Source organism: Pseudomonas sp. UFMG81 (genome assembly GCF_015354575.1).
Classification (GTDB): domain Bacteria; phylum Pseudomonadota; class Gammaproteobacteria; order Pseudomonadales; family Pseudomonadaceae; genus Aquipseudomonas.
The window spans coordinates 1-56,526 of sequence record NZ_JACAFQ010000042.1; the positions used below are offsets into that span (position 1 = coordinate 1).

At 65.3% G+C, this 56,526-nt stretch carries 55 protein-coding genes and 1 pseudogene (1 of these 56 only partly in view); 37 read left to right on the forward strand and 19 right to left on the reverse strand.

The annotated features are described in order from the left end of the window. Positions 1-275: 275 nt before the first annotated feature. Positions 276-1,223, reverse strand: coding sequence for a hypothetical protein (locus tag IX761_RS23260; protein ID WP_194791847.1), 948 nt, complete (start codon positions 1,221-1,223; stop codon positions 276-278). A 331-nt stretch (positions 1,224-1,554) separates the two neighbouring features. Next, positions 1,555-1,713, reverse strand: coding sequence for a DUF6026 family protein (locus tag IX761_RS23265; RefSeq protein ID WP_194791848.1), 159 nt, complete (start codon positions 1,711-1,713; stop codon positions 1,555-1,557). Between the two features lie 202 nt (positions 1,714-1,915). Between IX761_RS23265 and gnd the strand changes: the two genes are divergently transcribed. The 5 genes from gnd (at position 1,916) to IX761_RS23290 (ending at position 7,301) form a co-directional block, all read left to right on the forward strand. Further along, positions 1,916-2,899: a phosphogluconate dehydrogenase (NAD(+)-dependent, decarboxylating) gene (gene gnd, locus IX761_RS23270; protein ID WP_194791849.1), complete on the forward strand. Its 984-nt coding sequence runs from the start codon at positions 1,916-1,918 to the stop codon at positions 2,897-2,899. Next, entirely contained in the window at positions 2,896-4,404 is a 1,509-nt protein-coding gene (gene zwf / locus IX761_RS23275; RefSeq protein WP_194791850.1) for a glucose-6-phosphate dehydrogenase, read from the forward strand. Before gnd ends, zwf begins: the two co-directional genes overlap by 4 nt. 242 nt (positions 4,405-4,646) lie before the next feature. After that, positions 4,647-6,446 (forward strand): glycoside hydrolase family 15 protein, encoded by a 1,800-nt coding sequence (locus IX761_RS23280; RefSeq protein WP_194791851.1) that lies wholly within the window; start codon positions 4,647-4,649, stop codon positions 6,444-6,446. Between the two features lie 181 nt (positions 6,447-6,627). Next, complete coding sequence (locus tag IX761_RS23285) at positions 6,628-6,837, forward strand: DUF1737 domain-containing protein (protein WP_194791852.1); 210 nt, start codon at positions 6,628-6,630, stop codon at positions 6,835-6,837. Positions 6,838-6,842: 5 nt separating this feature from the next. Further along, positions 6,843-7,301 (forward strand): GNAT family N-acetyltransferase, encoded by a 459-nt coding sequence (locus IX761_RS23290; RefSeq protein WP_194791853.1) that lies wholly within the window; start codon positions 6,843-6,845, stop codon positions 7,299-7,301. A gap of 111 nt (positions 7,302-7,412) precedes the next feature. Here the strand turns inward: IX761_RS23290 and glpT are convergent, their stop codons facing one another. Then, positions 7,413-8,765 carry a glycerol-3-phosphate transporter gene (gene glpT, locus IX761_RS23295; protein ID WP_194791854.1) on the reverse strand — a complete coding sequence of 451 codons (1,353 nt, stop codon included), beginning with the start codon at positions 8,763-8,765 and terminating at the stop codon, positions 7,413-7,415. A gap of 223 nt (positions 8,766-8,988) precedes the next feature. On the opposite strand from glpT, the gene IX761_RS23300 reads away from it, so the two are divergent. The 10 genes from IX761_RS23300 (at position 8,989) to IX761_RS23345 (ending at position 14,602) form a co-directional block, all read left to right on the forward strand. After that, positions 8,989-10,032, forward strand: coding sequence for a helix-turn-helix domain-containing protein (locus tag IX761_RS23300; RefSeq protein ID WP_228533899.1), 1,044 nt, complete (start codon positions 8,989-8,991; stop codon positions 10,030-10,032). Positions 10,033-10,239: 207 nt separating this feature from the next. Next, the gene (locus IX761_RS23305; RefSeq protein ID WP_194791855.1) at positions 10,240-10,728 is read left to right on the forward strand and encodes a DUF2589 domain-containing protein; all 489 of its coding nucleotides are present in this window, start codon (positions 10,240-10,242) and stop codon (positions 10,726-10,728) included. A 12-nt stretch (positions 10,729-10,740) separates the two neighbouring features. Next, complete coding sequence (locus tag IX761_RS23310) at positions 10,741-11,355, forward strand: DUF2589 domain-containing protein (protein ID WP_194791856.1); 615 nt, start codon at positions 10,741-10,743, stop codon at positions 11,353-11,355. Between the two features lie 86 nt (positions 11,356-11,441). Next, positions 11,442-11,714 (forward strand): hypothetical protein, encoded by a 273-nt coding sequence (locus IX761_RS23315; protein ID WP_194791857.1) that lies wholly within the window; start codon positions 11,442-11,444, stop codon positions 11,712-11,714. Further along, complete coding sequence (locus tag IX761_RS23320) at positions 11,714-12,019, forward strand: hypothetical protein (RefSeq protein ID WP_194791858.1); 306 nt, start codon at positions 11,714-11,716, stop codon at positions 12,017-12,019. Before IX761_RS23315 ends, IX761_RS23320 begins: the two co-directional genes overlap by 1 nt. Before the next feature lie 43 nt (positions 12,020-12,062). Next, a complete protein-coding gene (locus IX761_RS23325; RefSeq protein ID WP_228533901.1) occupies positions 12,063-12,236 on the forward strand; it encodes a hypothetical protein in 174 nt (57 codons plus the stop codon). A 39-nt stretch (positions 12,237-12,275) separates the two neighbouring features. Continuing rightward, positions 12,276-12,665: a hypothetical protein gene (locus IX761_RS23330; protein WP_194791860.1), complete on the forward strand. Its 390-nt coding sequence runs from the start codon at positions 12,276-12,278 to the stop codon at positions 12,663-12,665. Positions 12,666-12,748: 83 nt separating this feature from the next. Further along, the gene (locus IX761_RS23335) at positions 12,749-13,531 is read left to right on the forward strand and encodes a glycoside hydrolase family 19 protein (RefSeq protein WP_194791861.1); all 783 of its coding nucleotides are present in this window, start codon (positions 12,749-12,751) and stop codon (positions 13,529-13,531) included. Positions 13,532-13,611: 80 nt separating this feature from the next. After that, entirely contained in the window at positions 13,612-14,157 is a 546-nt protein-coding gene (locus tag IX761_RS23340; protein WP_194791862.1) for an EndoU domain-containing protein, read from the forward strand. 160 nt (positions 14,158-14,317) lie between these two features. Next, positions 14,318-14,602 carry a hypothetical protein gene (locus tag IX761_RS23345; protein WP_194791863.1) on the forward strand — a complete coding sequence of 95 codons (285 nt, stop codon included), beginning with the start codon at positions 14,318-14,320 and terminating at the stop codon, positions 14,600-14,602. Positions 14,603-14,608: 6 nt separating this feature from the next. Here the strand turns inward: IX761_RS23345 and IX761_RS23350 are convergent, their stop codons facing one another. The 9 genes and pseudogenes from IX761_RS23350 to IX761_RS23390 form a co-directional block, all read right to left on the reverse strand. Then, positions 14,609-15,154, reverse strand: a complete 546-nt coding sequence (locus tag IX761_RS23350) for a hypothetical protein (protein ID WP_323744601.1) — start codon at positions 15,152-15,154, stop codon at positions 14,609-14,611. A gap of 88 nt (positions 15,155-15,242) precedes the next feature. Further along, positions 15,243-15,548 (reverse strand): NIPSNAP family protein, encoded by a 306-nt coding sequence (locus IX761_RS23355; RefSeq protein WP_194791864.1) that lies wholly within the window; start codon positions 15,546-15,548, stop codon positions 15,243-15,245. 59 nt (positions 15,549-15,607) lie between these two features. After that, positions 15,608-16,162 (reverse strand): lipocalin family protein, encoded by a 555-nt coding sequence (locus tag IX761_RS23360; RefSeq protein ID WP_194791865.1) that lies wholly within the window; start codon positions 16,160-16,162, stop codon positions 15,608-15,610. A 63-nt stretch (positions 16,163-16,225) separates the two neighbouring features. Next, positions 16,226-16,813 carry a hypothetical protein gene (locus tag IX761_RS23365; protein WP_194791866.1) on the reverse strand — a complete coding sequence of 196 codons (588 nt, stop codon included), beginning with the start codon at positions 16,811-16,813 and terminating at the stop codon, positions 16,226-16,228. A gap of 97 nt (positions 16,814-16,910) precedes the next feature. Then, positions 16,911-17,112 (reverse strand): annotated as a pseudogene (locus IX761_RS23370) (hypothetical protein); the annotation flags it as partial. Between the two features lie 349 nt (positions 17,113-17,461). Then, the gene (locus IX761_RS23375; RefSeq protein WP_194791867.1) at positions 17,462-18,400 is read right to left on the reverse strand and encodes an XdhC family protein; all 939 of its coding nucleotides are present in this window, start codon (positions 18,398-18,400) and stop codon (positions 17,462-17,464) included. A gap of 156 nt (positions 18,401-18,556) precedes the next feature. Further along, positions 18,557-19,891, reverse strand: coding sequence for a c-type cytochrome (locus IX761_RS23380; protein ID WP_194791868.1), 1,335 nt, complete (start codon positions 19,889-19,891; stop codon positions 18,557-18,559). Positions 19,892-19,908: 17 nt separating this feature from the next. Next, on the reverse strand, positions 19,909-22,158 hold the full coding sequence (locus tag IX761_RS23385; protein ID WP_194791869.1) for a xanthine dehydrogenase family protein molybdopterin-binding subunit: 2,250 nt from the start codon (positions 22,156-22,158) through the stop codon (positions 19,909-19,911). Beyond that, positions 22,158-22,613: a (2Fe-2S)-binding protein gene (locus IX761_RS23390; protein WP_194791870.1), complete on the reverse strand. Its 456-nt coding sequence runs from the start codon at positions 22,611-22,613 to the stop codon at positions 22,158-22,160. The genes IX761_RS23385 and IX761_RS23390 overlap by 1 nt, the downstream gene beginning before the upstream one ends. A 289-nt stretch (positions 22,614-22,902) precedes the next feature. On the opposite strand from IX761_RS23390, the gene IX761_RS23395 reads away from it, so the two are divergent. After that, the gene (locus IX761_RS23395) at positions 22,903-23,583 is read left to right on the forward strand and encodes an HNH endonuclease (RefSeq protein ID WP_194791871.1); all 681 of its coding nucleotides are present in this window, start codon (positions 22,903-22,905) and stop codon (positions 23,581-23,583) included. Between the two features lie 51 nt (positions 23,584-23,634). On the opposite strand, the gene IX761_RS27430 is transcribed toward IX761_RS23395, so the two are convergent. Beyond that, positions 23,635-24,270, reverse strand: coding sequence for a DUF3885 domain-containing protein (locus tag IX761_RS27430; RefSeq protein WP_194791872.1), 636 nt, complete (start codon positions 24,268-24,270; stop codon positions 23,635-23,637). A 149-nt stretch (positions 24,271-24,419) separates the two neighbouring features. On the opposite strand from IX761_RS27430, the gene IX761_RS23405 reads away from it, so the two are divergent. The 3 genes from IX761_RS23405 to IX761_RS23415 all read left to right on the forward strand — a co-directional run bounded on the left by IX761_RS23405 (position 24,420) and on the right by IX761_RS23415 (position 31,483). Then, positions 24,420-24,869 (forward strand): NUDIX hydrolase, encoded by a 450-nt coding sequence (locus IX761_RS23405; RefSeq protein WP_194791873.1) that lies wholly within the window; start codon positions 24,420-24,422, stop codon positions 24,867-24,869. 725 nt (positions 24,870-25,594) lie between these two features. After that, on the forward strand, positions 25,595-27,256 hold the full coding sequence (locus tag IX761_RS23410) for a ShlB/FhaC/HecB family hemolysin secretion/activation protein (RefSeq protein WP_416366812.1): 1,662 nt from the start codon (positions 25,595-25,597) through the stop codon (positions 27,254-27,256). A gap of 42 nt (positions 27,257-27,298) precedes the next feature. Then, positions 27,299-31,483, forward strand: coding sequence for a hemagglutinin repeat-containing protein (locus IX761_RS23415; protein WP_194791875.1), 4,185 nt, complete (start codon positions 27,299-27,301; stop codon positions 31,481-31,483). A gap of 149 nt (positions 31,484-31,632) precedes the next feature. On the opposite strand, the gene glsB is transcribed toward IX761_RS23415, so the two are convergent. Next, entirely contained in the window at positions 31,633-32,553 is a 921-nt protein-coding gene (gene glsB, locus IX761_RS23420) for a glutaminase B (protein ID WP_194791876.1), read from the reverse strand. Positions 32,554-32,778: 225 nt separating this feature from the next. On the opposite strand from glsB, the gene IX761_RS23425 reads away from it, so the two are divergent. From IX761_RS23425 to IX761_RS23445, 5 genes are all read left to right on the forward strand, one after another. Further along, positions 32,779-34,008, forward strand: a complete 1,230-nt coding sequence (locus IX761_RS23425; RefSeq protein ID WP_194791877.1) for a DUF1835 domain-containing protein — start codon at positions 32,779-32,781, stop codon at positions 34,006-34,008. A 201-nt stretch (positions 34,009-34,209) separates the two neighbouring features. Further along, entirely contained in the window at positions 34,210-35,709 is a 1,500-nt protein-coding gene (locus tag IX761_RS23430) for a diguanylate cyclase (RefSeq protein ID WP_194791878.1), read from the forward strand. Between the two features lie 76 nt (positions 35,710-35,785). Beyond that, entirely contained in the window at positions 35,786-36,427 is a 642-nt protein-coding gene (locus tag IX761_RS23435) for a LysE family translocator (protein WP_194791879.1), read from the forward strand. Positions 36,428-36,452: 25 nt separating this feature from the next. Further along, on the forward strand, positions 36,453-36,764 hold the full coding sequence (locus IX761_RS23440; RefSeq protein WP_194791880.1) for a hypothetical protein: 312 nt from the start codon (positions 36,453-36,455) through the stop codon (positions 36,762-36,764). Positions 36,765-36,833: 69 nt separating this feature from the next. Further along, positions 36,834-36,983, forward strand: coding sequence for a DUF2986 domain-containing protein (locus tag IX761_RS23445; RefSeq protein ID WP_194791881.1), 150 nt, complete (start codon positions 36,834-36,836; stop codon positions 36,981-36,983). A gap of 362 nt (positions 36,984-37,345) precedes the next feature. On the opposite strand, the gene IX761_RS23450 is transcribed toward IX761_RS23445, so the two are convergent. Further along, positions 37,346-37,837 carry a GNAT family N-acetyltransferase gene (locus tag IX761_RS23450; RefSeq protein WP_194791882.1) on the reverse strand — a complete coding sequence of 164 codons (492 nt, stop codon included), beginning with the start codon at positions 37,835-37,837 and terminating at the stop codon, positions 37,346-37,348. A 100-nt stretch (positions 37,838-37,937) separates the two neighbouring features. Here IX761_RS23450 and IX761_RS23455 point away from each other — a divergent pair, with 100 nt between their 5' ends. The 11 genes from IX761_RS23455 to IX761_RS23505 all read left to right on the forward strand — a co-directional run bounded on the left by IX761_RS23455 (position 37,938) and on the right by IX761_RS23505 (position 47,970). Then, entirely contained in the window at positions 37,938-38,993 is a 1,056-nt protein-coding gene (locus tag IX761_RS23455) for an alpha/beta hydrolase family protein (RefSeq protein WP_194791883.1), read from the forward strand. Positions 38,994-39,244: 251 nt separating this feature from the next. Continuing rightward, positions 39,245-39,802: a helix-turn-helix domain-containing protein gene (locus IX761_RS23460; protein WP_194791884.1), complete on the forward strand. Its 558-nt coding sequence runs from the start codon at positions 39,245-39,247 to the stop codon at positions 39,800-39,802. 105 nt (positions 39,803-39,907) lie between these two features. Beyond that, positions 39,908-40,492 (forward strand): HD domain-containing protein, encoded by a 585-nt coding sequence (locus IX761_RS23465; RefSeq protein WP_194791885.1) that lies wholly within the window; start codon positions 39,908-39,910, stop codon positions 40,490-40,492. 36 nt (positions 40,493-40,528) lie between these two features. Beyond that, positions 40,529-41,011, forward strand: coding sequence for an NUDIX hydrolase (locus IX761_RS23470; RefSeq protein WP_194791886.1), 483 nt, complete (start codon positions 40,529-40,531; stop codon positions 41,009-41,011). Next, positions 41,004-41,816: an aminoglycoside phosphotransferase family protein gene (locus IX761_RS23475; RefSeq protein ID WP_194791887.1), complete on the forward strand. Its 813-nt coding sequence runs from the start codon at positions 41,004-41,006 to the stop codon at positions 41,814-41,816. The genes IX761_RS23470 and IX761_RS23475 overlap by 8 nt, the downstream gene beginning before the upstream one ends. A gap of 320 nt (positions 41,817-42,136) precedes the next feature. After that, positions 42,137-43,645, forward strand: coding sequence for a hypothetical protein (locus tag IX761_RS23480; RefSeq protein ID WP_194791888.1), 1,509 nt, complete (start codon positions 42,137-42,139; stop codon positions 43,643-43,645). Next, on the forward strand, positions 43,576-44,334 hold the full coding sequence (locus tag IX761_RS23485; protein ID WP_194791889.1) for a hypothetical protein: 759 nt from the start codon (positions 43,576-43,578) through the stop codon (positions 44,332-44,334). The genes IX761_RS23480 and IX761_RS23485 overlap by 70 nt, the downstream gene beginning before the upstream one ends. A 4-nt stretch (positions 44,335-44,338) precedes the next feature. Continuing rightward, on the forward strand, positions 44,339-45,328 hold the full coding sequence (locus IX761_RS23490; RefSeq protein ID WP_194791890.1) for a peptidoglycan-binding protein: 990 nt from the start codon (positions 44,339-44,341) through the stop codon (positions 45,326-45,328). A 25-nt stretch (positions 45,329-45,353) separates the two neighbouring features. Further along, entirely contained in the window at positions 45,354-46,244 is an 891-nt protein-coding gene (locus IX761_RS23495; protein ID WP_194791891.1) for a hypothetical protein, read from the forward strand. Positions 46,245-46,305: 61 nt separating this feature from the next. Beyond that, positions 46,306-47,010: a TIGR02594 family protein gene (locus tag IX761_RS23500; RefSeq protein ID WP_194791892.1), complete on the forward strand. Its 705-nt coding sequence runs from the start codon at positions 46,306-46,308 to the stop codon at positions 47,008-47,010. Positions 47,011-47,256: 246 nt separating this feature from the next. Next, a complete protein-coding gene (locus IX761_RS23505) occupies positions 47,257-47,970 on the forward strand; it encodes a hypothetical protein (protein WP_194791893.1) in 714 nt (237 codons plus the stop codon). 47 nt (positions 47,971-48,017) lie between these two features. Here the strand turns inward: IX761_RS23505 and IX761_RS23510 are convergent, their stop codons facing one another. Both IX761_RS23510 and IX761_RS23515 read right to left on the reverse strand, forming a co-directional pair. After that, complete coding sequence (locus tag IX761_RS23510; protein WP_194791894.1) at positions 48,018-49,391, reverse strand: DUF1329 domain-containing protein; 1,374 nt, start codon at positions 49,389-49,391, stop codon at positions 48,018-48,020. 21 nt (positions 49,392-49,412) lie between these two features. Further along, complete coding sequence (locus IX761_RS23515) at positions 49,413-50,990, reverse strand: DUF1302 domain-containing protein (protein ID WP_194791895.1); 1,578 nt, start codon at positions 50,988-50,990, stop codon at positions 49,413-49,415. Between the two features lie 207 nt (positions 50,991-51,197). On the opposite strand from IX761_RS23515, the gene IX761_RS23520 reads away from it, so the two are divergent. Next, positions 51,198-52,931, forward strand: coding sequence for an FAD-binding protein (locus tag IX761_RS23520; protein WP_194791896.1), 1,734 nt, complete (start codon positions 51,198-51,200; stop codon positions 52,929-52,931). A 3-nt stretch (positions 52,932-52,934) separates the two neighbouring features. Continuing rightward, on the forward strand, positions 52,935-53,810 hold the full coding sequence (locus IX761_RS23525; protein WP_194791897.1) for an SDR family NAD(P)-dependent oxidoreductase: 876 nt from the start codon (positions 52,935-52,937) through the stop codon (positions 53,808-53,810). Between the two features lie 478 nt (positions 53,811-54,288). Here IX761_RS23525 and IX761_RS23530 read toward each other — a convergent pair whose 3' ends face one another. Beyond that, positions 54,289-55,872, reverse strand: coding sequence for a FadD3 family acyl-CoA ligase (locus IX761_RS23530; RefSeq protein WP_194791898.1), 1,584 nt, complete (start codon positions 55,870-55,872; stop codon positions 54,289-54,291). 67 nt (positions 55,873-55,939) lie between these two features. Beyond that, positions 55,940-56,526 carry the 3' portion of an SDR family NAD(P)-dependent oxidoreductase gene (locus IX761_RS23535; protein ID WP_194791899.1) on the reverse strand. The gene runs 160 nt beyond the window's last position, so the window shows 587 of its 747 coding nt (coding positions 161-747); its start codon lies beyond the right edge, outside the window; it ends in the stop codon at positions 55,940-55,942.

The window sequence follows — 56,526 nt, forward strand, 5'->3', positions numbered from 1 at the left end:
GTTGGGTTGGGTGGGCCTNGCGTGAGGAAGTCCCTTTGCGATGGCCTACTTAAGTCCTGACCTGCCCGTATTTCGGAAAGTTCGACTTTTTTACGTCACTTTTTCCGAGCAAAACGCGGGCCGAGTCCGCAGTGTAGGCGACGAAACGCAGTTTATGTGACTGCCTGGTCACTTAGCTGACGACCGTTCGTCCCCGCAAACGTTGGCGGGTTGTTGCAAGATGCTTCACCTAGTTATGGGAGCAAAGGCCGCCGAGGCGGCCTTCCCGGGGGGGGTCATGGGATGAAGGGTTTGAGCGCGTCGATTTTCTTGATCTCGGCCATCAGCGCAGTCTCTTCGGCTGTTGGATTGGCCAGGCCCTTGAGTTCGGTATAGCGCTCCAGTTTCTTGTAGAGCGAATAGGCTTGCAGTGTGGAATTGAGGAAGTTCAGGGTGTCGCGCGGTGTCCGCTCGTTGCCCTTGTCGATCTGCGTCAACAGGGTGGCGACCTTCTGGCTGAGCACATATTGCGCGCTGACCTGTGTTTGCGCAGACACGTTCATCACCATGTAGGACACAGTCGAAGGCTTGTTGTTGCGCACGACTTGCCCGTTGGCTTGAAGCCTGTAGAGGATCGGATCGACTGGCTGGGAGAACACGACATAGGTACCCTCCTGCAGGACGGCCATGCCGGGTCGTGGCGCCCCTGGGTACAGCGCGAAGGGGAACCGCACCACGTTCTGGTTTTTCTCCAGCGCCGACACCAAGGTTTCGATCAGCGTCGAACCGGTACGGGCGGCAAAGGTATAGGGCAGCATGGCCGGGAAGATGGCACCGACGGTCGTGACCATCTCGCCGAAGGCGGCGACAGCGGCCTTGCGCTCGCCGGTGTCGGTGTCGATCTCGAGCAGGTTCAACTCGATCCACAACGTGTCCCGCCCCGAATAGTCATCGGTGGTGTAGACGTTGCCGGCGAGCAGGTTGCGGATGGGTTTGCCGGTCGGTACTTCTTCTTCATAAAAATGAATGCGGCTGACCAGGGGCTGCTCACCCATCGAGACCTTGGACAGCACCAGCACGTCATTCCTGCCACGCAGGAACCCATCCAGATCTTGCGCGACCATTGCCGTCACTACATCGACGGAAAATGCCTGGGCCGCCTTGATCGGTTTGGATTTCAGTTCGTAGGGACTCACCAACTCAGTGGTGCCGGGCAGCACCAGCCAAACATTGTCGTCATTCATCTTCAAAGCCTCCTGATGGCCTTCAAGGGTGTGCCGGCCCATTGCGTCATGGCGAAGGGCGCCGCAAATGGTCAGGAAGGCGAATATGCGGGGTCGCCGTCCATGGCCGCGCATTGGGCAGCACGTGTTGCACTGCCTGACAGTGAAGGGGCGGGCTTGCGCAGTGTCAAAGCGCCGGCATATGAAATTTTGCTATTGCTTGGGCGGGCTGTTCGACGGCGCGGATTGAATGGTCGGTGGTCGTCGGTCGTTGCAAGTGTGCAGGGGGGCAACAGCGGCGTTGCACTTCAGGCAGGGACAGGCACCGAATGGCGCCCGCCAGGGGGGTGAGTCACGGGTTGCCGGTAGAACGGTTCTTTTCGAGCAACAGGTTCAGCTGCGCCACTTGCTGGCGCAGTTGGTCACGCTCGTCCTTCAGCTGGCGCAGCTCGTCACGGCGCACGGTGACATAGAGGGTCTGGGTGGGGGTTGCAGGCATCAGAGTACCCATGGACACACCTCGCGTTTCTGGCTGGTGACAATTGAGAGCGTAGTCACTACACGCGGCGCGCATTCTGAATTCTTTCTCCGTCGAACGGAACTTTTTTGTTTATCGTTGTCATGCCGTTCGTCGCTGAAACTCTAGAGCCAAGCGCTGTACTAATCTGAATGCCTTAACGGTTGTAATCCATTTCTAACGGGAGCGTCACCACATGCAATTGGGAATCGTCGGGCTGGGCCGCATGGGCGGCAATATCGCAAGGCGCCTGATGCGCGCCGGCCATCGCACCGTGGTTCACGATCGCAACCGCGAATCGATCGATACCCTCGAAGGCGAGGGCGCGCAAGGGGCCCACGACCTCGGCGCGCTGGTGCAAAAGCTCAAGGCACCGCGCGCGGTATGGGTGATGCTGCCGGCGGGCGAGCCCACCGAACAGACCATCGCCCAGCTGGCCGAGCTGTTGGAGCCGGGCGATGCGATCATCGACGGCGGCAATACCTTCTACAAGGACGATATGCGCCGCGCCGCGGAGCTGGCCAAGCGTGGCCTGCATTACCTGGACGTCGGCACCTCGGGCGGTGTGTGGGGCCTGGAGCGGGGCTACTGCATGATGATTGGCGGCGAAAAGGACGTGTTCGAGCGCCTGGAGCCGCTGTTCAAGACCCTGGCCCCGGGTGTCGGTGATATCCCCCGCACCCAAGGCCGCAGCGGCGAGCACGACCGTGCCGAGCACGGCTATATCCACGCCGGCCCGCCAGGCGCCGGTCACTACGTGAAGATGGTGCACAACGGCATCGAGTACGGCCTGATGCAGGCCTACGCCGAAGGCTTCGACCTGCTGCGCAGCAAGGGTGGCAATGAACTGCCAGAGGACCAGCGCTTCGACCTCAATGTGGCCGAGATCGCCGAAGTGTGGCGCCGTGGCAGCGTGGTCACCTCGTGGCTGCTCGACCTTACGGCTGACGCGCTGGTGGCCGACCCGCAGCTGCGCGAGTTCAGTGGTTCGGTGTCGGACAGTGGCGAGGGCCGTTGGACCATCGACGCCGCCGTCGAGCAGGCGGTGCCGGTGCCGGTGTTGTCCAGCGCGCTGTTCGCCCGCTTCCGCTCGCGCCAGCAGCAGGGCACCTACGGCGACAAGATCCTCTCGGCCATGCGCCTGGGCTTCGGTGGCCACGTCGAGAAGAAAGGCGAATGAGCAAACAGACCATCCCCGCCGCGCCCCCCTGCACCCTGTTCCTGTTCGGCGCCAATGGCGACCTGGTCAAGCGTCTGCTGATGCCCGCGCTTTACAACCTCAGCCGCGACGGGTTGCTCGACCGCAACCTGCGCATCGTCGGGGTCGACCACAACGCCGCCAGCGCCGAAGCGTTTGCCGAGCGCCTACATGCCTTCATGCTGGAGCGCGACCAGGGTCGTGAAGGCGCCGAGCGCTGCCTGGACGACAAACTCTGGGCGCGCCTGGCCAAGCGCCTGGACTATCAGACCGGCGACTTCCTCGACCCCGCGACCTACCAGGCCCTGGCCAAGCGCATCGACAAGACCAGCCATGGCAACGCCATCTTCTACCTGGCCACCTCGCCGCGCTTCTTCCCCGAAGTGGCCCAGCGCCTGGGTGATGCCGGCCTGCTCGACGAGTCCGCCGGGGGCTTTCGCCGGGTGGTGGTGGAGAAGCCCTTCGGCACCGACCTGGCCAGCGCCGAGGCCCTCAACGCCTGCCTGCTCAAGGTGATGAGCGAGCGGCAGATCTACCGCATCGACCACTACCTCGGTAAGGAGACGGTGCAGAACATCCTGGTCAGCCGCTTCTCCAACGGCCTGTTCGAGTCGTTCTGGAACAACCACTACATCGACCACGTGCAGATCACCGCCGCCGAGACCGTTGGCGTGGAGACCCGCGGCGCGTTCTACGACAACACCGGCGCCCTGCGCGACATGGTGCCCAACCACCTGTTCCAGCTGCTGGCGATGGTCGCCATGGAGCCACCGGCGGCGTTCGGCGCCGACGCCGTACGCAGTGAAAAGGCCAAGGTCATCGGTGCCATCCGGCCGTGGTCGCCCAAGCTCGCCCTGAAGCACTCGGTGCGTGGCCAGTACAGCGCCGGCAAGCAAGGCCGCAAGGCGTTGCCTGGTTACCGCCAGGAGGCCAAGGTGGCGCCCGACAGCCAGACCGAAACCTACGTGGCGCTCAAGGTGATGATCGACAACTGGCGCTGGGCCGGCGTGCCGTTCTACCTGCGCACCGGCAAGCGCATGAGCGTGCGCGACACCGAGATCGCCATCTGTTTCAAGCCCGCGCCCTATGCGCAGTTTCGCGAAAGCGAGCTGGAGCGGCCCAAGCCCAACTACCTGAAGATCCAGATCCAGCCCAACGAGGGCATGTGGTTCGACCTCCAGGCCAAGCGCCCGGGGCCTGAGCTGGTGATGGAGAACGTCGAGCTGGGGTTCGCCTACAAGGACTTCTTCAAGATGACCCCGGCGACGGGCTACGAGACGCTGATCTACGACTGCCTGACCGGTGACCAGACGCTGTTCCAGCGCGCTGACAACATCGAGAACGGTTGGCGCGCGGTGCAGCCGTTCCTCGATGCCTGGGCCAGCGAGCCGGGGGAGGTGCATGAGTACCCGGCGGGTGAGGATGGGCCGGAGGCGGGTAACGAACTGCTGACGCGTGACAAGCGCGAGTGGCACAACCTGGGGTGAGGCCAGACGCAGAAACTTCAGTGCGCCACCGCGATACCGCGCCATGCCAACAAGGCGGATAACCGCGGCTGTCCGCCTTGTTGGCATGACACAAGCCAGCGGCTATCACCCGGGGCCTCGCGCCCCGACCAGGAAGGCCACCATTTCGGTTTGCGCTTAGTCCCAGCGGAACGACCTTCTCCCCCCAGGCATCCAACCTCAAGTTCCAGGCTTTCAACCGCACCCCGCCCAAAGGAGCCCCGATGCCTGCCCCCATCGAAGACTACGCCCTGATCGGCAACTGCCGTAGCGCCGCCCTGGTAAACCGCGACGGCGCCCTCGACTGGCTGTGCCTGCCGCGCTTCGACGCCCCGGCGGTATTCGCCGCGCTGCTGGGCAACGAGGAAAACGGTCGCTGGCGCATCGCCCCCAGCGACCCCGTCGAAAGCAGCACCCGCCGCTACCTCGACGATACGTTGGTGCTGGAAACCACCTGGACCACCACCAGCGGTCGCGCCCGGGTGCTCGACTGCATGCCACTGGGCGATAGCAACGCAGTGCTGCGTATCGTCGAAGGGCTAACTGGGGAAACCGCCTTCGAGATGGACCTGGTGCTGCGCTTCGACTACGGCCGCAGCGTGCCCTGGGTGGAAAAGCTCGATGCGCTGACCGTCAGCGCGGTCGCCGGGCCCGACCGCCTGATCCTGCGCAGCACCACCGAAACCCACGGGCTCGACCACCACAGCGTGGCGCGCTTTCGCGTACGCGCTGGCGAGCGCCAGGTGTTCAGCCTCTGCCATCAGGCGTCGCACCTGCCCGTGCAGCCCGGTTGCGATGTCGACCATGACCTGGCGCAGACCATCGACCAATGGCAGGCCTTCGCTGCCCGCTGCCCCGAGGTCGGCCCCTACACCGACCAGGTGCGCCGCTCGCTGCTGACTCTCAAGGCCATGACCTACGCGCCCACCGGCGGCATGGTGGCCGCAGTCACCACCTCGCTGCCCGAGCGCGTTGGCGGCGAGCGTAACTGGGATTACCGCTACTGCTGGCTGCGCGACGCCACCATGACCCTGCTGGCGTTGATGAACCTGGGTTATTTCGACGAGGCCCAGGCCTGGCGCGAATGGCTGCTGCGTTCGGTGGCGGGCAACCCCGAGCAGATGCAGATCATGTACGGGCTGGCGGGTGAGCGCGACCTGCCCGAGTTCAGCCTGCCCTGGCTGGCGGGCTATGAGCATTCGCAGCCGGTACGGGTCGGTAACGCGGCCTCTGAACAACTGCAACTGGACATCTACGGCGAACTGGCCGACGCCATGACCCAGGCCATCAAGGGCGGGCTGCCGCGGCATCCGCGCAGTTCGGCCATCGCCCGGGTGATCCTGCCGTACGTTGAACGCATCTGGCGTGAGCCAGACGAAGGCCTTTGGGAAGTGCGCGGTGGCCGCCAGCATTTCGTGCATTCCAAGGTCATGGCCTGGGTGGCCTTCGACCGCGCAGCAAGCCTGGCCGAAACCACCGAGGAGGATCGCCAGCGCGGCAGGCATTACCGGCAGGTGGCGAACCAGATCCGCGACGAAGTCTGCCAGCGCGGGCTGGACAGTGCAGGGCGCTACTTCGTCCAGGCCTACGGTTCTAGCGAGCTGGACGCCAGCCTGCTGCAGATCGCCCTGACTGGTTTTCTGCCGGCGAGCGATCCGCGTTTTCTGCGAACCCTCGAACAGATTGAGCAGCGGCTGCTGCGCAACGGCCTGCTGCTGCGCTACGACAGCGACAGTTGCAGCGATGGCCTGACACCGGGGGAAGGGACGTTCCTGGTGTGCTCGTTCTGGTTGGCGGATGTGTATGTGTTGCTTGGGCGGCAGGACGAGGCGCAGGCGCTGTACGAGCGCCTGACCGGGTTGTGCAACGACGTGGGGTTGCTGGCCGAGCAGTACGACACGGCGGGGAAGCGCATGCTGGGGAATTTCCCGCAGGCGTTCAGCCATATCGGGATCATCAATACGGCATTGAATCTGCATCGGGCGCAGTGTCCGGTGCGGGATCGGGCGAGTGGTGGTTCCTGATGAAGATTCAAAAGACTTGCGCGATCCATGTGGGAGCGGGCTTGCCCGCGAACACGGGCGTAGCCCGTGCCATGCACCACGGTGCCTGCTTCGCGGGTGCACGCAATCCACGCAAGCGAGCGGCAGGCGAGAGGCTGGATATGCCATCATGCCCGCCCCTCGCATAGACAAGGACCGCGCAATGACCTCCACACCCCCCAACGGCTTGCCGGTCTACCGCCTGATCACCGGCAAGGACGACGCCAGCTTCTGCCGGCGTATTTCCGAAATCCTCGCCCTCGGCTATCAGCTGTACGGCTCGCCCAGCGTCACCTTCGATGCCGTCCAGGGGCATGTCGTGGCCGCCCAGGCGGTGCTGTGGCCGGGCCATGGCCAGGCTGCACAGGATTGAGCGCCATGCCTGCAGCCATCACCCTGCGCCCGGCCAAGGCCGAAGACGTCGACGCGATCACCACGCTGGTCGCCGAAGCCTATACCCCCTACATCGCCAGGATCGGCCGCAAGCCAGCGCCGATGCTGGAGGACTACGCCCAGGTGGTGCGTGACGACGAGGTGTTCGTGGCGGTGCAGGCCACGCGCATCGTCGGGGTGCTGGTGCTGCGGCGCGAGGGCCGTGAGTTGCTGCTGGTGAATGTCGCCGTGCTGGCAGCGTGCAAAGGGCAGGGCATCGGCCGATTGCTGATGGACTTCAGCGAGGCACATGGGCGTGCCGCAGGCTGTGTGGCGATCCGCCTCTACACCCATGAGCGAATGGTGGAGAACATCGAGATCTACGTCAGGTTCGGCTACCGCGAGACCGGGCGAGCAGTCGAGGATGGCTTCGCCCGGGTGTTCATGCGCAAGGCGTTGCTCTAGGCAGATCGAGCCTGCCAGCGCCAGCAACCGGTGGTCACGCGCCTGTGCCAGGCCGCCTGAAAACACGAAGCCCGGGGTAACAACCCCGGGCTTCGTCGTAAAGGGCTAGCGTCAAGCCAGCGCTTCACGCTCCACGCTCGCCGCCTTGGTATGGCGCAAGGTCGGCAGCAGGAAGACAATCGCCAGCACGCACGCGCTCACCAGCATCACGAAGCCGCCATCCCAGCCAAAGTGGTCGACGGTGTAGCCCATCGCCGCACTGGCCGCGACCGAACCGCCCAGGTAGCCGAACAACCCGGTGAAGCCCGCAGCGGTGCCGGCGGCCTTCTTCGGTGCCAGCTCCAGCGCCTGCAGGCCGATCAGCATCACCGGCCCGTAGATCAGGAAACCGATCGAGAACAGCGCGATCATGTCGATGGTCGGGTTGCCCGGTGGGTTCAGCCAGTACACCAGGGTAGCCACGGTCACCAGGGCCATGAACACGATGCCGGTCAGGCCACGGTTGCCGCGGAAGATCTTGTCCGACATCCAGCCGCACAGCAGGGTGCCGGGGATACCGGCCCACTCATAGAAGAAGTAGGCCCACGAGGTGGTGTCGACGCTGAAGTGCTTGGCCTCCTTCAGGTAGGTCGGTGCCCAGTCGAGCACGCCGTAGCGCAGCAGGTAGACGAACACGTTGGCCAGGGCGATGTACCACAGCAGTTTGTTGCACAGCACGTACTGGACGAAGATCTGCTTGGCGCTGAACTCCTGCTCGTGGCTTGCGTCGTAGCCCTGCGGGTAGTCGTTCTTGTACTGCTCCACCGGTGGTAGCCCTACCGATTGCGGGGTGTCGCGCATGGTGGCGAAGGCGAACACCGCCACCAGCACCGCTACCGCCGCAGGCACGTAGAACGCTGCGTGCCAGTCGTTGGTCCAGCCCAGGCCCAGCAGGAACAGCGGGCCGATCAAGCCGCCGCCGACGTTGTGGGCGACGTTCCACACCGACACCACGCCACCGCGCTCTTTCTGCGACCACCAGTGCACCATGGTCCGCCCGCTCGGCGGCCAGCCCATGCCCTGGGCCCAGCCGTTGATGAACAGCAGCACGAACATGATCGTCACGCTGGACGTGGCCCAATGCGCGAAACCGAAAATGAACATCACCCCGGCCGAGACCAGCAGGCCGAAGGGCAGGAAGTAGCGCGGGTTGGAGCGGTCGGACACCAGGCCCATGAGGAACTTGGACAGGCCGTAGGCAATGGCGATGGCCGAGATCGCCACGCCCAGCTGGCCGCGGCTGTAGCCCTCTTCCTCGATGAGGTAGGGCATGGCCAGGGAGAAGTTCTTGCGCAGCAGGTAGTAGCCGGCATAACCGAAGAAAATCCCGGCGAAGATCTGCCAGCGCAGGCGCCGGTAGGTGCTGTCGACGTGCTCGTCGGGCAGCGGTGCCCGGTGCGGGGCAGGGCGGAAGAAGGCAAACATGTGAAGCTCCCAGCTTGTTATAGGTATGCGGAAGCGAATATTACATTTTCGTTACAGAAAAAATCTCGGTTTTGCGTTGCGTGATTGTTGTTTTGTGAACGCGGAGCGACAGGCGCCGCACATCGAGTTACGCATCATCCGATGGAGATAGTGGCAAAGAGCTACAGCGTTGTCGGAAGTGGACCACTTTTCGGGCTCACCTATGGATAGATGAGCCTTCACTATGGATTCCATTGCTTCGCAACCTACAGCCGCTTCCGACCTTTCCCGCCACGCATTGCTCCCCCATCTTCAGATCACCACCGACACCTTCCCCACCTGGCGACAGACCGCCGACCTGCTGTTCAGCCCTGTGACGGGAGCAGGGCAGGGGTTCAGCGCCGCGCTGCAAATCTTCCACTTCCAACGTTTCCTGCTTTGCAGCGGCCGCCTTGACGCCGCGCGGTATGACCGCAACCGGGCGCGCCTGGGCTGGTGCGACCTGGACCACTACCTGCTGCATATGCCGTTGCAGCGTGGGTTGGCCTGCGCCAATGGCCTGCGCGTGCGGGCCCGGGATGTGGTGGTGCTCGATCTTGCGCAACCGGCGGCCTTTGGCATGGCGGCGGGTGAGGGCCTGAGCCTGTTGATCCCCCGCACGGCACTGTTGGCGCAGGATATGGGCCAGATGCACGGCCTGCATGTGCGCGGGGCCAGCCCGACAGGGCGCTTGCTGGCCAGCCTGTTGTCGGCGCTGGCCGTGGCGGCGCCTGGCCTCACCCAAGGCGAAGCGCTGCGCTTGAGCCAACCCTTGCTGGGCATGCTGGCGGCCTGCCTGGCCAGCGCCCAGGCAGGCCAGCACCTGGCGCAGGCGCCCGGCCCCTGCGAGATCGGGCGGCGGGCGCGGCTGTACATCGAAGGCAACCTGCACCGTGACGACCTCACCCCAGCCATGCTGGCCAAGGCCGTGGGTACCTCGCGCAGCCAGTTGTACCGGGCGTTCGAACGCTTCGGCGGGGTGCGTCATTACCTGCTGCAACGGCGCCTGCGCCGCTGCCTGCTGGCACTGGGCGAGCCGGCCAATGCCGGGCGGCGCATCGGTGACCTGGCCTATGCCCACGGCTTCGTCGACGAGGCGCATTTCAGCAAGGTGTTCCGCCAGGCATTCGGGCTGTCGCCGCGCGCGGCGCGCTCGGCGCTGCAACGGGGCGAGCTGGGCGCGGTGGCCCGTCAGGGCAGCGCCGGCTCGGCGCTGGCGCGCTGGGTGGCAGAACTGGCCAGCCAATGACCCGGCAACCTCTGGGACGCACAGCCAGGTTGTTGGGACGCCAGCCCCAGGACACGGCCCCGGCCCGGTCGTAGTCTGGGCTCACCTGATCAACCAACCATCCATCCAACCCGGTGCCGTTCGCAGGGCCACAACCCTGCACAGCGTGGGTACACACCGAAGCCACCTGGACGGCATCGGCACCGCATGTGACAAGGAGCGTCGGACGTGGCGAATCAATCCCTCCATCACCTCATCCAGAGCATCGCCGGCGCGGTCGCCGAGGCGCAGGACAAGATCCAGCGCTTCCAGGTGTCCACCGTGCGCCAGTACTTCGACGAGGACAACCGGCCAGTCAGCATCGACGTGCGCCTGCCCTCGCATTCCCCCGACGCACAAGAGGGCGAGGAACGCGTGGTGCGCGTGCCGCTGCTGTCCCTGGTCGGTGCCCGGCTGATGGCCGTCAAAGACATGGAAATCTCGTTTGAGGTCGGCCTCAACGCCGACGACGGCACGGCCGCGACCGTCGGGCAAACCAGCCCGGACGACGCCGGCTCCGGCTGGCCGAGCGAGACCCACAAGGCTCTGAACGTCGACCTTGGCGTTCGCCGTAATGGTGAAGGCGGGCCGCTTGCGCGCGTCACCCTCAAAGTCGAAACCCAGCCCCCTTCGGAGGGGATGGCTCGGCTGCTGCAAAACCTCGATAAATTGATCTAGGAGAGACACAAGATGGCTAACTTCTCGATGGGTGACCAGTTCCGCGGCCTGCCTATGGGCGACCTGATCGGCGGTCCGCTGACCGCCGCTTGCGACGCCCAGGTGCGCCTGGCCAATGCTACCGCCGACTTCATCAAGGTGATCGGCTTCCTGCCACCGGCGCCCGACCCGAACAACACCGACCCCAACCGCGTGGGGGACGTGCGCACGGTCAGCTTCCGCTTCGACCGCCCCTCCACCAGCAAGCCCGACGACGGCACCATCCCGATGGAGCGCGTCGAGCTGGAAGTGCCACTGCTGGCGGTGGTCAAGGTGCCGAACCTGTCGATCAACAAGGTCGACATCACCTTCGACATGGAGGTGAAGAACTCCGAGCAATCACGCGAAGCCACCGACGCCCAGGCGGCGATGTCGGCCGAGGCCAGTGTGGGCTGGGGGCCGTTCAGCGCCAAGGTGAACATCTCCGGCTCGGTGTCCTCGCACAAGGAGAACACCCGTTCCACCGACCAGTCGGCCAAGTACCACGTCGAGGTGCATGCCGCCGACGACGGCATGCCGGAAGGGCTGGCGCGGGTGCTGGACATGATCGCCACGTCGGTCGCACCGAAAGCCATCACCCAGCAGTAAGGGTGGGGCGGTGTAACGCCAGCCTTGTGGTTGCCTGAGCCTTAGCCAGGGTTGGCCGTCAGTCTTTTCCGGAAAGGAGTTCCGTGATGTTCGATCTAACGGACGTGGGATATGTGAAACGCATCGTCGTCGGCAGCACCGATCCGGAGAAGCTGACGTCGCAGGACGTGATCCAGGCGCAGACCGCGCTGCTCAACCGCTGCCTCAGCGAGCCGCCCAAGGGGCGCATCGTCGGCATCGAGAAAAGTTTCAACCTGCTCAACATCGGCGAGCACCAGGTGGTGCTGCAATCGCTGATCTACCACGTGGGCTTCGCACGCCGGCCGTTCTGGCTGGCCGACGACCAGGAGGCCTCGTGATGACCCACCTCGAAGAATTCATCCACGCCCTGGGTGGCGCCATGCAGTGCGCCCAGCAGGCTACGGGGCAACGCTGGCCGGGCATCCATATCGCCTCGATGGAGGTCGTGCTGGACGCGACCCTCGAAAACGGCGATGCCCCGGGCGCCCTGGCGCTGCGGATCGGCCGCCCGCCACGGCGCGACCAGTCACTGCATGTATTGAGCATCGCCGTGCCCGGCGATGCCCGCGAGGCCATCGTCGTGCGCCTCGACGGCCAGCTGTTCGGGCACTACGGGAGGCCCGGCGATGGCCAGGCGAACTGACCGCTCGATGCGGCTGCTGCTGACAACCACGGAGACTCGGACCATGCGCTCGATCATCAAGAACAAGGCTGGCCGCCCGGCGTCGATGTCCACCGGCAAGCGGGTGCTGTGCGCCATCGGCGCGGCCGTGCTGTCGGCCCTGGTGGCGCTTGGGGCGATCCAGCCCGAGCTGGCCCTGACCATCGCCGAGTGGGCGGGGCTGGTGCTGGCGTTCTGAACCACAGGATCACTCAACAACTTAACAAGGAGAGTCACCATGCGACATCTGACTGCTGCACTGGCCGGCGCCCTGGCGCTGGCCAGCCTGGCCCCGGCCTGGGCCAACGACCAGTACCAGGGCACCCTCAAGGATAACGGCCGCCCTGTGACGGTGACGTTGGCTATCGACGCCGGCGCGGGGCTGGGCAAAAAGGCAGGCACGGTTCGCTTCGCCGGCCAATGGGCCTGCGGCTTCGACCTGGAGTTCAACGGTGAGGAAAAACAGGTCAGCACCTACAGCCTCGACGGCAGCGGCGCCGGCCGTTGCGGCCCGCTGACCCTCGGCTACCTGCAAAGCCAGCGTGGCCCAGACGGCCTGAAGGTGCAGCTGTACACCCAGTCCAACAAGCTCGCCTACAGCCTCACGCTGGTACCGCCCGGCAAGTAACGCCTCCAACACGTTTCGCCGATAAGGCGCGGCCTGGCCGCAGCCCCACGGGGCGCGGCTTGCCCGGAAAAAGGAGCAAGCACATGTGTATCACCAATAGCGTAGGACCCGGCGGCAACAACGCCGCCGCCGATGTGCGCAGCCTGCAACTGCTGCTCAACCTCAACAGCGGGCAGCGCGGCTTCAGTTGCACGCTCGGCACCGATGGCCTGTGGGGCGCGGGTACGCGGGGTGCGCTGGAGCGCTTCCAGCAGGCGGTCGGCAGCCCGGTGGGCAAGCCGGTGACGCCGGGCGATGCAACCCTGGCGGCGTTGCGCGTGGGCCTGCCTGGCGGGCTGGTCGCACCCAAGCTGTGGCTGGCGTTGATCAACGCCAGCGGCGCGCGGATCGACGCGTTCCATCAACCGCTACTCGACGTGCTGACCCGCTACCGCATCGACACACCGCTGCGCATCGCCCACTTCCTCGCCCAGATCGCCCATGAGAGCGGCTGCCTGCGTTACACCGAGGAGCTGGCCTCCGGCAGCGCCTACGAAGGGCGCAAGGACCTGGGCAACCTGCAGGCCGGCGACGGCCCGCGTTTCAAGGGGCGTGGGCTGATCCAGCTCACCGGGCGGGCCAACTACCGCCAGTACGGCCAGGCCTGCAAGCGCGATTTCGAGGGCAAGGACGACCCCACCCTGGTCAGCAGCGACCCCGCCCTGGCGGTGGACGTCGCTGGCTGGTTCTGGGCCAACCGCAAGCTCAACGACTGGGCTGACAAGGATGACCTGCGCGAAGTCACCCGGCGGGTCAACGGCGGCTTCAACGGCCTCGACGACCGCGCCGCCTACCTCGCCCGGGCCCGCTGGCTGTTGATCGGCTGAACCCAATCCACCCCTTTTCGCCGGCAACGGCGGAGCCAGAGGACAACAACGTCCTGTTACCGCAAAAAAGGAGCTTCATGATGAAAAAGACTTTCGCGTATCTCCCGGTACGTACCGCGCTGGCTAGCCTGGCGGTCATCGGCAGCCTGGCCTTCGCGCAGACTTCCGTGGCCTGTCCGCAGGGTAATTCGGGGGGCGCCCCGGCGGTCGATCAGCAGCATGTGTTCTGCGGCGAGGTGAGCGGTGGTGCCGCCAAGGGCCTGCATAGCCGGCCGGGCGGTACCATGCCCAACAGCGCCGCCGTCATCCCGGGCACGACCACCGTCACCACCACCGCGCAGATGCCCACGGGTATCTACGCATTGAACCGGTTCAACATCACCCAGGGCGGGCAGACCCGAGAGAAGACCATTTCCACGATGTTCCCGGACAACTGCACCCAGGCCAATGTTGTCGCCGCCATCCAGAACGCCTACAACAACCGCACCTCGTTGAACGGTACCCGCTTTACCGGCCCATCGGGCGCGAGCTGCGGTGCTGGCACGCCGGCGGCGTCGTTCGACATCGTCGGGTATCTGGATGCAGTGGGTGGCACTGTGATCAGGACGGCCTATCCTGCGTATTGATCGTGAAAAGGGGCCCGGCCTGACAGGCAGGGCTGATCAGGGCCGCGTTGCGGCCCATCGCCGGCAAGCCGGCTCCCACACTGAGCCTGTGGGAGCCGGCTTGCCGGCGAATTGCGCCGCCCGGCGCTTTTCTTCGTATCGCCGNCAGAAGGAACCTGCCATGTCCCAAGCCTCCAGCACGACACCACCGACCGATGCCGGCCTTCAGCAGTTTCTCAGTGAAGAGGTCACCGCTGCGGCACTTGGGAGCCTGATGGAAAAGGCCCAGGCCGCTCGCAGCAACCGGCAGGTGGTTCCCTACAGTGGCAATGCCTACCACGTGGCTTTCGAGGATGAAGGCGTGCTGATCGGCCATCACTACGTCAAGGACTGGCAACCTTTGCGTGTGCCACTGGACAAGTTCATCGCAGCGCTTGAGGCGTGGAAGGAGCAGCCTGGGCCCTGATCGGCCTCACGCGTCGCTGTCGCTGAGTTCGCAATGGGCGACACCCTTCACCCCGCTGGCATGGGCGCTGACATGGCGCACCTTGAAGCCGGGGGCCTGTACCGTCGCCTTGGGTGTCCAGCCATCGCCGTTGTCGACCTGGTAGCTGATCGAGCCGTCGGCATGCCAGGCCAGGCGCAGGCCATACCTGTCGTGGTTGTTGGGTCGGTTGAGGAAGTGCTCGTCGATGACCGGCTTGGCGTCGACGAAGGTGCGCAGGTTGAAGGTGCGCATGCTGCTGCCATGGGGCAGCGGCGAGCTGGACAGGAACAGTGTGTAGTCCTCATTTTCATCCTGGGCTGCGGCGAGGATCACCGAGGGCACCCATTTCTCGCCGGTATGGTTTTCGTGGATGACCACCTGGCAAGTCAGCTGGCCACGATCGCCTACGTATTCACGCAGGAAGTTGTGGTAGTAGCCGTATTGCACGTCGAAGTTCAGGGTCTGGCCTGGGGTGCAACCGAACAACAGGCCGAGGCCGGATAACGTCAACCACCGCGCGACACGCTTCACACTGCACTCCTTGCTCGGGATGGCTATTTGCCAGGGCGCGCAAGGTTAGCGGCGCGTCGGGCACGGTGCAACAACCGATCGCGCAAGTTCAGCTGAGCACCGGGCGCAGGAACGTGCGCTCGTAACTGAGGATAAAGCGTTGCTCGGTCGCCAGGGCGAACGCAGCGATGCACTCGGGGTCGGTTTCCGACGCTGTGCGGTACTGCTCGTAGGCGGCCAGGCTCTGGAAACTGAACAGCGCATAGGCGACGTTGTTGGCGCCCTCGCTGGGCAGGAAGTAGCCGTGGTGGGTACCGCCCATGCGGTTGACCAAGCCGATCCACAGCTTGCCGTAGGCTTCGAAGGCGGGCACCTGGTAAGGGTCGATGATGTACTTGAGGTGGCAGGTGATCATGGCGCGCATTCCTTTGGGTGAGCCGGGGAGGCCCACCTTACAGGGGGTGGCACTGGGCGTCATCGGGTATCGGCCTGGCGCCAGATCAGCGTGTCGGTGGGGTAGCCTTGCTTGCGCGCCAGGTCGAGCATTTGATCGCGCGTTTGCGCGCTGACCGTCGGCGTGCGTGACAACAGCCACAGGTATTCGCGGTTCGGGTGGCCGACCAGCGCCACACGGTAGTCCGGGTCGTGGTACAGCACCCAGTACTCGCCCTTGGTCATCTCCGGCGCCAGGCGGCTGAACCAGTTGTCGAACCGTACCCAGAGTTTGTCGGTGCGCCCGGGCACTTGTGCTTCGGCAATGCCGTGGGCGTCGTTCCACTGGCCGTCGTCCTCCTTGCACCGGTTGTCGACGTCGACGCGGCCATCCTCGCGCAGCCGGTAATGGGCTTCGGACTGCACGCAGTTGCGCTGGAAGAACATCGGCAGGCGCGCCAGCTCGTACCAGGTGCCCTGGTAACGCTGCAGCTCGACCTGTTGGGTGGTGGGCGGTGGCAGTTGCCCGCCGGGGGACCCGGAGCAGCCGGTCAGGGCCAGGAACAGGCCGCCAAGCAAGGCCGTGCGCATCGTCATGGGGAACCTCCTGTCAAGATGAAGGGCTTGCCTGATGTTCGATGCGCGGCCGGGCAAAAGGTTTTACTGGGCTGGGCGCGAGGTCTCCACGCGCAGCACTTCGGTGTAGATGGCGTCGACCGTCTGGCCCACCTTCAGGTTCTTCATGCGCGCCTGCAGGTCTGGGTTCTCGACCTTGACCACCTGCAGCTTGCCTTCCGGCGGCAGCAGGGTGACTTCGTGGGCCTTGAGGTCGATCTTGGTGATCTTCGAGGTCACTTTCACCTGGCGGAAGGCTTCGCCGCCGGGGTTGGGGTTGGCCGCGGTGGCGCGGATGGTGCCGGACTCCTCGCTGGCCTTGGGCGCGCCGCCTTCGGTGGTGTTGAGCACGTAGGCGATGGCGCGGGTCACGTAGATATCGACGTCGTCGCCTACCTTGAGGTTGGGCAGCGCCTTGGCCTTTTCGGTGAGCTGGAACGTCACGTCCTTGTCGTTGGGCCCCTTGACTGTGACCTGGCGGTTGGCCAGGTCGATCGCCGTCACCTGGGTGGCGACGTGGCTTTCCAGCGCTTCGCTGGCAATCGGCAGTTCGGCGGCGTGGGCGGTGAGGCTGGCGGTGCAGAGCAACGAGGCGAGCGCGATGGCACGGGCGAGGGAACGGGTTGAATTCATTGGCCTGTCTTCCTTGTGATCGATACCAGTAGGGACTGCGTGGTGAAGCATAGACACTGGTTGGCAGGTGTGGGGTGCGGCGAATGTTCCTCGGCTCCTACNAACGTCACGTCCTTGTCGTTGGGCCCCTTGACTGTGACCTGGCGGTTGGCCAGGTCGATCGCCGTCACCTGGGTGGCGACGTGGCTTTCCAGCGCTTCGCTGGCAATCGGCAGTTCGGCGGCGTGGGCGGTGAGGCTGGCGGTGCAGAGCAACGAGGCGAGCGCGATGGCACGGGCGAGGGAACGGGTTGAATTCATTGGCCTGTCTTCCTTGTGATCGATACCAGTAGGGACTGCGTGGTGAAGCATAGACACTGGTTGGCAGGTGTGGGGTGCGGCGAATGTTCCTCGGCTCCTACGGGGATCGTGTCAGCTTTTGAAGTTTGCACATCACCTGTAGGAGCGGCCTTGTGCCGCGAAAGGGCCGCAAAGCGGCCCCAGCGATTGATTGTGCGACACGAAAGAATGGGGCTGCTCTGCAGCCCTTTCGCGGCACAAGGCCGCTCCTACAGGGGATCGCGGTGCGGCTGCTGGCAATGTTCCCTGCGCGACAGCGCAGCCCGTAGGGCAGGGGGGGCCTACGCCGAATGAGGCGTTCCAGGCACCGTCAGGCAACAGGTGCGCCTCGGTCGCGATCCCGCTTGGCTTCGGAAACATCCACCGCCCCCGGCAAGGCCACCGCATTTTTCACCGCCAGCACCTCGGCCATCACGCTGACCGCGATCTCCGCCGGGGTCTTGCTGCCGATGTAGATGCCGATCGGCCCCCGCAGCCGCTCGAGCGACGCCTCGCTTTCGCCAGCTTCGAGCAACGCCAGGTCATCGAGCCTGGGGTCGTGGCTGACGGCGATGATGCAGCTGCGCAGGTCAGCCTGGAACGCCCTCACCACGTCGTCCGGCATGCCCGGCAGGTGTTCCACGCCGGCCACCGACCAGGTGGCCAGGTGTTCGGGGCGCGGGTCGCACACCGCTACCTTGAAACCGTTGAACAAGGCCATGGTCGCCAGGTATTCGGCCAGCGCGCCGGCGCCGATCAGCAGCATGCGGTAGCCGGGGCCCAGGGTGTTGCTCAGGTGCAGGCCGTCGAAACCGAACGGCTCAGGGGCCGTGGCCGCCCGCAGGCTGACCGTGCCATCGTGCAGGGCCAGTTGGCGGCGCACCAGCTGGCCGCTGTCGAGTTGCTCGAGCAGGCTGCGCAGCATGCGCGCGCCGGGGTTGAACTCGAGCACCAGTTCCAGGGTGCCGCCACAGGGCAAGCCGAAGCGGTGTGCCTCGTCGGCGCTGATGCCATAGCTGAGCACCTGCGGCGTGCCGTCAGGCATTTCGGCGCCGCCGTGGGCGCGGGTATAGCGCTGGATCAGGTCGTCCTCGATGCAGCCGCCGGACACGCTGCCGACCACCCGGCCGTCGCCGCGCAAGGCCATCATCGAGCCCACCGGGCGCGGCGACGAACCCCAGGTGCGGGCCACGGTGGCGAGCAGTACGCGGTGGCCGGCCTTGAGCCAGTCGTGGGCGGTGCGCAGCACCAGCAGGTCGATGCTTTCCATGGTGTGAATAAAACCTCCTCATGTGTTGCCGGGTGAGATGGCCGCTCGACACATCCCCTGTGGGAGCGGGTTCACCCGCGAAAGCGTCAGTGAGGCTGACGCAGCAATCGCGGGTGAACCCGTTCCCACAGGAGGCTTGGCAAAATGAGCTGACCCTCAGCGCATATGCAAAATGATCGGGCTGCTGCTGGCCGGGTCGGTGTGCCCGCGCAGTTTGCCGACCGCCTGCACATCCACCGCGCCGCCCTGGTTGCCCCAGGTGGTGCGGGCAAAGCTCAGCACTTCGGCGATCTCCTGGTCCGACAACTGCTCGCGGAACGCTGGCATGCGGTAGGCGTCCGGCACCCCGGCGGCGACGATGCGCTGCGAGCCGTTGAGGGTGATGTTGATCGCCGAGGCGTCCTCCCGTGCCAGCATCGACGTGGCGCCGGCCAGCGGCGGCATCCATTCGGCCTGGCCCTTGCCGTCCAGCCCGTGGCAGGTGGCGCACCGGGTCATGTAGGTGTGCGCGCCCGGGGTGTTGAGGTTGGCGGCCACCGCCCGGTACTGCCAGGGCGCACCGTCGCGCTGCGGGTCACCGGGCAGCGACTTCAGGTAGCGGGCAATCGCCCCCAGGTCGTCGTCGCTCATGAACTGCGTGGAGTTGTTGAACGCCTCGGTCATCGAGCCGTACACCACGGCGTGCTTGTTCCGCCCGGTCTTGAGGAACTGCACGATCTGCGGTTCGCTCCAGCGCCCCAGGCCGGTGTTGTGGTCCTGGCGCAGGCTGGGGGCGTACCAGCCGTCGAGCAGGGCGCCTGCGAGGAACGGTGCGCCCTGTTCGTCCAGCGCCTTTTCATTGAACGCAAGGCCGCGCGGGGTGTGGCAACTGCCGCAGTGGCCCGGGCCCTGGACGATATAGGCGCCACGGTTCCACAGCGGATCCTTGTCGGGCTTTTGTGCATAGGGCGTGGTAGGGGCGAACAGGCCGTTCCACAGGGCGATGGGCCAGCGCAGGTTCAGCGGCCAGGGAATGTCGCTGGGGATATTGGCCTGGTTGGCCGGCTGTACGCCTTGCATGAAGAACGCATACAGCGCGCGCACGTCGTCATCGCTGAGCTTGACGTAGGACGGGTAGGGCATGGCCGGGTACAGCCTTCGCCCGCCAGGGGCGACGCCGTGGCGCACGGCGCGGTCGAAGTCGGCCAGGCTGTAGGCGCCGATGCCGTGCTCACGGTCGGGGGTGATGTTGGTGGCGTGGATCGCCCCCAGCGGCGTGGCCATTTCCAGGCCACCGGCAAACGGCGCCTTGCCTGGCAGGCTGTGGCAGGCCACGCAGTCGCTCAACCGGGCGACGTACTCGCCACGGCTGACCAAGGTGGTATCGGCCTGGCCCCCGGCCTGGAACGGCGAGGCGGGCTCACGGGTGACGTACCAGGCCAGCAGGCCTGCCGCGACCAGGCACGGCAGGGCCAGCCAGCGCACGGTTGTTGCCAATCGGCGGTTGTTCATGGGCGGTCCTTGTCGTGTCAGCTGAAGGTATGGCGGCTCAACGGCATGCTGCGCACGCGCTGGCCGGTCAGCCGCGCCACGGCGTTGGCCACCGCCGGCGCCACGGCCGGCAACGGCGGCTCGCCGATCCCGCCCATCTTCGCCCCGCTCTGCACGATGCGCACATGCACCCGGGCCATGCGCGACGGTGGCAGGACCGGGTACAGGTCGTAGTTGCGCGCCCGTGGCACGCCGTTCAACCACACCGCTTCTTCCAGCAGTACCTGGGACAAGCCCAGCGACACCGCGCCGTTGACCTGCGCCTCGATGATCGCCGGGTTGACGATGCTGCCCGGGTCGATGGCCTGCCAGATGTCGTGCACCTTCACCTGGCCCCCGTCGAGCGAGACTTCTGCAATCACCGCCGCCTCCGAGCCAAACGGCGAGGCCATGGCCACGCCGCGGGCGCGCTGGCTGCCGTCCTCGGCGGTGAACGGGCCGCGCTTCCAGCCGCCGGACAACTCGCCCACCGCCTGCAGCAGGGTGGTCAGGCGCGGGTTGTCGCGCAGCAGGCGCAGGCGCAGCTCGAAGGGGTCATGGCCGCCCTTGTCGGCCAGCTCATCGAGGAACGACTCGTAGAAGAAGTCATTCAGCGAGTTGCCCACCGAACGCCAGTACCCCTGCATGGCCGGGGTTTTCACATAGATCTGCGCGATGCGCTTGTTGGCGATGGCGTAGGCCTTGCCCGACAGCCCTTCGAGGGCGGTGGGGTCGAGCTTTTCCCCCTGCTGGCCGGCGATGGCCTCGGTGGGGCCTTCGGTGGCGCTGACCGCCTCGATGGCCACGGGCAGGCCCTCGGCGTCGAGGCCGGCGCGGAACTTGACCACGGCCATCGGGCGCATGGCGTCGCGCAGGAACTCCTCCTCGCGGCTCCAGATCAGCTTCACCGGCCGGCCCACGGCTTTGGCCAGGGCGATGGCCTGCGGGTAGGGGTTGGCCGCGTCGTAGAGGAAGTGCCGGCCGAAGAAACCACCGAGCAGCGGCGAGTGCAGGGTGATCTGTTCGGCACTCAGGCCAGTGCGCTTGGCGATGTCGTCGCGGAACATGTCCTGGGCCTGGTTGGGCAACCACACCTCCAGGCTGCCGTCGGGGTTGAAGCGCGCCGTGGCCGACGGCGGCTCCAGCTGGGCGTGGTTGAGGAACTGATTGTGGTAGGTGGCTTCGACGGTGGTCTTGGCCTTGGCCAGGGCGGCTGCGACATCGCCGTGGTTTTCATCGTCGCGGGCCGGGCCGGTCTGGGCGGCCAGGTGGTCGCGCCAGCCGTCGCTGGAGAAGTCCGCCGGCATCGAGCGTACCTTGCTGTCGGCACCGGGCTCCTGCCAGTCCACTTGCAGCGCCTCGACCGCACGCTTGGCGTGCCACCAGCGCTCGGCCACCACTGCCACAGCGCCCGGCAGCTGGTGCACCGAGTGCACGCCTTTCATGGCCTTGACCTGTTCCTCATTGCGCATTGCGCCAGCGGTCATGCCCAGCCTGGGCGCATGCTGCACGGCAGCATGCAGCATGCCGTCGACTTTCACGTCGATGCTGTAGATGGCCTTGCCGGTGGACTTGTCGTAGGCATCCAGGCGTTGCACCGGCTTGCCGATCCAGCGGAACTGGCCAGGGTCGCGCAGTTGCACGCTGGCGGGGGCGGGCACGGGCAGGTCCATGGCCTTTTCCGCCAGCTCGCCGTAACCGAGCGAGTGGCCCGAGGCGGTATGCACCACCTTGCCAGGTTCGGTCGTCAGTTCGCCCACCGGCACGCCCAATTGCGCGGCGCCGGCCTGCAGCAGCATGGCCCGGGCCAGGGCGCCGAGGCGGCGCATGGTCGGGTAGCTCATGCGCACCGACATGCTGCCGCCGGTGATGCGCAGGCCGTTTTCCATCACCACGTAGGCTTCACCTGCCGGGGCGCTGTCGACGATGAAGGTGGCCGGGTCGGCGTCCAGTTCCTCGCCGACGATCTGTGCCATGGCGGTGTTGACCCCTTGGCCACCTTCCATGAACGGGCTGAGCAGGCGCACGCTGCCGTCCGGGCGGATTTCCAGGAACGCCGGTACCTGGGTGCCGCGCTCGGCGGTCGTTGACGCGGCGGCCTGCACCCGCGCCGAGCCCAGCGGCAGGCCGAAGCCCAGCACCAGGGCGCCCACGGCAGTGCCGGCGAGGAAGCGCCGGCGCGACAGGTTGACGGTTTCGCCCACCGCCAGGTGGAGCAGGTCTTGCGGGGAATCGATGGGGGCGTTCATCAGGCATTCCCACCTTCGGCCAGTTCATGCATGGCGGCATGGATGGCGTTGTAGGTGCCGCATCGGCACAGGTTGATCATGGCCGCGTCGATCTGTTCCGGGCTGGGCTTTGGCGTGTGCTTGAGCAGCGCCGTGGCGGCCATCACCTGGCCTGACTGGCAGTAGCCGCACTGGGCCACCTGGTGCCCGACCCAGGCCGCGACCACGCGCTTGCCCACGGCGTCATCCTCGATGGCCTCGATGGTGGTCACCTCGCGGCCGACCACCCCGGCCACCGGGGTGACGCAGGCACGCACCACGTTGCCGTCCACCAGCACCGAGCAGGCGCCGCATTGGGCCAGGCCGCAGCCGTATTTGGTGCCGGTCAGGCCGAGGTCGTCGCGGATCACCCACAGCAGCGGCGTGTCGGCGTCAGCGTCGACCTGGTAGGTCTTCTGGTTGATTTTCAGTTCCATGGCTCACCTGCTGATCATCGGTTGCGAACGCGAGGAATACGCTGTTCCCCAATCGAGAAACGCTAGCACAGGGTTGATGCTGCGGAACCGATGCACCCCGCAGGTCCAGAGGATCAGGCAAGCAATCCGGCGGAATGCGCAAACCTGCTCGGGTGATGCGCGGGTGTTGTTGCCTGTGTCAGAAAATGCGCGATGATGCACACGCCCGGTGGCACTACCCGGCTGCGGGCCGTCATGCGAGGCAGGCCCCTGGCATGGCGAACAGAGAAAATGCCTTGGAGGGCAAGGGATGAATATCGAGTCTTACGTAGAACTTGATCGGGACGAACAGGCGGTTCTCGACTCACTGATGCCAGGGGGGCGTAATTGGTACACGTTCCGACGCACAGGCAGCTGTCTGCAATGGTGCTCTTTCTACAAACGATGCCAGGGCGGTGGCCCGGAAGATAATGTCTGCTCTACGGATTGGCGCAAGGCGACCGTCGATGACGACAGTCTCGGCGTCTTCGTGCATGTGCTGGGCAGTTTCGATTTTTACAACCGGGACGACATCGTCGCAGTGGGCCAAGCATCCCCTGTCATCTCTGGGCTGCTCGAGAAGTTCGTGGACGCGCGCGACGAACTGACTCAATCCGCCGGCATCGTGGAAGGCTCGAAAAAGCTTCGAAACCACCTGCGCACGGAGCGCAAGGGGCGTGCGTATCACAAGCTCAAGCTACAACGCCTGAGCGAACAAGGCGCGCTCCGCTGCGAGGCCTGCGAGACGGATTTCCATGCCCTGTTAGGAGACAAGGCGACCCGCGTCATCGAATGCCACCATCAGCTTCCGCTTGCCCATGAGGCTCATTCAGGCATTACCAAGATCGAGGATCTTGTGTTGTTGTGCGCCAACTGCCACCGCATCGCCCATTCGGATGAGGCGTTGCTCGGCATCACCGCCTTGCGTGAGTTCGTGCGCAAGGGGCACTGACACTGTGTGAGTCAGTTTGCCCCTGGCAGCTTTGTCGGCGTTGCCGAGCCTTCATAGCGGACAAGCTGCGGGCCCTGCGAACACACGGTCCATCTCGTCGCGGTCGTAGTCCAGCAGGTAGTGGTTGTGCTGGTGGTACAGCTGGCTCAACAAGGCGTGGTTGGGGCCGACCACATCCATACCCCGGTCATCGTAGGGCCAGACCATCAACTGCTGCGGCAGGTTGAACAGGAACAGCATGCACGATGGGTTGGGTTCGATCGGGAAGTCCGTGGCCAGCGCGCACCACAGCAGCGCCTGCAAACGGTCGAGCGGCACGGCGAAGGCCAGGTTGATCCAGAACTCAGGGGTGTGTTCATCCCACCAGTCATCCGAGTCGATCGGCGCGCGCCACAGCGAGCGCTCGCGGGGGATGCTGATGCCAGCATCGCGCAGCGCGCGCACTACCTGGCGGGACGTTTCGGTAATGACGTTGCTGTGGGCGCGCAGGCACACCACCACGCTCTGCTGGTCGCGAAACACGTCGCTGCACACCTGCGTGGCCTTGCGCAGCGCGGTGATGAACTGCTCGATCGCGCCACCGGCTTCGGACAGCTCGAAGCGCAGGCCGCCGGGGTAGTTGTAGTAGACCGGGCGGGTGAAGCAGCCGCGGCCGAAGATGCGTTCGATGTCGTGTTGAAGTTTCACATGTCCCTCGACAGTTGCAGGTCTCGTTCCTTTGAGGGCGGCGATGATACGCCATGGCGTTCAATGCTGCGAAGCCGCTGTATGATGCGCGCCCTGTGGGCCAGGCCTGCGGCCGAGCCTGAGTTTTGAATTGAGCAAGGATGTATTGCATGCGCGAGCGCAAGTCGGCACGACTGTTGGTGATCAACCCGGAGCGACGGGTGTTGTTGTTCAGGTTCGTGCACAAGGAAGGCCCCTTGGCCGGCGATGACTACTGGGCCACGCCGGGGGGAGGGGTGGAGGCGGACGAGAGTTTCGAGGCGGCGGCGATCCGGGAGCTGCGTGAAGAGACGGGCATTGTCATCGACGCGGTTGGCGAGCGTATCGCTGAACGCCGCTTTGAGTTGATGCTGCCGTGTGGCGAGAGCGTGTGGTCGGTGGAGCATTATTTTGTCGTGCAGGCGGAGCACCAGGCATTGTCCAGCGCCGAGTGGACGGCCCATGAGAGTGAGGTGATTGCGGATCATCGCTGGTGGTCACGGGATGAGTTGCAAACCACTGGCGAGATTGTCTGGCCGCAGGAGTTGATTGGGATGTTGGGGAAGGCTGGGGTGGTTTGATATTTGGGTAGAGGTTGGTTGGTTGGTTGGTTGGTTGGGGGGCTGTCTTGAAATTGCATGGGGGCTGACAGGTGCTTGCCCAGGTTTTTGCAGCGCTCTCAAGATCGAGCGCCGCCCGCGCGGCGCATCGCTGGCAAGCCAGCTCCCACATCTGTTTCGGGCCAGTTACTCCTGGTCCATCTCCACTGTCCGCCTTGTTTGTACGACGCGGTTTCAGCGTTGGCGCTGATGCTGCACCACCAGACTTGAGGCATGTAGGGCGGCGCTAGCGACCATGCAAAAACCGCGTCGTACAAACAAGGCTTACAGCCGCGGCGGCGCTGGCATAACTGTCCCGAAACAGATGTGGGAGCTGGCTTGCCAGCGATGCGCCGCGCGGGCGGCGCTCGATCTTGTAGGCGCAGGAAACCTATCGGCATGCACCTGGTGGCCATTACCGAATCCTAACTAGTCAGGGCAACTAACGCCCGACTGTTAAATATTAACTCGCACCAATCGTTATAGAGATGTCGGCTCAATCATACGATCCGCAAGTTGGATTGTAGGACAATTAAGAGAGTGGATTCCCTATTTCCCTAAAGTTCCAAAAACCAAGCCGATAACCTTCAGTAACTGCACGTGAAAGTTCAAACCCTTTGCAACTTCGCATCGTGCATTTACCAGCGTATGGGTGTTGTATGTTGTACCTGCCTGCCACAAATCGCCGTTACCTGCCATTGCCCGCCATGCTGCTGTGCCTGTGGGCCGGTGCCGCGCAGGCCGAGCCGGTCACCGCAGGCCAGGAAGCCCTGCGCCAGCAGCAGCAACAGCAACACGACCTCGAGCAACTGCAACTCGAACAACGCCGCCGCCAGTTGCAGCGCGGCGCATTCAGTGCACCCGACACCCCGGCTCAGGCCCCCCAGGCGGCGACCCCGGACGTGCGCTGCTGGCCGCTGGCCGGCATCCGCGTAGGCGGCGTCACGCTGATCGACCGAGCCACTGTCGATGCCAGGCTGCAACCGCTGATCGCCCCGTGCATGGGCGTGGGCCAGATCAACCAGGTGCTCGCGAGCCTCACCGCGCTGTATACCGCCAAGGGCTACATCGCCAGCCGCCCCTACCTCACCCACGCGCCGCAAGCCGGGCAGAGCCTGGACATCCTGGTCGACGAGGGCTATCTGGAGGCCATCGAGCTGGCCGACCAGACCCTGCCGATTTCCCTGGCCGGTGCCTTCCCCGGCCTGCTCGGCCAACCCCTGAACCTGCGCGACCTGGAGCAGGGCCTCGACCAGCTCAACCGCCTGCGTTCGGTCGACCTGGTCGCCGACATCGCCCCCGGCACCCAGCCAGGCGCCTCGCGGATCATCCTGCGCCCGCGCAGCGCCGGCCAGCCGCGGCTGGCCGTGGGGCTGGGCATGGACAACCTGGGCAGTGCCGGCACCGGGCGAGATCGCCAGGTGCTCAGCCTGAGCCTGGACAACCCGCTGGCGCTCAACGACCTGCTCAGCCTGGGTGCCAGCGACACCCTCAACCAGGGCGACCGCTACAGCCGCAACGCCAGCCTGTACTACGCCATCCCCCACGGCTACTGGACCTACAGCCTGTTCGCCAGCCATGCCGAATACCGTGCACCGGTCAAGTTCCGCACGCTGACGCTCTACAGCAGCGGCAGCACCGACCAGCTCAGCCTGCGGGGCGAGCGGGTGCTGTGGCGCGACCAGCGCCACCAGCTGAGCGCCAGCCTGCAACTGGCGCACAAGGCCGTCGACAGCGAGTTCGGCAAGGTCCGGCTGGACGTGCAGAGCCCGACCCTGACGGTGGCCGAGGCCGGGCTCAACCTGTTCTGGCTCGACAGCGCGGTGTGGAACCTCGACCTCAACTACGCCCAGGGCCTGCGCTGGCTGGGTGCCGACAACGACAGCCAGCGCGTGGTCGATGACCTGCCCCGGGCGCAGTTCCACAAATACCGCCTGGGCCTAGGCCAGTGGCGCAATGGCCAGCTGGCCGGGCAGCCATGGCAATGGCAGAGCCAGCTCAACCTGCAATACAGCCCCGACCCGTTGCCGGCCATCGAGCAGGTGCTTGGCACCGACGATTCCGCCGTGCGCGGCTATCGCGTCAGCAGCGTCTCCGGTGCCAGCGGGGCGATCTGGCGCAACACCCTGCGCCTGCCATTGCGCCCGCAAGGGCCGTTCACCGTGACCCCGCGCCTGGGCCTGGACCATGGCTGGATCAAGCCCGACCACGGCGCGCCCAGCCAACGCCTGAGCGGTGCCAGCCTTGGCCTGAACCTGGGCTTCAAAGCCTTGCAGGTGGATATCGACTACCAGCGCAGCCTCAGCACGCCGGGTGGCTACCCGCGTGAACCCGAGGTCTGGTTGCTGCGCGCCGGCCTGCAGATCTGAACACCGAGCGACACCTTGCAGTACTACATGGAGAGTGCCCCTATGCCGAACACCCCCTTCAGTTTCCATCTGTCCCCACAGGGCCGGCTGCGCTGGGCGATTGCCAGCCTGCTGCTCACCGCCAGCCTGCCCCAGGCGTTGGCCGCGGGCGTGGTGGTGGCGCCCGGCCCTGGCGGTACGGCGCAACTGCAGACCCAGGGCGGTGTGCCCATCGTCGATATCGTCGCGCCCAATGGCGCGGGCCTGTCGCACAACCAGTACCTGGATTACAACGTCGATCGGCAGGGGCTGGTGTTGAACAACGCCTTGCAGGCCGGCCAGTCGCAGCTGGCAGGGCAACTGGCGGCCAACCCGCAGCTCAATGGCCAGGCAGCCAGCGTGATCCTCAATGAAGTGGTCAGCCGCAACCCGTCGGCGCTCAACGGCGCCCAGGAAATCTTCGGCCGCGCCGCCGACTATGTACTGGCCAACCCCAACGGTATCTCGGTCAATGGCGCCAGCTTCATCAACACGCCCAACGCCAGCCTGGTGGTGGGGCGGCCTGAAGTGAGCGACGGCAAGTTGCAGGCCCTCGGCACCCTGGACGCAAATGGTCAGTTGCAGGTACAGGGCGCGGGCCTGCGCAATGACGGTGGCTCGGTCAACCTGATCGCCCCGCGCATTGACAGCCAGGGCCAGCTGGTCGCCCGTGACCAGCTCAACCTCACCGTGGGCCGCCAGCAGGTGGACTATGCCAGCGGCCGCATCAGCGCAATCGACCCCGGCTCCGCCAGCGACGGCCAGCGCATCGATGCCAGCCTGTTCGGTGCCATGCAGGCCGGGCGCATCAATATCGTCAGCACCGCCCAGGGCGCGGGGGTGCGCGTGGGCGCAGTGCAGGTCAGCGGGCGCGACGGGGTAAACATCACGTCGGCCGGCGGCCTCGACATCAGCGGCCAAGCCGTGGCGAACAGCCTGCAGGCGACCCGTGCGGGCATTCACAGCAGCCAGGGCGATGTGGCGCTGCGCAGTGGCCAGGACCTCACGCTGGCGGCCGCCGACGTGACCGGTCGCGACGTCAGCCTCGACGCCGGGCGCAACCTCACCCTGAGCACCGTACAAAGCCGCAAGCTCCAGGAACAACGGGAAAACTGGCGCAGTGGCGCATTGGGTATCGACTGGGAAACCTACCAGCGCACCCAGGTCGACAGCGACACCCGCGAGCATGGCAGCCAGGTGCTGGCCCGGCGCGATGCGCGCCTGAGCGCCGGGCAGGACGCCCTGCTCGAAGCGGCCCACGTCGAAGCACCGGGCCACTTGAGCGTGAGCAGCGGCAAAGACCTGCGCCTGAGCGCCGCTACCGAGCGCCAGGTGCACACCGACCAGGGCAAGCACACCAAGGGCTTCTGGAAGGCAGACTGGGACACGCGCAGCGAACAGCAACGCAGCGTCAGCAGCCAGCTCAAGGGTGGCGATATCGCCTTGCAGGCCAAGGCCACTGTGTCCACCGAAGGTGCGCAACTGACCAGCGGCAAGGACATCCGCATCACTGGCAAGCAGGTGCAGATCGGGACAGCCTCGCGTACTGACGAGCGCAGCAGCCGTGACCAGCAAAGCAAGTTCTTCGGCATCAGCCACAACCAGTCCAGCCAGGGCAGCCGCGAAAGCACCTCGGTGCGCAGCGAGCTGGTGGCCGGGGGCAGCGTTGGCCTGAACAGTGGCGAGGGTATCGAGGTGGTCGGCTCGACGGTCAAGGCCAGCGGCGCGTTGAATGCCGAGGCCAAGGGCGATGTGAAAGTCGGCGCAGCCCAGGACACCCGTGAGCACAGCAGTGCCAGCAGCAGCCGAGGCTTCGTCGCCCATGCCGGGGAGACAGCGCCGGGCAGCGGGCAGTACCGCGCAGGTGTCGGCTACGCCAGTGAGCGGCAGGGCGCGACCCGGACCGATGTCAGCCAGCAGGGCGCCAGCCTCAGTGGCAGCGAAGTGCGGCTCAAGGCTGGGGGCGAGCTGGCGCTCGAGGGCGCGGCGGTACAGTCCACCGCAGGCGACACCCACCTCACGGGCCAGCAGGTGTCGTTGCTTGCCGGGCAGGACCAGCACCGCGAAACATCAGAAAGCAGCCGCACCGCTGGCGGGCTCTATGTCACCGCCGGTCTCGACCGTGCCGGTGTAGGCGCCGACTTCGCCCACACCACCACGCAGGACGCCAGCAGCAGCGGCACGGCGAAAACCACGAGCGTGCGCAGCGCCGGCAACCTGACCATCGATGCAGGCAACCTGACCAGTGAAGGCGCGCAGGTGAGCAGCGGCAAGACGCTGAGCGTGGCGGCCACCGAGGTGGACAACCGGGCGGCCCGCGACACGGCGAGCAGCAGCCACCAGCAGAGCAGTTGGACGGCGGATGTCGGCGTGAATGCCGAATACAAGGAGATCGCCCGCCCCATCGCCGGCGTGGTCGGCGATGTACTCGACGGCAAGGTATCGGTGAAGGACGCGCTCGACGGCAAGCTGCCGGTCAAGGAAGTGCGTGAGGTGCTGGAGGGCAAGACTTCGGTGACGCAGGCGCTGTCCCAGATCGGCTCGGCGAATGTCGGCGTCGATGTGGCGGTCGGGCATGCCAGCCAGGTGAAGAGCGAACAGTCCGCTACCGCCGTGGTCGGTCGCTTCGACGGGCAGCGCGTCGAGTTGGATGTTGCCGGCACGTTGCGTGATCAGGGCACGCAGTACCAGGCCAATGACGGCGCATTGCAGATCAAGGCCGGTGCGTTACAGGCGGATGCAGCCAGCGATACCAAGACCAGCAGCAACCAGCAGATCACCGGCACTGTTGCAGGACGGGTCTACACCAAGACCGGTTCGGACGTGAACGTGGCCGCCAGTGGTGCGGGCAGCAATGAGCGAACGACCCACGACAGCACCAAGGCCGTGGTGGCAGGCTTCGGCGCCAGCCAGGGTGTGAACATCCAGGTGGCGGGCGATGCCCGCTTCGAAGGCAGTCGCCTCGACGGCGGTCAGGGTGCGGTGGCCGTGAACAGTGCTGGCAAGCTGGCGCTGAACCAGGCGAGTGACCAGGTGAACAGCGACAGCACGCGCTTCGGCGGCGGTGCATCGCTGACCGTGGGCACCTTGCCAACGGGCACCACTGAGCTGGGCGGTAGCGTTCAGGGCGAGCACAGCGCCAATCATGCGCGTGACAGCAAGGCGCAGGTGGCGAGCATCACCGGTAACGGTGCGGTGCGCCTGACCAGCGCCGGTGACCAGGTCCTGCAAGGCACCCGTATCGATGCCGCAGGCCCGGTCGAGGCCAAGGCGGGCGGCACGCTTGATTTGCAGGCGGCCAGCGATACCCGCAGCGTGACCGGTCACCAGTTTGCCGCGGGCGTGAACCTGGGTGGCAAGGCGGCCAGCGGCGAGCAGGGCAGCACCCTGGGCGGTAAGCTGGGCGGTGAATTCAAGGCCGGACAAACCCGAGAAACGGCCAATACGCTGGCTGGCGGCCAAATCGCTTCGCGCGAGTCGGTGGCACTGGAGGGCCGCGCGGTAAATCTGCAGGGTACACAGGTCGACGCACCGGCCGTCAGCCTGACGGCGGGCGAGGGCGGGTTGCGGCTCGAATCAGCGCAATCGACCCAGGGCCGCAGTAACTGGGGTGTGGAACTCAAGGCCGGGGGCGACCTGAGCCGCGAGACACCGGCGGGGGCCGAGCAACCGACCAAACCGTCCTACGGTTTCGAACTGGGGGCCAAGGGGCAGGTGGATTATCTTCAGGCCAACACCCAGCAGAACAGCCGCGTCAAAGCCGAGCAGGCCACGTTGAACAGCGCGGGCGATACCCTGCTCAGCGGTGCGCGGGTCGAGGCCCGGCAGTTCGATGGCCAGCGCCAGGGTGGCTTGACGATTGAAGAGCGCCAGGACACCACCACCTCGGCGCGGCTCGATCTTGGCCTGGGGTTGACCGGCAAGCCGGCTGAGGCGAAGGACGGCCAACCACCGGCCGGGCTCGACTACAAGCCGGCGTTCAATGCCCAGGGTGAGTTCCTGCGCAAGGCCAGTGTGAAGGAGGCCTCGGGCGTGGGTGACGGGCAGGGTGGGACGGTGATGGGGGCCACGGTCAAACCGGTCAACTACGAGGTCAAGGCCACGCTCAATCAACCGACATTGCCCGAGCTGGCGCTGCCGAGCGTGTCGCTTGAAAGCGGCAAGTTGAAGGTGGGCCCGGTGACGGTCGAAGGCCGAATAGAAGGCTGAGACTTCGTAGGAGCCGGCTTGCCGGCGAACGCAGGCACCGCCTAAGGTCCTGTGTTGTCTGTTCCAGCCCGTTCGCCGGCAAGCCGGCTCCTACGGATGTTGCGCTTGCGGCATCCGTTGGGACCTGGCCTTGCTGGCGAAGGTTTCGCTCAAGACACCGCCGAAAACACCGAACCGGTCATCCGCTCGCTCAGCAATTCCAGCGCCCGCAACCCCGCCAGCGAGTTGCCCGACGCATTCAGCGCCGGTGACCACACGCAGATGCTGTAGCGCCCCGGCACCACCGCGACAATCCCGCCGCCCACGCCGCTCTTGCCCGGCAATCCCACCCGGTAGGCAAAATTCCCCGCCTCGTCATACAGCCCGCTGGTGGCCATGATCGCATTCACCTGCTGCGCCTGGCGCGGGTTGAGCACCTGCTCGCCGCTGTTCGGGCACAGGCCGTTGTTGGCCAGGAAGGCGAAGCCACGGGCCACGTCAATGCAGCTCATCGACAGCGCGCAATGGTGGAAGTAGCTACGCAGCACGGCGTCGACATCGTTGCGGAAATTGCCGAACGCCTGCATCAGGTAGGCCATGGCGGCGTTGCGCGCGCGATGCTGGTACTCCGACTCGGCCACCACCGCGTCGCTGACGATGCGCGGATTGCCCGCCAGGCGGCGGACAAAGTCGCGCATCGACAGGGTGGGGGTGGCGTAGCGCGATTGGTTGATATCGCAGATCACCAGGGCGCCGGCGTTGATGAACGGGTTGCGCGGGCGGCCCTTTTCCACCTCCAACTGCACCAGCGAGTTGAATGCCTGGCCGGACGGCTCGTAGCCCAGCCGCGACCAGATGCCTTCGCCGCTGTGGCTGATCGCCTGGACCAGGCTGAACACCTTGGAGATGCTCTGGATCGAGAACGGCGTGTGCGCGTCCCCGGCGCAGTGCAGCTCACCGTCCAGGCTTTGCACGGCGATGCCCAGCTGGTGCGGGTCGACCTGGGCGAGGGCGGGAATGTATTGCGCCACCTGGCCCTGGGCGAGCAGCGGGCGGACGTGGTCGAGGATTTCTTGCAGGAGTGCTTGCATCGTGAGGCCTGGCGCGAAGGGAGGGTGCATGCGAAACGTTCTGGTAGACGCAGGTCGCAGGCGTCGCAGCACATCCATTGCACCTTTGTGGATCACCCGCTAAAGTCTCGCCCCAGGGCGTTCGCCGCGCCCGCGGTCCGCGCGAAGGGGTTGCCCAGGCATTGCAGACTTTTTCACATACCAGCTCCCGGCTTGTCGGCGGACCGAGCCCCACAAGGAGTTGGCATGCCTGCCATTCACGTATCCCGCCCCGACGGCCTGATCGACCTGCATACCCTGCGCAAGCGCGCCAAGCGCCTGCTCAAGGCTTTGAACGAAGACACTCGCGCGCAACTGCACGCCCTGGGCCTGCCCGGCCCCGACTACCGCCTGGCCGACACCCAGTGGCTGGTGGCGCGCCAGGCCGGTTTCGCCAGCTGGCCCAGGCTCAAGGCCCATGCCGATGCGCTGGCCTTCGCCGCGCGCCATCCCGGGTTCGCCACCGAGGGCCAGGCCCAGGTGCAGCACTGGCGCTGCGGCAACGATATCGAGCACTGCCTGCGCATCGCCGGGTTTACCGGCACTTTCCATATGTTCGACGACCCCATGGTCATGGGGCCGGTGCCGGCGTTGCCCGAAGATGAGTACTGGCGTGTGCGCGGCGACTATGTGCGCAAGGTGTTCAACCTCGCACCGCGCGATGTCGAGCAACGCCAGGCCCGGCAACGGGATGCGCTGGCGCAGTTGAACGCGCACAGCGAACTGGTGCTGTGGTGCGAGGCCGATGCCTACGACCAGTTGTTCCTGATCCGCGTGCTGGCCAGCCTGCCATGCCTGCCACGGCGCCTGGCGCTGATTGAGGCCGACCGGGTGCCCGGCGTCGAGCGCTTCATCGGCATCGGCCAGCTCGCCCCGGACGTGTTGGCCTGGCTGTGGCCGCAGCGCCGGGCACTGGGTGAAGACGCGCTCGCGCTGGCACGCCAGGCCTGGGCCGCGTACACCGCGCCCGACCCACGCCACTGGGCGGAACTGGCGAGCCGCCCGCACGCGGCCTTGCCGTTGCTGCAAGGCGCACTGGCCCGGCAGCTACAGGAACTGCCCGGCGCCGACGATGGCCTGAGCCTTACCGAGCGCCTGACCCTGCGTATTCTTGCGCGCATGGGCGAGCAACCTGCGGGGCGGGTGTTCGCCGAGCTGATGGCGAGCGAAGAGCCGCTGCCCTACCTGGGCGACATGATGTTCAACGTGCTGCTGCGCCCTTTGATCGATACCTCACGGCCGTTGCTTCGCGAAGGCGAGGGCGACAGCTGGCAGCAGCGTGCGCTGCACCTGACCGCGCTGGGCGAGCAGGTACTGGCCGGCCAGGCCAACTGGCTCGACCAGGGGCCGGCAGAGCGCTGGGTGGGCGGGGTGCGTATTGCCCCGGGCCAGGCGCCGTGGGTGGTCAATCAGGCTGGGCAGGTAAGGCAGCGATGAACGCCTCAAGCCAGCGCTGGGCCGGGGGTGCGGCAAAACACGTCGCGTAGAGCGAAGGTTTTTTGCCCTGACTCGTGTAGGGCTACTGCGCCAATACGCGGCGCCTTGTATGCTTGCCCACGGCCAGGAATGCACCGGCTGCCGTTGCCTGCGGGCAATGGCAGCCCGCTTGGGAACTTGGAATCTCCATCAGGTACAGACGTGAAGCGTGATACCCACCTCGTTGTGCTCTTGCTACTGGTCATTGGTTGTTCCCTGGCATCGTTGACCTTGTGGAAGGTCATGGCCTCTCGGCAGCGGGCCCTGGAGGAGGTGAACATCCATGGCCTGAACCTGACCCAGGCGCTTTCCACGTATTCCGAAGGCATCGTGCGCCAGAGCTCCTTGCTGCTGCTCGGCCTGGTCGAACGCCTGGAGACCGAGGGCAGTGCCCCGGCACAGATCGAACGGCTGAGAACCCTGGTGAGTCGCCAGCAGCCGCTGATGCCGCAGCTCAGCGGCGTCACCATCTATGACCGCGAGGGCCGTTGGCTGATGTCCTCCAACCGGACCGTCCCGGTGGGTGCCAACAGCAGTGACCGGGCCTATTTCATCCACCACCGCGACGACCCGTCCCGCGAGCCCTTCATCGGCCTGCCGATCCGCAGCCGGGCCAACCAGGAGTGGGTGATCACCATCAGTCGCCGTTTCAACGACGCCAGTGGCGCGTTCGCCGGGGTGGTGGCCGTGACGCTGGGGGTGGAGAACTTCCTGCGCCTGTTCGGCCAGATCGATGTCGGCCAGGAAGGCGCGATCGGCTTGTCCCACACCGACGGTTCGCTGTTGGTGCGCTACCCGTTCCGTGAGCAGGACATGGGGCGCAACTTCTCCAAGTCGCCGATCTATGCCCAGTACCTGGTGGATCAGTCCGTCGGCACCGCCTCGTTCACCTCCAGCCTCGACGGCGTGGAGCGGCTGTACGCTTTTCGCAAGAATGACCGCCTGCCACTGGTGACCACGGTGGCAGTGGGCAAGCACGAAGTGCTGGCGGCGTGGCAACTGGAGGCGCTGCTGTCGCTGGTGGTGGTGGCCGGCTTGCTCGGGCTCACCGGTACCATCGGCTGGATGTTGATTCGCGATATCCGCCGGCGGACCGCCGTCGAGGCCGAGCTGCGTGTCACCCAGCAGCAGTTGCTCGACTCCAACCAACAGCTTGAACGCCTGGCGCTGAACGATGCGCTGACAGGCCTGGCCAATCGCCGCTGTTTCGATGAAACCCTGGCCCAGGAAGTGCTGCGTGCCCAGCGTGAAGGGACCAGCCTGGCCCTGCTGATGATCGATATCGATTACTTCAAACTGTACAACGACACCTACGGGCACCTGGCCGGCGATGCCTGCCTGCGCGAAGTGGGCCATGTGCTGCAAGCCTGCGTCCGCCGGCCCGGGGACCTGGTGGCGCGTTACGGCGGTGAAGAGATCGGCGTCATCCTGCCCAATACCGACCGTGAGGGCGCCACAGAGGTGGCGCGGCAAATGCTCGAGCGCTTGAGCCAGCGCGACATCCCGCACCAGTCCAGCCCCTTTGGGCGCGTCACCGTGAGCATCGGTATCAGCGCGGTGCCTGGGGCGCAACTGCAACGCTGGCAAGCTGTGATAGATGCGGCGGACCAGGCGCTGTACAGCGCCAAAGGCGCCGGGCGTAGCCAGATCGCCTGCGCGTGAGGCGCGCCACGCGGGCGGGGCAGGCCCTTCGGTTTACCTGTAAGATGCCGCTTCGCCCTCGGTAGAGCCTTCGCACATGGATACTCACTCGCTACTCGCCTTCACCCTGGTCGCCGCGATCGCCATTGCCAGCCCAGGCCCCGCCACCCTGATGGCGATAAACAACAGCCTGGCGCACGGTCAGCGCAGTGCGGTGTGGTCGTCGGTGGGCAACGCCAGCGGCCTGTTCTGCCTGTCGGCGGCGGCAATGCTTGGCCTTGGGGCATTGCTGGCCAGCTCCGAATGGCTGTTCAACGCGGTGAAGCTGCTTGGTGCCGGCTACCTGTTCTACCTGGGGGCCAAGCAACTGTTGAAGAAAAGCCCGATGCTGGTGGCGGGCATCGAGGAGGGCGCCAGAAAGGCTGCTCCCACGCCCGGTAAGCTGTACAAGTCAGCGTTCCTCACGGCGGTGACCAACCCCAAGGCGACGATGTTCTTTACCGCGCTGTTCCCGCAGTTCATCGACCAGGGTGCGGCATTGCTGCCGCAGTTCCTGATCCTGACCTCGATCTTCATGGCGTTGTCGCTGACGTCGCTGAGCCTGTATGCCGCACTCGCTTCGCGGGCCAAGGGCGTGCTGACCCGGCCGGCATTGTCGCGGTGGGTGAGCCGGGTGGTGGGGACGACGTTCATCGGCTTTGGTGCGGCGATCCTGACCCTGCGGCGCCAGGGGGCATGAGCCCGTCTCGCTGGTGGGTACCTGCATGAGCAGAAGCACGAGGCTTGAAAAGAAACTGCATTCGCTGCATCTGATGGCGGCGGCTGAAGCGGCGGTGCTGGATGAGCGGCTTGCTGCAAAACTGTGGGCGCTCGAGCCAGGCGACAGCATCGAGTTCAGTTCGGCTTGCTGCGATTGCGCAGCGGTTCAGAAGTACCGCCTGGAGTACGTGATAACCCGAGGCCCTGTCCCTGGACACTGGCTGTACAAGGCATTCGACCCGAAAGAACTCACGCTGCTGTTCACTGCGAAAGGTTTTCGCAGCATTTGCCATGGCTGGACACTTTTTGACGAGTGAACACCCGGGGCACCGCGCGCCGGGTATGATGACCGCCGTGTGACCGTACCGACATAGCCGGAAAATCGAATGAACCGCCGTAAGAAGATCAAGCAGCTCCTCGAAGCCCATGCGAAAAAGGCCAACGCCAAGCTGGCCCCGCGCAAGCCCAAGTACATCTGTAAGGCCGACCGCTTGAAGCTGGCCGCCGAGGCTGCTGCCGAGACGACTATCGCATGAAGGCGGCCATGCGCTTGTCGAAAGCTTTGCGGCGCTCTTGAGATCGAGCGCCGCCCGCGCGGCGCATCGCCGGCAAGCCGGCTCCCACATNTGTTTCGGGCCAATCCATCCTGTGAGGTCTCCACTGTCCGCCTTGGTGCATGTCTTGAGTCATGCGGGGCGGCGCTAGCGTCCATGCAAAAACTGCGTCGTACAAACAAGGCGCACAGCCGCGGCGGCGCAGGCATAACTGGCCCGAAACAAATGTGGGAGCCGGCTTGCCGGCGATGCGCCGCGCGGGCGGCGCTCGATCTCAAGAACACTGCAAGACTTTCTGCGAGCACTTGGCGGCCCTCACGCGAACCCCTTGAGAGGGCCTACCCTCACAGCACCATCACCATTTCATGCCAGGCCATGCCGCCGTGGTCGGACGCCGAGGGTTGCACATAGCGATATCCCATGCGCGCGTAGAGCTCGACATGGCGCTCCTTGCACATCAGGTGAATGCTGCGCTTGCCCATCGCCCGCATGCGCTCGACGAAGGTGCGCATCATCAGGCTGGCGTAGCCCTTGCCCTGGTGCGCCGGGTCGATCACCACCGACATGATCACCGCGTTCACCGCCTCGCTGTCATGCCCCACCAGTTCCTTGAACGCTTCGTCGGACATGACCACTTCATGGGCGCAGCCACAGTTGATGAAACCGATCACGTCCCCCGCCAGTTCCATGATCAGAAAACCCTGCGGGTACTGCGCGATGCGGGTGGCGATCTTTTCGCGGGTCGCGGCTTCGTCGCCCTCGTAGGCGCTGGTCTCGATGGCGAAACAACGATCAACGTCGGCAGCGGTGGCCGTGCGGAAGGAGGGGTGGCTCATGACGGTCTCAGGCAATGGGTCGAGACAACATGATAAAGAACCCGCACAATGCTGGCGCTGCATTTTATCCCCGCACTTGTCCGTTCAAGGAAGATACGACATGAAAATGGCTTACGGCACGCTGTTGTTGGCTTGGCTGGCGACTACCGCATCGGCTGACGAAAACCCTATCGGTTTCCACTCGTCGACACTGGCGGATGCCCACGATGGCCGCGTAGTGGAGATGGTCGTCTGGTACCCCAGTGCGGTTACCGCTGCCACGCAACTATTCGCCGACAGCTCGGTGTTCGTCGGCGCTTCAGCCATTGCCGACGCGCCGCCTGCTGCCGGCGAACATCCATTGGTGGTGCTCTCCCATGGCTACCGGGGCAACTGGAACAACCAGGTGTGGCTGGCCAGTGCCCTGGCCCGGAAGGGCTACATCGTCGCTGCAGTCAATCATCCCGGGACCACGACCCACGACCGCAGCCCTCAAGCGGCAGCGCAGTTATGGCAACGCCCCGTCGATCTGCGCCGGGCCATCGACAGCGTCACGGCTCACCCCGAAACCTTCGGCAAGGTCGCCACCGGCCGAATTGCAGCGGTGGGCCACTCACTCGGTGGCTGGACCGCGCTGGAGATCGCCGGTGCTCGTTTCGATCCGGATCGCTTCGCGCAAGACTGCAAGGCCCACCCGCAGCTATCCAGCTGCACGGTGTACGCGCAGACAAAAGTCGCAGGCTCCTCGGCATCCAAGGGTGCGTTGGGTGCCGATTGGCGTGATGAACGCGTCACTGCCGTGGTGACCTTGGACCTGGGGCTTTCACGGGGCCTGACCCCCGAAAGCCTGACCGCGCTGCCCGTACCCGCTTTGGTGATCGCTGCTGGTGTACCGTCGCGTGAGCTGCCGGCCGAGCTTGAGTCTGCCAACCTGGCCGGGCGCTTGCCGGCGGCATCGAGCCGCTACGTCGAAATCAGCGATGCCAGTCATTTCACCTTCATGTCGCAGTGCAAGCCTGGCGCGCAGGCATTACTTGAAGCCGAGGTGCCAGGCGACGGCATCATTTGCCAGGATGGCGATAACGGCCGTGCGCGCGCAGTGATTCAGCAGCAGATTGCATCGCTGGTAGCAGACTTTCTGGCGCAACCGCCCGGCCTTGAACATGACGGCTCATGAAGGCAATGCCCACTATCCAAGGCTACCGCGAAACCTGTGGGAGCGGGCTTGCCCGCGAACACGGGCGAAGCCCGTGCCATGCACCGCGTTGCCTGCTTCGCGGGTAAACCCGCTCCCACAACGTTGACTGCTGGCCTCCACGTTGGGGCAAAAGCACGCACTCGATGCAAGCCCCCATTGATCCCGCCAACTTGCAGCGGCAACCTTGCATGGCTCACACTCGCCAACCTGCCCTGAATTCGGAAACCGTCATGCCGGACCTGTTGCCAAGACCGGCATTGCCTGGCGCTGCGCTCAGGCGATGGCGTCAGTTGCACCGCGTCAAGCAGTCCCATGCGGCCCAGCTGTTCAACGTCACGCAATCCACCGTCTCGCGTTGGGAAAGCGGCGCGTTGGCGCTGGACCCGATCGCACAGCAAATCCTCGAGCAACTGCTTGCCGCTCGCCTGGATGCAGCCGCCGACCAGGCCTTGGCTCGGCTGGTCAGGCAAAGCGCACGGCCCGTTCATCTGGTTTGCGACCTGACCCACCGTCTGCTGGCCTGCTCCCCGTCGCGCGCGGCGCAGTTCGCCCGCCCGGTCAGCGAGCTGATGGGGCGCTCGCTCTGGCGCTTTGCCACGCAGCAGATCATCGACCAGGAGTGCGCGCTGGATGCATTGGGCTGGCGGGAAGTGCTGGCGCCCCCCGCGTTGGAGTTTGCAAGCGGCAGCAATGACTCCAGCCTCGTGCCCATCCGCCAGAGCCTCTGTCGCTGGACCCGTATCCCACTCTCGGATGGGACGGCCGCACGCCTGGTAGAAACGCTCTGATCGCTTGCCTGCATATTTCATGCGTGGACGTTGAGCATCTCCAGCTCTAGGCTGGCCTGGCCGAGGTGGGCTGCAGGTGGTTCACCGACTGTTTCAGGGGGATGCATGGATATCGAACGACTCAAGGGGCGCCTCGCCTTTCTACGCGAAGCAGAAAGGCTCAAGGATGTGCTCAGAAGCGCACACACTGCTTCCGGTCGCACCGAGAGTACCGCCGAACACAGTTGGCGCCTCTGCCTGATGGCCATCGTCTTCGCGGACCAACTGGCCGGTCTCGATCCGTTGAAGATACTCAAGATGTGCGTCATTCACGACCTGGGCGAAGCCATCAATGGCGATATACCGGCAGTCAGCCAGCGCGCGTTCCCCAACAAGAGCCAGCAAGAGCGCAATGACCTGCTGCTGTTGACCCGTGCACTGGATGAACCACTTAAAGCCGAAATCCTGGCGCTTTGGGACGACTATGAACAGGCGCAGTCGCCCGAGGCCAAGGCCGTCAAGGCGCTGGATAAACTGGAAACCATCCTCCAGCACAATCAGGGCAGGAATCCGCCAGGCTTCGACTACGCCTTCAACCTGGGATACGGCAAGCCATACACCGATGCCGACCCGCTGTTCGAGGCGCTTCGCAGCCTGCTCGACCAAGACACCCGGGAGCGCATGGCTATGACATCTGATCGTAGCGGGTAAGATGTCGCGTCCTAGAACATCGGCAAGGAAATCGCCATGACCCCAGGCAAGGCCTGCCCTGTGGTGCTGTCAGCGCACGTCCCTCCACGCATTCTGCTGTTCCGCCACCCGCTGGCGGGTGTGCAGCTGGTCAAGGGTGGCATCGAGCCCGGCGAGAGCGCAGCCCAGGCCGCGCTGCGCGAGCTTGAGGAAGAGGCCGGTATCCGCACTGCGGGGGTCACCCATGACCTGGGCTGTTGGGATGCGCGGCACCAGGGGCAGGTTTGGTCATTCCAGCTGTGCCAGGTCGAGGGCGAACTACCGCAGCAGTGGACGCACCAGACGCTGGATGATCACGGCCATGCCTTCGCATTCTTCTGGGCACCGCTAGCTGACCTGCCCCTGGCTGACTGTCATCCTGTATTCCAGCGCGCTTTGCGTTACCTGCGTGATGCGTTGGAGGCGGGCGGGCACCAGGTTGGTTATGGGGCAGCACGCAGTGAGTTGAAAGGCGACAGGTTCGTGAGAAACCATGTTTGAGCACTACCTGAAACGTTGGGATCTGACCCTCGACGGCAGCGCGTTCGCGTCGCTGAACGGCCACTTGCTGCCCGTTCGCCAGCACGGCATGCCAGCCATGCTGAAAGTCTCCCAGGTGGCCGAGGAACAGGCCGGCAGCCTGCTCATGGCCTGGTGGGACGGCGATGGGGCGGCGCCCGTGTTGGCCGTGGCGGGCGAAGCGCTGCTCATGGCACGCGCGCAGGGCTCGGCATCGTTGGTGCAGAAGGTCGCAGGCGGCGAGGACGACGATGCCACGCGCATCCTCTGCGCGGTGGTTGCCCGCCTGCATGCGCCTCGTGACAAACCGCCCCCCGCGCTGGTGCCGCTGACGCACTGGTTCGAAGCGTTATGGGGCGCTGCGCACAAGCACGGCGGCCTCTTCGAACAGTGCGCGAACACGGCGCGGGAACTGTTGGCTGATCCACGGGACGTCACGGTGCTGCATGGCGACATCCACCATGGCAACGTGCTCGATTTCGGCCCGTCCGGCTGGCTCGCCATCGACCCCAAGGGCCTGTATGGCGAGCGGGGCTTCGATTACGCGAACCTGTTCTGCAATCCCGAAGGTGCAAGCGCCTTGGCGCCGGAACGTTTCGCGCGTCGGATCGAGATCGTCGCACAAGCGGCCGGCATGGATCGGCGCAGGCTCCTGCAATGGGTACTCGCCTGGTCTGGCTTGTCGGCAACCTGGATGCTCGAAGACGGTATCGACCCGGGCAGGCCGCTCGAGGTGGCGAAGCTGGCGGCCATGGCGTTGGGTAGTGATATCAAGGTAATGGAGTAGAGACCGATGCAAGTCTCGGTGACGGCAGTCCAAGGCTGACGCCCGTAGGTGCCGGCTTGCTGGCGAAGCGGCATAGCGAAGTGAGCGATGGCACCAGCAAACATCGTTATTTGGTATAGCGTCTACTTCGTTAAAAACTTCATCGTTTAATGGTCCGTTCTTGGATCCACCTACACTGAATCATGAAGAACGCCGTTTCCAAGCGTTGAGATCCGTCATCTTGTGCAGTTGGATGCAGTTCAGTCGTTGCCTGGATGCTTCACCCTTGAACCAACTGCGTGGCCGTTTCGCACGAGCGGCCGTAGGCGAGGGGACCCAAGATGACCAAGGACACTGCCAATCGACTGTGGTCGATTTTCGGCGGGCCACTCAAGTTGCTAGGTTATGGCCTGTCGATCTACCTGGTGTGTTTAGCACTTGAAACTACCGGTCTTTTTACCCGCATTGCGGGATTTCTGTCGTTCTCCGACAACAAGGCACGGGTAGCGACGCTGGTATTCATCGTCGGCTTGAGTTTTGCGGCGTTTCTGTGGTGGATCTGCTCCCGACACTTCGCTTTGATTCGCCGTATGTCACCTTCCGATGCGGCGAGCGCGTTCGCCAACCTCAAAGACACGCCCATGGCCCTGCCAGAAGGGACCGTGCGCGCAGTCATCGCCTTGATCGTTGGCGTGGTGGGCTTACCCTTGCTGATGTATGTCGACATCCTGAACGTGAGCGATGCCATCGCCGGGTATGTCAACGGCATCATCATCGGCGTTTTTTCCTACTATTTCGGCTCACGCAACAGCAGTACGGACGCCCAGACCACACGGCAGACCGTGAAGCTGCTGGGTGAGGCCGAGGAAGGCAAGCGCAAGCTCGAGACGCAGGTCAGCACGCTGGGTGGCCAGGTGGATCAGGCCAAGAGTGCATTGCTCAGCCTGGAAACCCGGACCAAACTGGCCGACGATCTGCAGCGGCTCCAGGCACATGTGTCCGGCGCGCAAGTGCTGGTCGACACGCTCGGCCCAGTGCTGCCCAAGGGGGCAATTCCCGAAGGTGCGGCACAGGCCTTGGAGAAGGCACAGCTCACCCTGGCCGCCGTGCAAGGGCTTGACAGCGAGGGCTTCACAGCCGAAACGGTGAAACAAGTCGCCGAGGCGACGCAGGGGCTGTTCGGCCAATCGCCGTTGGTGGAATTGCTCAAGTCCGCAGCTACCGTGATGCCCGTAGTCAGCGGGCTACCACCGGTTGCCGTTGTCGCGCTGACGCTGGGCACGGCGTGGCAACTAGGCTCGGATCAGTACCGCCGGTGGGTGGCCCGGGTGCTTAACGCCCCTTACGACCCGCAGATCATCAGCCAGGGCAAGGTGTCGGGAACTTCAGCGGCGATCGCCCTCCAGCAATGCCCGATATTCCGGCAGGCCTTCAGTGCGCAACTCTCGAGTCCGGGGTTCGTCACCGACCTGGTGAACCAGGTGCTCAGTGACGAGGGGGCCGACAACCTGTGGACCCGATATGGGCAGGATGCCAGCCTGTTCACCAGCCGTGGCGAATTGGAAAACGGCTTGCTGGAATTTCGCCGCGCATTGTTGTGGGAGCAGTCATCGCAGGACATCACTCCCGACCAAGTGCAAAGCGCACTCGCGCCGTTGGCCGGTACCGCGTTCGCCCCGAGCGCAACGCCAAGCCTTGAAGCGGTCAACGAGGCGCTTAAAAAGATAGGCCAACCTGGCAATCATGATGAGCCGCACCTGGCCATGGAGGCGCTCATCTTGTGGGTGGGCTACATGCGAACCCAGAAAATCGATCCGACGCAATTGATCGCCAGCCTCTGGAGGTCGTGATGAGTCGCTACGCGATGATCTGTATGGCATTGTTGCTGGGGCTGATCGTTGCCGGTTGTTCTGTGATCAACCCTGGTGTCGCGCAGCTGGAGCGCTATCAGCAGGCCCAGGCTGCCGGGGAGTGGCAAGCCATCGCCGACGATACGCCAGTGGGCGAATGTCCTTCTGGCGCTGCCGGGTGTGCCCAGCGCTACGCGATCCATGGTGAAGCCAATCAGCAACTGGCCTTTGACAGCCGTGCGCCGGACGCGTTCTGCCCGCCGTCGGTGGCCAAGGGGCGGTTGGAAAGCGCCGTGGCGAGCTTTTCGAAAAGCGAGCAATTCGCCGATGGTTCGTTGACCCCCGAGGCTCAAGTCAAATTGAAGGAACTGCATGTCCAGGCGCTTTATTGCCTGGCGGAAAATGCAGCGTCCATCGAACAGGGCAAAGTGCTGGTTCGCCAGGGTGCGGCGCTGGCCTCAGGGCTGCCACAGGCCGATGCATTGTTCTGGCAAGCCATCAATCAGCTGTACCTTGCGCAACCCGGGGCTGGCAGCGATGCCCAACGCTGCACGGCGGCGCGCCTGGCCGACCAGGCCTCGAGTGGGGCTCGAACAGCGGGCGTGAATGGTGAACGTATCCAAACCCTGAGCCGCGTCTCGCACGATGCAGAGCTAGTGCGTCGTTCGATCGCCGGTTGCGTGGAGTGAGCCAATGGACCTTTTCAGCGATCTGTCATTCAGCTTCCCCTTGATGCGTGGCCTCGACGTGCGTGCGGTGCAACTGTCGCTGTCTCGCGCCAGGTTGCTCAGTGGCCCGGCCGATGGCGTGTTCGGCCCAGGTACCGCGTTGGCCGTGCGAGCGTTTCAGCGGGCGCATGGGCTGAAGGAGGACGGCATCGTGGGCCGCAACACCTGGAGCCTGCTGTTCCCCGACAAAGCGTCGGGTGAGCTCTTGGCGAGCACTACCAAGGTGCCTGCGCCAAGTATCGTCTCCAGTTCCTGGAGGGTTGTCCTGGAGCCCTACAAGGCACGGCTGGCTCCGTTACATGGCGCTCCGGTCGGTGACGGTAGCGCACGCTGGCAACTGGTGAAGGATGGGGTGATGGTCGATGGCAAGCTGCCGCGCACCGCAGGCGAACCCAAGACTGCCGCCAAGACGTGGGCGGACTATCGATCATCATTCGAAAAATGCGCCGCAGCCTATGGCGTACCGGTTGAGCTGCTCGTGGCAACCGCCTGCACCGAGAGCGGTGGACACGCCGACCGTGTGCGCCTGGAGCCGGGGTATGTCAGCGATGCAGCCACACCCCATAGAGTCTCGCCTGGACTGATGCAGACATTGATCGAAACGGCGCGTCGGGCCACGGGTGAGAAGTCGCTGGATCGTGCCGCGTTACTGGACCCTGAAACCTCGATTCGGGCAGGGGCTTGTTACATCAAGCAGAAGGCGGTGTCCCGCGATCTGCCGAGCAATTTCGACCCGGTGCTCGTGGCCATCAGTTACAACGCAGGTTCGCTGATTCCAGTAGGCGCAGGCCATTGGGGGTTGCGCCAGGCAATGCGCGACAAGCACCAGGGCATTTTTCACGTCGACGCGTATCTGGAATTTTTCAACGATTTCTTCGCGGTGATGAGCGCCGATCCTGCACAGGCTCCCGGTGCCAACACGCCGAGTTTCTGGCAATTGCTGCAGACACCGTAAAGCCCTCGAATGGAGGCACCGCACCATGGCCATGAGCGACGAGCAATTGCAAGCCATCCGCGAGGAAGAAACCTTCAGGTACCAAATTCGCCAGGAACTTGCAGGGCCACCACCGAAAAAAGGCGTGCTGGCGAGTATCTCGGCGTTTTTTGAAACCAAGGCCGGTTTCTGGTTACTCACCACCGTGCTGGCCGGCCTCAGTGCCACGGCCTTGTCCGAGTACCAGCGCTACACCAACCGAGAGGCAATCGCACGTGCCGAGAAGGTCGAGCGCGCCCGACGCGACTTGGACACCTTGCTCAAGCTGGGGCCCATGCTGACCTCGAACGAACCTACCCAGAACAGCATGGCCATCCTGCTGCTCAATAGCCTGACCGCAGACAGCGCGATGGACAGTCGCATCGCGCTGCAAGTGATTGCACTGGTGAACAACACCTTGGCCGGTGGCCTGAAGGCCGATGCCACCCAGGCGGAAAGAGCGCAGGCGGCTGCGATCATCGCCTTCGCCGACAGTGCCCGAACCTCCGTCATTCGGGTGGGGGGCATAGGCAGCGATGCACCGGCACAGGCGGCTCCCGCGGGCAATTTGGCCGCGGCCATAGACACCCAGATGCTACCGGCGCGGGTGTACCTGCAAATCGCCAGGGAGACCGATCGGCCCCGGGCGCTCTTGGCCGCCAAGGCAATACGCCAGGCGGGCCTGATCGCGCCTGGCATCGAGTTGGTGCCCACCACCAGCGCACCGCCGGTGAATGACCTTCGTTATTGCGAAGGCAAGGTCGATACCACGGCGTTGGAGCAATTGACCGAGGCGGTCAATGCAGCCGTCGAACCCGCGCCGAAGCTGGTCAAGCTCAAGCCGTCGCAATGCACCAAGGTTCGCTTCAATCATTTCGAGGTGTGGTACGCCCTCTAGAGCCGTGCTGTCCTGAGCGGCGTGCCTGGCGTGTAACCACTCAGAGGGCGGAGGTACCGACATGGCTAGCGAGCGCGTCAGGGCAATTCAAGAAGCTCTGATTTCAAAAGGTTTTTTTCCAGGCGAGGTGGATGGCGTGTGGGGCCGCAGGACCATCGCGGCGACCCGGGCATTCCAAGCAAAGATGGGGCTGGAGGTGGACGGCATCGTCGGCCCCAATACGGCCAAGGCATTGTTCGGTGACAGCAAGCTGGTCAGCGCCTCACCGTTGTTACCCTGGCTGGCAGAGGCTGAACAGCTGCTGGGCACCAAGGAGGTGCGGGGTGATCGCAACAATCCGGTGATCCTGAACTGGGCAGATGACCTGGATATCCATTATTCCGGGGATGAAGTGCCCTGGTGCGGGCTTTTCGTCGGTCACTGCATCGCGGCGACCATGGTCGATGAAATATTGCCGGGCAATCCCCTGGGGGCCCGCCAATGGGAACGATTTGGCGACCCCATCGAGCCTCGGCTGGGGGCCATCATGGTGTTCTGGCGCGTATCGAAGACTGCCGGCCTTGGCCATGTGGGTTTCTACACCGGCGAGGACGAGACGGCCTACCGGATCCTGGGGGGCAACCAGTCGGACAAGGTCTGCTTTACCTGGGTGAGCAAGGACCGTTTCCTCAGGGCGCGCTGGCCCAGGACCGCATTATCGTTGGGGGGCGGGCAAACCATCGTGAGAATGAACCGGGCGCAGGACCTTTCCGATAACGAGGCTTGAACAGCGCCGCAGCGTTGCCTCAAGGCATGAGGCAGAGCCCCGGCCGCAAGCGGCCGGGGCCTTGGCTCAGCGGGTGCCGAGCTTGCGCAGGTTGCCCGGTGTGAACTCGTCCGGGGCGAAGTTGTTGGCATTGAGCAAGGCTGGTTTTTGCCCATCGAGCATGCGGTCGACCAGCCTCATTAGTGGCGTTTAACTATCACGCTGCGCGCTCTACAATCGCGCCTTTCTTTACCAAGGAAGGTCCGCATGCCCGTCTTGCTTCGTCTGTTGCTGCTGAGCCTGGTGCTGGGCGGCTGCTCCAGTGCCCCTGAGTACCAGGTCGCCCCGGTAACCTTGCCGACGTTGGCGCAAAACGCCCACAAGCCCAGCGTCCATGTCGTTGTGCAGCGCTTCCACGGTGAGCTCAACCCACGTTCCCAAGCATTGATCGCTTCATTTCAGACGTTCGATTCGCAGGAAGGCGCTCAGCTCATGCAACGGCTGATGCCGTTCCCACTCGCTTCCCCGCCCGCCGAGCAGCAGCGCACCGAGCAGATGATTCACGAGGTTCTCGTCGACTCTGGCTTGTTCGAACAGGTGACCATGACGGCCCAACCCGCCAAGCCGGGCGATTACCAGTTGTACCTGGGTGTGCACGAAGCCTGGCCGCTCGATGGCGGCGACATGCTGACCGGCATGGCGACGATGGTGACACTGGGCCTGTTCCCCAGCAGCAGGCCGCATGAGCTGAAGTTGAAATTGGACGTGTCTGGCCCCGGAAACAGGCCCTTGGGCAGGTTCGACAACCACGACACGATCGATCAGCGGATGGGCATGATCAACCTGTTTCGGCTGGACCAGACCCAGGAAAAAGCCGAACGCGATACGCTCAAGCGCCAGCTCGATGCCTTGCTCAAGCAGGTGCTGGACCGTGGTTTGATACCTGAGCTGGCAGGGGCGACTCATGCGTCTGGTGACTGAGAGGGAGGCCGCGTGATGCCCCGGCCGCAAGCGGCCGGGGCCTTGGCTCAGCGGGTGCCGAGCTTGCGCAGGTTGCCCGGGGTGAACTCGTCCGGGCCGAAGTTGCTGGCATTGAGCAGGGCGGGTTTTTGCCCGTCGAGCAGACGGTCGACCATGTAGGAGCCGGCGATCAGGTCGTGGTACACGCCCAGGCGTGCGTGGAAGCGCTGGATGTCGAAGGCGTACACCGAGGTTTGCAGGTTGGTGCGCCACAGCTGGCCACGGCCATCGTAGTTGTCGGCCAGGGTCGCGGCCCAGCTGTCCTCGTCGATGTAGAACATGCGCTTGGCGTAGATGTGGCGGGCGTTGGGCTTGAGGGTGGCCTGCAACACCCACACCCGGTGCTTCTCGTAGCGCATCAGGTCGGGGTTGATGTGCCCGGCGGCATTGATGATGTCGGCCTGGCTCACCTCGGGGCTGTCGATCTTGTAGTTGTTGTAGGGGATGAACACCTCGCGCTTGCCGACGATCTTCCAGTCGTAGCGGTCGGTGGCGCCGTTGAACAGGCGGTCCTCGTCATACACCCGGAAGCCTCCTGCACCGGTCGGAGAGTCGTAGCCCACGGTCGGTGCGCGGCGCACCCGGCGCTGGCCGGGGGTGTACTGCCAGGCCTGTCGCGGCTGCGCGGCGGCGTCGACGAACTCGTGGCCGACGATGATCTCGCCCTTCTTGCGCACCGGCTCCAGCGTGGTCAGCAGGAAGTCGGTGAACACGCCGTTGGCGCTCTGCGCACTCTGCTTGGGGTCGGACCACAGCGAGTAGATCTTGTAGTTGACCTTCTCCAGCACGCGGTTGTTGTCGGCGTACACCACCACCTGGTTGTAGTTGGCCTCCTCGGTGACCGCGCGGGCCTGCATGTTGTGGTTGAGGATCAGCTCGTTGCCGCTCTTGGGGATCGGGAACGGCGAGGCGCCGAAGGCGTCGACCGCGTCATTGCCGTCGCTGCTGAGCTTGGCGTGCTGGGCATTGCGGCTGATGGCGGCCTCGGTGTCCGGGTCGACGCGGAAGTCGCGGTGGCTGGGGTAGACCGGGATGCGGAAGGTGCTCGGGTAGCGCTTGAGCAAGGCCTGCTGCCCCTCGGTGAGGTTGGCGGCGTACTGCGCCATGTTCTTCGCGTCGATGACGAACAGCGGTTTCTCGTCGGCATAGGGGTCGGGGTAGGGCGTGCCGGGGCCGGCGAACTTGACCTGCGGTGGGGCGCCGCGCCACTTGCCGGTCCAGGCCGGGATGCTGCCATCGGCGTTGCCGGCGCGCTCGGCGCCCATGGGCGTCAGGCCCTGGCCGAGGCCGGGGCCGCTATCGACGCTGGCCTGGGCCAGGCTGCTGCCGAGCACGGCGATGGCCAGGGTGGTGCGCAACCAGGAGTGCTTGAAATCAGGCATGTCGGTGATCCTCCAGGGGCTTCAGAAGCGGTATTTGAAGTTGAGGGCGACGTTGTCGCGGTCGGCCAGCGGCGAGTTGTTGGCATTGCCCAGGTACAGGTTGTAGAGGGCTTCGACGGTGAAGTTGCCGAGGTAGCGCCAGGTGGTGCCGATGCTTGCGCGGTCGTCGCCCTGGCCGTAGTTGATCGAGCCGGTGAGGGCGCTGTCGTGCTGGGCGGCGGTGCTGTAGGTGAGTGGCACCGACATGTCCCAGCCGCTGAACACGTCGTTGTAGTCAAGGTTGACCTGCACCGTGTAGCCCCAGGCATCGCGGTCGCCCACCAGGGTCTTGCTGCCGGGCAGGGTCATGCCGGGGAACAGGGTCAGCGGGTCGGAGCTGTCGTTGCTGAGCACGGTGTTGTAGATCAGCTCGCCGGTCAGGGTGGTGTTGTCGGCGAAGGCGCTGGGGCCCAGCACATGGATCGCCGACACCTGGGCTTGCAGGGTTTCGGCGCGCACGGCGCTGGAGAAACCGTTGTCGACCAGCACCGGCTGGCCGTCGCGGTAGCTCACCTCACCGGCCAGGCTGGTGTCGCCGAGCACGGTGGCGAAGCTCACCCCGTACAGGTCGATGTTGTCGAAGTAGCGGGCCCGGTAGAAGCCCAGGTCGCTCTGGAAGTCCAGGGTCGGGGTCTTGTCGTGGTAGCGCACGTAGTACAGGCCGAACTCGGTGTTGTTCAGCGCCGCGGCGCTGTAGCGCAGGGCCACGCCGTACTGGCCGCTGTCGCTGGGTTCGTCGTCCTTCAGGCGGGTAACGAAGCCGCTGGCGTCGCTGTAGCCACCTCGGTCGATGAAGTCGGTGATGGAGAAGTAGCTGCCCACCCCGAACAGCTCGGTCTTCTCCCACTTGTATTGGTAGTAGGCCTCCAGGTCCAGGTCGTCGGTGAGGCTGAACTGGCCGAACACCTGGCCCACCGGCAGCAGCACCTCCTTGACCTCCACGCCCGGGGTGGTGGCCTTGGTCGCGTCCACCGGGCTCTGTGCGCCGGACACGCCGGGGTAGAACAGGCTCTCGCCCCAGCTCACCACCTGGTCGCCTACGCGCAGGTTGAGGTTGTGCCCGGCCATGTCCCAGGTGCCGTAGGCGTAGGCGTCGAGCAGGCGCAGGTCGTTGCGGTGCTGGTCGATGGCGTCCTGGGCGAAGCGGTCGGGGCGGCTGCACTGGCCGCTGGCGAAGCAGTTGGAGGTGCCGGTGTCGTTGTCGTTGCCCTGGTCGTAGACCCGGTCGTAGAAGCCCGAGCCGCGCACGAACAACCCATAGTTGTCGCGCCAGCGCAGGTTGGCCTCGCTGAGGAAACCGACCCGGTCGGTGATCAGGCTGCCACGGTCAAAGGCGTTGTCGCCGTCGTTGCCGTCGGCGTTGTTCACCAGCTTGTGGTCACGCTTCTCGGTGCGCCAAGCCAGGCTGTAGCTCAGGGTGGTGTCCCAGTCGATGCTCAGTTCATCGCTGGGCTGGAACGTCAGGGCGCTGGCGCCCTGGCCAAACCCCCCGGCCAGCAGCAACAGCGCAAGGCTTGCACAGGGTTTGAGCGGGTGGGGGGCGATTGTTGTTTTTATCATGTCGTCCTCTTGCGCGGGCAGGGCTGCCCGACCGGCATGCGGTGTGGGAAATGCAGCAGGGCCGACTATGGGACGCGCCCCCCGGCGCCAACATCGTCCAAGTGGACTACGCAACCGGGGTGCCGGCGCGTTAGTCCCATCGGACGATGCCCGGCCTGGTGGCGCGGCTGACCATGGGCTTTGGTCTGTCCTGAAGGAGACACGTGCATGATCAGGTGGGATGAATGTTGTGATGTGCTGGTGGTCGGTTCGGGGGCCGGCGGCCTGACCGCCGCCCTGCGTGCCCATGACCTGGGCCTGGATACGCTGGTGATCGAAAAAAGCGTGCAGTACGGTGGCACCTCGGCGGTGTCCGGCGGTGGCATCTGGATCCCCGACAACGCTCAGGTGCGCGCCCTGGGTGGCACCGATTCTGCCGCCGAAGCGGTGGCCTACCTGCGGGCGGTCACCGAGGGCGAGATCGACGACGGCCGTATCGAGGCCTACGTCGAGCATGGCCGGGCCATGCTCCAGTACCTGGAACGCGACACCCGGGTGCGCTTCGAAGCCCAGGCGCAGTACACCGACTACTACCCCCACGTGCCTGGCGGCAAGCCCGGCTACCGTTCCATGGACCCGCTGCCCTTCGACGCCGCGGCCCTGGGCGAAGAGTTCCTGCGCATGCGCGAGCCGTCGCCCGGCACCCTGATGATGGGGCGCATGGCCATGACCATGAAGGAGGCGCGGGTGCTGCTGTGCCGTGGCAAGGGCTGGCTGGGGCTGACTGCGCGGGTGCTGTGGCGCTACTGGCGCGACCGCGAAGGGCGGCGCTTGTCGCAGCGTGACCGGCGCCTGACCTTGGGCAACGCGTTGGTCGGCGCCTTGCGCTGCTCGTTGCTCGACCGTGGCGTGCCGCTGTGGCTGAACTGCGCGCTCGAGCAGTTGCTGATTGTCGACGGGCGCATCGGCGGTGCCCGCGTGCAGCGCGACGGGCAGTGGCTGAACATCAAGGCGCGCCAGGGGGTGATCATCGCCGCCGGTGGCTTCGAACGGAACCAGGTGATGCGCAGCCAGTACCACCCGCAGCCCTCCGAGGCGCGCTGGAGCGCGACGCCGCCGTGCAACACCGGTGACGGCATCCTGGCGGCGCAGGCGGTGGGTGCGCGCACCGCGCTGATGGCGCACAGCTGGTGGGCGCCGACGCTCAAGGTGGAGGGCGAAGAAAAGCAGCGCGCGCTGTTCATCGAACGCAACCTGCCGGGCTGCATCCTGGTCGATGCGGCGGGCCAGCGCTTCGTCAACGAAGGCGCACCCTACAGCGATATCGTCTACGCCATGTACGGGCATGACCGCGAGGGCGCCGGCAGTGTGCCGTGCTGGCTGGTATTCGACGCCGAGTACCGCCGCAAGTACCCCTGCGGGCCGTTGTTGCCGGGCTACGCGCAGCCCGACAAACGCCTGCCCGAGCACCTGCGGCGGATGCTGCACAAGGCCGACGATCTCGCTGCCCTGGCGGCGCAGATCGGTATCGACGGCGCCGGCCTTGAGCGTACCGTGCAGCGTTTCAATACCATGGCCGAGCGCGGTCGCGACGACGATTTCGGCAAGGGCGAGTCGTTGTTCGATCGCTATTACGGCGACCCCGGCGTGCAGCCCAACCCGTGCCTGGCGCCGCTGCACAAGGCACCCTTCTATGCAGTGCGGGTGGATGCCGGCGACATCGGCACCAAGGGCGGCCTGCTGACCAACCCGGATGCCCAGGTGCTGCACGAGGACGGCGCACCGATCCTCGGCCTGTACGCCATTGGCAACAGCGCCGCGTCGATGATGGGCCGCACCTACCCGGGCGCTGGCGCCACCCTTGGCCCGGCGATGACCTTCGGCTACCTCGCGGCCAACCATATCCACGCCCATGGCCAGCAGCGCCAGGGCCAGGCGGCCCAGGCCGCGCAGGGGAGGTAAAGTATGGCGACAGCACAGATTGCCCTGGTGACCGGGGCCAGCCGCGGTGTCGGGCGTGGCATTGCCCTGGCCCTGGGGGCGGCGGGGATGACGGTGTATGTCACCGGGCGCGTGCCCGGGCAGGGTGGGGCGATGCTCTATGGCCAGCCCCTGGAGGGCGACCTGCAGGGCACTGCGGCGGCCATCGACGCCGCCGGCGGCCGGGGGATCGCCGTGGCTTGCGACCATGCTGACGACGAGCAGGTGCGGGCGTTGTTCGCCCGCATCGAGGCCGAGCAGGGGCGGCTGGATCTGCTGGTCAACAACGTGGCCCATGTGCACGACCAGTTGATCGAGCCGGGGCCGTTCTGGGAGAAGCCGCTGTCGCTGGTGCGCATCCTCGATGTCGGCCTGCGCTCGGCCTATGTCGCCAGCTACCACGCCGCACCGCTGCTGCTGCTGCGCAGCGGGCAGGGGCTGGTGTGCTTCACCTCGTCGTTCGGTGCCGGGTGCTACATGCACGGGCCGGCCTACGGTGCGCAGAAGGCCGGCTGTGACAAGCTGGCGGCGGACATGGCGGTCGATTTCGAGGGGCGCGGGGTGGCGGCGGTGTCGCTATGGCTTGGCCCGCAACTGACCGAGCGCACGCGCATCGCGGCCCAGCAGCATGGCGAGCAGTACCGGGCGTTCCTCGAACAGGCCGAAACGCCGGGTTTCAATGGGCGGCTGATCCATGCGCTGCTCAATGACCCGGCGCNGGCGGCGCTCAGTGGCCAGACCCTGATCAGCGCCGAGCTTGCCATGCGCTATGGCATCACCGAGGCGGACGGGCGCCAGCCGCCGTCCCACCGTGCGTTGTTGGGCGAGCCGCGCAAGCAGCACCCGGCGCGGGTTGTCTAATCACCTCTACCCCTGTGGGAGCGGGTTTACCCGCGAATACAGCAGTGAAGCCACTGACGCATTCGCGGGTAAACCCCATTCCTTTCAAGGTCCTGATCGCTATCGCATGAGGGCGACCAAGGGCTTGCCGATGGTTTTGCAGCGCTCTCAAGATCGAGCGCCGCCCGCGCGGCGCATCGCTGGCAAGCCAGCTCCCACATCTGTTTCGGGCCAATCTATCCTGTGAGGTCACCGCTGTACGCCTTGGTGCATGCCTCAAGCCTTGCGGGAGGCCGGTGATGCCCGCCTCTGATATCGCGTCATGCCAACAAGGCGGACAGTGGAGATAACCCAGGAAAAACTGGCCCGAAACAAATGTGGGAGCTGGCTTGCCAGCGATGCGCCGCGCGGGCGGCGCTCGATCTCAAGAGCGCAGCAAGACTCCCGCCGAACACTTGGCGGCCCTCAAGCGAACACCTTGAAAAGGATGGGGTGAACCTCAGGCTGATTCGCTCAGCCGCTCGCGCAACACCTGCTTGGCCACCTTGCCGGTGGCATTGAGCGGCATGCTGTCGAGCACCTGCACCCGCCGCGGCACCTTGTAGTTGGCCATCTGCTCCCGGCACCAAGCGAGGAACTGCACCGGGTCGATGCACTGCCCCGGCACCGGCAGCAGGAAGGCCATGGCCACCTCGCCCAGGCGTTCGTCGGCGACGCCGATCACCGCGGCCTGGGCCACCCCGGGGTAGCGCAGCAGGGTCTGCTCGATTTCCGCCGGGTACACATTGAAACCACCGGTGATGAACATGTCCTTGAGCCGGTCGGTGATGCGCAGGTAACCCTCCTCATCGAGCACCCCGACATCCCCGGTGTGCAGCCAGCCGTCGGCGTCGATCGCCTCGGCGCTGGCGTGTGGGTCGTCCAGGTAGCCCTGCATCAGGTTGTAGCCGCGCACCAGCACCTCACCTGGTTGGTTGGCCGGCAGGGTGCGGCCCTGGGGGCCGACGCAGCGTACTTCGACGTCAGGCATCGCCCGGCCGCAGGTGGTAGCGACCCGCTCGGCGCTGTCGCCGGCGCGGCAGATCGTGACGAATCCGCAGGCTTCGGTCAGGCCATAGGCGGTGACGATGGTGCTGAAGCCAAGCTCGCTGCCCATGCGCTGGATCATCTGCACCGGGATCGACGCAGCGCCGGTCACGGCCACCCGCAGCGAGCTCAGGTCGTGTTGTGCGCGTTGTGGGTGGGCCAGCAACGACTGGTACAGGGTGGGTGGCCCGGGCAGCACGGTGATGCGCTCGCGGGCGATGCATGCGAGCAGCGCCTGGGTGTCGAACACCTGCTGCGGCAGCAGGGTGCAGCCGCGCATCAGTGCCGCCAGCCAGCCGGCCTTGTAGCCGAACGAGTGGAAGAACGGGTTGACGATCAGGTAGCGGTCGCCTTGGCGCAGGTCGACGATCGCGCTCCAGTCGCGCACTACCCGCAGGTTCTGGCCGTGACGGCTCATCACGCCCTTGGGCGTGCCCGAGGTGCCGGAGGTGAACAGCAGGTCCGACAGGGTGTCGCCGTTCACCTGGCGTTCGCGTTCAAGCAACTGGGCGTCGGGCACCTGCTCGGCGAGGGCGAGGAAATCATCCCAGGCCAGGCCATCTTTGCAGCCACCCTGTGGGCGCAGGTGAATGACCTGGCGCAGCGCGGGCAGGCTCTGCTCGGTCAGCAGCGCCGGGTAGTCGGTGTCGAGGAAGCGGCTGATGCAGAACAGCACGCAGGCGCCGCTGTCACGCAGCACCTGGGCGGCCTCGGCGCCTTTCATGCGGGTGTTCAGCGGCACCAGGGTGGCGCCGACGCTGTGCAGCGCGCCGGCGGCGACGATCCATTCCCACAGGTTGGGCGCCCATACCGCGACGCGGGCCGCCACCGGCACGTCCAGGGCCAGCAGGGCACGCGCTGCCCGGCGGCGTAGCTGGTCCAGCTGTTGGTAACTGAGTGTGTGACCGGGCTCTTCGATGGCTGGGCATTGGCCATAGGCTTCGGCGGCCAGGGCGAACAGGTGGGGGATGGTCTGGGCATGTTCCACGGGCGGCATGCGGCCTCCTCAGGCAGAGGATCGATGGGCGAAGGGGAGGGCCGGGCACGCGGCCCGGCCGGGTGGGTCAGGCGGCGGGCGGGGCGAAGCGGCGGCCGGCGGAGAAACCGCCGTCCACGGCGATCATCTGCCCGCTGACGAACGAGGCCTCGTCCGAGGCCAGGAACAGCGCGACATTGGCCACTTCCTCCGGTTGCCCGGAACGGCTGAGCATGTGCTGCGAGGCGAAGAAGTCATGGAACGCCTGCTGCTCGCGAACCATGTGGGTCATCGGGGTTTCGATCAGGCCCGGGCACAGGCCGTTGACGCGGATATTGGCGTGGCCGTAGTCGATGGCCAGGCTGCGGGTCAGCTGGTTGATGCCGCCCTTGGAGACGTTGTAGGCGACATTGCCGTCGCAGCCCTGCAAACCGAAGATCGAGCCGATGTTGATGATCGAGCCGCTGCGCTGGGCTTGCATCTGCCCCAGCACATGCTTGCTGGTGAGCATGCTGCCCGTCAGGTTGATATCCAGCACCCGCTGCCAGTCGGCGGTGCTGGTGGCGGTGACGCTGCCATGGCTGGCGATGCCGGCGGCGTTGACCAGCACGTCGAGACGGCCGAAGCGCTGGACCACCTCGTGCATCACCTGGCGCACCTGCTCCTCGTCGCGCA

Bases quoted from the DNA above. Each gene is read 5' to 3' on its own strand.
- IX761_RS23515 (WP_194791895.1), bottom strand. From the start codon at position 50,990: ATGATAAAAACAACAATCGCCCCCCACCCGCTCAAACCCTGTGCAAGC.
- IX761_RS23375 (WP_194791867.1), bottom strand. From the start codon at position 18,400: ATGGAAAGCATCGACCTGCTGGTGCTGCGCACCGCCCACGACTGGCTC.
- IX761_RS23355 (WP_194791864.1), bottom strand. From the start codon at position 15,548: ATGATCACCTGCCACCTCAAGTACATCATCGACCCTTACCAGGTGCCC.
- IX761_RS23440 (WP_194791880.1), top strand. From the start codon at position 36,453: ATGAGCAGAAGCACGAGGCTTGAAAAGAAACTGCATTCGCTGCATCTG.
- IX761_RS23265 (WP_194791848.1), bottom strand. From the start codon at position 1,713: ATGGGTACTCTGATGCCTGCAACCCCCACCCAGACCCTCTATGTCACC.
- IX761_RS23450 (WP_194791882.1), bottom strand. From the start codon at position 37,837: ATGAGCCACCCCTCCTTCCGCACGGCCACCGCTGCCGACGTTGATCGT.
- glsB (WP_194791876.1), bottom strand. From the start codon at position 32,553: ATGCAAGCACTCCTGCAAGAAATCCTCGACCACGTCCGCCCGCTGCTC.
- IX761_RS23500 (WP_194791892.1), top strand. From the start codon at position 46,306: ATGGCTAGCGAGCGCGTCAGGGCAATTCAAGAAGCTCTGATTTCAAAA.
- IX761_RS23385 (WP_194791869.1), bottom strand. From the start codon at position 22,158: ATGAACGCCCCCATCGATTCCCCGCAAGACCTGCTCCACCTGGCGGTG.
- IX761_RS23480 (WP_194791888.1), top strand. From the start codon at position 42,137: ATGACCAAGGACACTGCCAATCGACTGTGGTCGATTTTCGGCGGGCCA.
- IX761_RS23380 (WP_194791868.1), bottom strand. From the start codon at position 19,891: ATGAACAACCGCCGATTGGCAACAACCGTGCGCTGGCTGGCCCTGCCG.
- IX761_RS23335 (WP_194791861.1), top strand. From the start codon at position 12,749: ATGTGTATCACCAATAGCGTAGGACCCGGCGGCAACAACGCCGCCGCC.
- IX761_RS23460 (WP_194791884.1), top strand. From the start codon at position 39,245: ATGCCGGACCTGTTGCCAAGACCGGCATTGCCTGGCGCTGCGCTCAGG.
- IX761_RS23475 (WP_194791887.1), top strand. From the start codon at position 41,004: ATGTTTGAGCACTACCTGAAACGTTGGGATCTGACCCTCGACGGCAGC.
- IX761_RS23320 (WP_194791858.1), top strand. From the start codon at position 11,714: ATGACCCACCTCGAAGAATTCATCCACGCCCTGGGTGGCGCCATGCAG.
- IX761_RS23495 (WP_194791891.1), top strand. From the start codon at position 45,354: ATGGCCATGAGCGACGAGCAATTGCAAGCCATCCGCGAGGAAGAAACC.
- IX761_RS23530 (WP_194791898.1), bottom strand. From the start codon at position 55,872: ATGCCGCCCGTGGAACATGCCCAGACCATCCCCCACCTGTTCGCCCTG.
- gnd (WP_194791849.1), top strand. From the start codon at position 1,916: ATGCAATTGGGAATCGTCGGGCTGGGCCGCATGGGCGGCAATATCGCA.
- IX761_RS23390 (WP_194791870.1), bottom strand. From the start codon at position 22,613: ATGGAACTGAAAATCAACCAGAAGACCTACCAGGTCGACGCTGACGCC.
- IX761_RS23490 (WP_194791890.1), top strand. From the start codon at position 44,339: ATGGACCTTTTCAGCGATCTGTCATTCAGCTTCCCCTTGATGCGTGGC.
- IX761_RS23345 (WP_194791863.1), top strand. From the start codon at position 14,318: ATGTCCCAAGCCTCCAGCACGACACCACCGACCGATGCCGGCCTTCAG.
- IX761_RS23520 (WP_194791896.1), top strand. From the start codon at position 51,198: ATGATCAGGTGGGATGAATGTTGTGATGTGCTGGTGGTCGGTTCGGGG.
- IX761_RS23315 (WP_194791857.1), top strand. From the start codon at position 11,442: ATGTTCGATCTAACGGACGTGGGATATGTGAAACGCATCGTCGTCGGC.
- IX761_RS23505 (WP_194791893.1), top strand. From the start codon at position 47,257: ATGCCCGTCTTGCTTCGTCTGTTGCTGCTGAGCCTGGTGCTGGGCGGC.
- IX761_RS23465 (WP_194791885.1), top strand. From the start codon at position 39,908: ATGGATATCGAACGACTCAAGGGGCGCCTCGCCTTTCTACGCGAAGCA.
- IX761_RS23510 (WP_194791894.1), bottom strand. From the start codon at position 49,391: ATGCCTGATTTCAAGCACTCCTGGTTGCGCACCACCCTGGCCATCGCC.
- IX761_RS23395 (WP_194791871.1), top strand. From the start codon at position 22,903: ATGAATATCGAGTCTTACGTAGAACTTGATCGGGACGAACAGGCGGTT.
- IX761_RS23415 (WP_194791875.1), top strand. From the start codon at position 27,299: ATGCCGAACACCCCCTTCAGTTTCCATCTGTCCCCACAGGGCCGGCTG.
- IX761_RS23260 (WP_194791847.1), bottom strand. From the start codon at position 1,223: ATGAATGACGACAATGTTTGGCTGGTGCTGCCCGGCACCACTGAGTTG.
- IX761_RS23310 (WP_194791856.1), top strand. From the start codon at position 10,741: ATGGCTAACTTCTCGATGGGTGACCAGTTCCGCGGCCTGCCTATGGGC.
- zwf (WP_194791850.1), top strand. From the start codon at position 2,896: ATGAGCAAACAGACCATCCCCGCCGCGCCCCCCTGCACCCTGTTCCTG.
- IX761_RS23445 (WP_194791881.1), top strand. From the start codon at position 36,834: ATGAACCGCCGTAAGAAGATCAAGCAGCTCCTCGAAGCCCATGCGAAA.
- IX761_RS23425 (WP_194791877.1), top strand. From the start codon at position 32,779: ATGCCTGCCATTCACGTATCCCGCCCCGACGGCCTGATCGACCTGCAT.
- IX761_RS23410 (WP_416366812.1), top strand. From the start codon at position 25,595: ATGCTGCTGTGCCTGTGGGCCGGTGCCGCGCAGGCCGAGCCGGTCACC.
- IX761_RS23330 (WP_194791860.1), top strand. From the start codon at position 12,276: ATGCGACATCTGACTGCTGCACTGGCCGGCGCCCTGGCGCTGGCCAGC.
- IX761_RS23455 (WP_194791883.1), top strand. From the start codon at position 37,938: ATGAAAATGGCTTACGGCACGCTGTTGTTGGCTTGGCTGGCGACTACC.
- IX761_RS23405 (WP_194791873.1), top strand. From the start codon at position 24,420: ATGCGCGAGCGCAAGTCGGCACGACTGTTGGTGATCAACCCGGAGCGA.
- IX761_RS23280 (WP_194791851.1), top strand. From the start codon at position 4,647: ATGCCTGCCCCCATCGAAGACTACGCCCTGATCGGCAACTGCCGTAGC.
- IX761_RS23435 (WP_194791879.1), top strand. From the start codon at position 35,786: ATGGATACTCACTCGCTACTCGCCTTCACCCTGGTCGCCGCGATCGCC.
- IX761_RS23325 (WP_228533901.1), top strand. From the start codon at position 12,063: ATGCGCTCGATCATCAAGAACAAGGCTGGCCGCCCGGCGTCGATGTCC.
- IX761_RS23365 (WP_194791866.1), bottom strand. From the start codon at position 16,813: ATGAATTCAACCCGTTCCCTCGCCCGTGCCATCGCGCTCGCCTCGTTG.
- IX761_RS23300 (WP_228533899.1), top strand. From the start codon at position 8,989: ATGGATTCCATTGCTTCGCAACCTACAGCCGCTTCCGACCTTTCCCGC.
- IX761_RS23340 (WP_194791862.1), top strand. From the start codon at position 13,612: ATGAAAAAGACTTTCGCGTATCTCCCGGTACGTACCGCGCTGGCTAGC.
- IX761_RS23470 (WP_194791886.1), top strand. From the start codon at position 40,529: ATGACCCCAGGCAAGGCCTGCCCTGTGGTGCTGTCAGCGCACGTCCCT.
- IX761_RS23285 (WP_194791852.1), top strand. From the start codon at position 6,628: ATGACCTCCACACCCCCCAACGGCTTGCCGGTCTACCGCCTGATCACC.
- IX761_RS23290 (WP_194791853.1), top strand. From the start codon at position 6,843: ATGCCTGCAGCCATCACCCTGCGCCCGGCCAAGGCCGAAGACGTCGAC.
- IX761_RS23360 (WP_194791865.1), bottom strand. From the start codon at position 16,162: ATGACGATGCGCACGGCCTTGCTTGGCGGCCTGTTCCTGGCCCTGACC.
- glpT (WP_194791854.1), bottom strand. From the start codon at position 8,765: ATGTTTGCCTTCTTCCGCCCTGCCCCGCACCGGGCACCGCTGCCCGAC.